Annotated in this window: 40 protein-coding genes and 1 pseudogene; 14 read left to right on the top strand and 27 right to left on the bottom strand. The window is 41.3% G+C overall.

The window, feature by feature from the left end:
• Positions 1-154: 154 nt before the first annotated feature.
• The 3 genes from yjjG to JIG41_RS05275 are packed head-to-tail and all read right to left on the bottom strand — an operon-like array spanning position 155 to position 2,330.
• Positions 155-829: a pyrimidine 5'-nucleotidase gene (yjjG, locus tag JIG41_RS05285; protein WP_199524361.1), complete on the bottom strand. Its 675-nt coding sequence runs from the start codon at positions 827-829 to the stop codon at positions 155-157.
• A 12-nt stretch (positions 830-841) separates the two neighbouring features.
• Positions 842-1,381, bottom strand: a complete 540-nt coding sequence (gene yjjX / locus JIG41_RS05280; protein WP_199524360.1) for an inosine/xanthosine triphosphatase — start codon at positions 1,379-1,381, stop codon at positions 842-844.
• A 49-nt stretch (positions 1,382-1,430) separates the two neighbouring features.
• Positions 1,431-2,330 carry a phosphoribulokinase gene (locus tag JIG41_RS05275; RefSeq protein WP_036971173.1) on the bottom strand — a complete coding sequence of 300 codons (900 nt, stop codon included), beginning with the start codon at positions 2,328-2,330 and terminating at the stop codon, positions 1,431-1,433.
• A 168-nt stretch (positions 2,331-2,498) separates the two neighbouring features.
• On the opposite strand from JIG41_RS05275, the gene JIG41_RS05270 reads away from it, so the two are divergent.
• Both JIG41_RS05270 and JIG41_RS05265 read left to right on the top strand, forming a co-directional pair.
• Complete coding sequence (locus tag JIG41_RS05270) at positions 2,499-3,368, top strand: hypothetical protein (RefSeq protein WP_199524359.1); 870 nt, start codon at positions 2,499-2,501, stop codon at positions 3,366-3,368.
• A gap of 64 nt (positions 3,369-3,432) precedes the next feature.
• Positions 3,433-3,798 (top strand): hypothetical protein, encoded by a 366-nt coding sequence (locus JIG41_RS05265; protein ID WP_065978156.1) that lies wholly within the window; start codon positions 3,433-3,435, stop codon positions 3,796-3,798.
• 150 nt (positions 3,799-3,948) lie between these two features.
• On the opposite strand, the gene JIG41_RS05260 is transcribed toward JIG41_RS05265, so the two are convergent.
• The 6 genes from JIG41_RS05260 to JIG41_RS05235 all read right to left on the bottom strand — a co-directional run bounded on the left by JIG41_RS05260 (position 3,949) and on the right by JIG41_RS05235 (position 9,318).
• On the bottom strand, positions 3,949-6,519 hold the full coding sequence (locus JIG41_RS05260) for a M1 family metallopeptidase (RefSeq protein ID WP_199524358.1): 2,571 nt from the start codon (positions 6,517-6,519) through the stop codon (positions 3,949-3,951).
• A 112-nt stretch (positions 6,520-6,631) separates the two neighbouring features.
• Positions 6,632-7,309 carry a hypothetical protein gene (locus JIG41_RS05255; RefSeq protein ID WP_065978154.1) on the bottom strand — a complete coding sequence of 226 codons (678 nt, stop codon included), beginning with the start codon at positions 7,307-7,309 and terminating at the stop codon, positions 6,632-6,634.
• 105 nt (positions 7,310-7,414) lie between these two features.
• The gene (locus tag JIG41_RS05250) at positions 7,415-7,765 is read right to left on the bottom strand and encodes a DUF2750 domain-containing protein (protein ID WP_199524357.1); all 351 of its coding nucleotides are present in this window, start codon (positions 7,763-7,765) and stop codon (positions 7,415-7,417) included.
• Between the two features lie 17 nt (positions 7,766-7,782).
• Complete coding sequence (locus tag JIG41_RS05245) at positions 7,783-8,361, bottom strand: glutathione S-transferase family protein (protein WP_118843981.1); 579 nt, start codon at positions 8,359-8,361, stop codon at positions 7,783-7,785.
• Between the two features lie 60 nt (positions 8,362-8,421).
• Entirely contained in the window at positions 8,422-8,703 is a 282-nt protein-coding gene (locus JIG41_RS05240; RefSeq protein WP_036971157.1) for a peptidylprolyl isomerase, read from the bottom strand.
• Positions 8,704-8,778: 75 nt separating this feature from the next.
• Entirely contained in the window at positions 8,779-9,318 is a 540-nt protein-coding gene (locus JIG41_RS05235; protein ID WP_371915649.1) for a glutathione peroxidase, read from the bottom strand.
• A gap of 111 nt (positions 9,319-9,429) precedes the next feature.
• On the opposite strand from JIG41_RS05235, the gene JIG41_RS05230 reads away from it, so the two are divergent.
• The 3 genes from JIG41_RS05230 to JIG41_RS05220 all read left to right on the top strand — a co-directional run bounded on the left by JIG41_RS05230 (position 9,430) and on the right by JIG41_RS05220 (position 13,150).
• Positions 9,430-9,942 (top strand): GNAT family N-acetyltransferase, encoded by a 513-nt coding sequence (locus tag JIG41_RS05230; RefSeq protein ID WP_199524356.1) that lies wholly within the window; start codon positions 9,430-9,432, stop codon positions 9,940-9,942.
• Positions 9,943-10,053: 111 nt separating this feature from the next.
• Positions 10,054-12,003, top strand: a complete 1,950-nt coding sequence (locus JIG41_RS05225; RefSeq protein WP_199524363.1) for an ATP-binding protein — start codon at positions 10,054-10,056, stop codon at positions 12,001-12,003.
• 19 nt (positions 12,004-12,022) lie between these two features.
• Positions 12,023-13,150 (top strand): PleD family two-component system response regulator, encoded by a 1,128-nt coding sequence (locus tag JIG41_RS05220; protein WP_036971147.1) that lies wholly within the window; start codon positions 12,023-12,025, stop codon positions 13,148-13,150.
• 35 nt (positions 13,151-13,185) lie between these two features.
• Here the strand turns inward: JIG41_RS05220 and queG are convergent, their stop codons facing one another.
• The 6 genes from queG to JIG41_RS05190 form a co-directional block, all read right to left on the bottom strand.
• Positions 13,186-14,337 carry a tRNA epoxyqueuosine(34) reductase QueG gene (gene queG, locus JIG41_RS05215; protein ID WP_206770709.1) on the bottom strand — a complete coding sequence of 384 codons (1,152 nt, stop codon included), beginning with the start codon at positions 14,335-14,337 and terminating at the stop codon, positions 13,186-13,188.
• Between the two features lie 59 nt (positions 14,338-14,396).
• A complete protein-coding gene (locus JIG41_RS05210; RefSeq protein WP_074988893.1) occupies positions 14,397-15,614 on the bottom strand; it encodes a methyl-accepting chemotaxis protein in 1,218 nt (405 codons plus the stop codon).
• Between the two features lie 87 nt (positions 15,615-15,701).
• A complete protein-coding gene (locus JIG41_RS05205; protein WP_065978148.1) occupies positions 15,702-16,400 on the bottom strand; it encodes a glycerophosphodiester phosphodiesterase family protein in 699 nt (232 codons plus the stop codon).
• The gene (locus JIG41_RS05200; protein ID WP_199524355.1) at positions 16,397-17,263 is read right to left on the bottom strand and encodes a DMT family transporter; all 867 of its coding nucleotides are present in this window, start codon (positions 17,261-17,263) and stop codon (positions 16,397-16,399) included. The genes JIG41_RS05205 and JIG41_RS05200 overlap by 4 nt, the downstream gene beginning before the upstream one ends.
• A 109-nt stretch (positions 17,264-17,372) precedes the next feature.
• Positions 17,373-17,633: a hypothetical protein gene (locus JIG41_RS05195; protein WP_199524354.1), complete on the bottom strand. Its 261-nt coding sequence runs from the start codon at positions 17,631-17,633 to the stop codon at positions 17,373-17,375.
• A 16-nt stretch (positions 17,634-17,649) separates the two neighbouring features.
• Entirely contained in the window at positions 17,650-18,498 is an 849-nt protein-coding gene (locus JIG41_RS05190) for a DUF350 domain-containing protein (protein ID WP_249406611.1), read from the bottom strand.
• A 181-nt stretch (positions 18,499-18,679) separates the two neighbouring features.
• On the opposite strand from JIG41_RS05190, the gene rnr reads away from it, so the two are divergent.
• A complete protein-coding gene (gene rnr / locus JIG41_RS05185; protein ID WP_182396110.1) occupies positions 18,680-21,145 on the top strand; it encodes a ribonuclease R in 2,466 nt (821 codons plus the stop codon).
• A 14-nt stretch (positions 21,146-21,159) separates the two neighbouring features.
• Positions 21,160-21,906, top strand: a complete 747-nt coding sequence (gene rlmB / locus JIG41_RS05180) for a 23S rRNA (guanosine(2251)-2'-O)-methyltransferase RlmB (protein WP_075594453.1) — start codon at positions 21,160-21,162, stop codon at positions 21,904-21,906.
• A gap of 75 nt (positions 21,907-21,981) precedes the next feature.
• Here rlmB and JIG41_RS05175 read toward each other — a convergent pair whose 3' ends face one another.
• On the bottom strand, positions 21,982-22,908 hold the full coding sequence (locus JIG41_RS05175; protein WP_036971127.1) for a manganese-dependent inorganic pyrophosphatase: 927 nt from the start codon (positions 22,906-22,908) through the stop codon (positions 21,982-21,984).
• Between the two features lie 151 nt (positions 22,909-23,059).
• Here JIG41_RS05175 and JIG41_RS05170 point away from each other — a divergent pair, with 151 nt between their 5' ends.
• Entirely contained in the window at positions 23,060-23,569 is a 510-nt protein-coding gene (locus JIG41_RS05170) for a hypothetical protein (protein ID WP_065978145.1), read from the top strand.
• Positions 23,562-24,371 carry a bifunctional DNA-formamidopyrimidine glycosylase/DNA-(apurinic or apyrimidinic site) lyase gene (gene mutM / locus JIG41_RS05165; RefSeq protein ID WP_036971121.1) on the top strand — a complete coding sequence of 270 codons (810 nt, stop codon included), beginning with the start codon at positions 23,562-23,564 and terminating at the stop codon, positions 24,369-24,371. Before JIG41_RS05170 ends, mutM begins: the two co-directional genes overlap by 8 nt.
• 50 nt (positions 24,372-24,421) lie before the next feature.
• On the opposite strand, the gene JIG41_RS05160 is transcribed toward mutM, so the two are convergent.
• From JIG41_RS05160 to JIG41_RS05145, 4 genes are read right to left on the bottom strand one after another with little or no spacing between them, the layout of a single operon-like run.
• Positions 24,422-24,910 (bottom strand): DUF3299 domain-containing protein, encoded by a 489-nt coding sequence (locus JIG41_RS05160; protein WP_036971118.1) that lies wholly within the window; start codon positions 24,908-24,910, stop codon positions 24,422-24,424.
• 8 nt (positions 24,911-24,918) lie between these two features.
• A complete protein-coding gene (locus tag JIG41_RS05155; RefSeq protein ID WP_074988836.1) occupies positions 24,919-26,211 on the bottom strand; it encodes an FtsX-like permease family protein in 1,293 nt (430 codons plus the stop codon).
• Positions 26,198-26,896 (bottom strand): ABC transporter ATP-binding protein, encoded by a 699-nt coding sequence (locus JIG41_RS05150; protein ID WP_065978142.1) that lies wholly within the window; start codon positions 26,894-26,896, stop codon positions 26,198-26,200. Before JIG41_RS05150 ends, JIG41_RS05155 begins: the two co-directional genes overlap by 14 nt.
• Before the next feature lie 16 nt (positions 26,897-26,912).
• Positions 26,913-27,986 carry a CDP-glycerol glycerophosphotransferase family protein gene (locus JIG41_RS05145; RefSeq protein ID WP_249406610.1) on the bottom strand — a complete coding sequence of 358 codons (1,074 nt, stop codon included), beginning with the start codon at positions 27,984-27,986 and terminating at the stop codon, positions 26,913-26,915.
• Between the two features lie 218 nt (positions 27,987-28,204).
• On the opposite strand from JIG41_RS05145, the gene JIG41_RS05140 reads away from it, so the two are divergent.
• Positions 28,205-29,311, top strand: coding sequence for a phosphoribosylaminoimidazolesuccinocarboxamide synthase (locus JIG41_RS05140; RefSeq protein ID WP_036971109.1), 1,107 nt, complete (start codon positions 28,205-28,207; stop codon positions 29,309-29,311).
• A gap of 315 nt (positions 29,312-29,626) precedes the next feature.
• Here JIG41_RS05140 and JIG41_RS05135 read toward each other — a convergent pair whose 3' ends face one another.
• Positions 29,627-30,634 (bottom strand): glycosyltransferase family 9 protein, encoded by a 1,008-nt coding sequence (locus tag JIG41_RS05135; RefSeq protein ID WP_075594063.1) that lies wholly within the window; start codon positions 30,632-30,634, stop codon positions 29,627-29,629.
• Positions 30,635-30,665: 31 nt separating this feature from the next.
• Complete coding sequence (locus JIG41_RS05130) at positions 30,666-31,415, bottom strand: glycosyltransferase family 25 protein (RefSeq protein ID WP_199524353.1); 750 nt, start codon at positions 31,413-31,415, stop codon at positions 30,666-30,668.
• Between the two features lie 126 nt (positions 31,416-31,541).
• Here JIG41_RS05130 and JIG41_RS05125 point away from each other — a divergent pair, with 126 nt between their 5' ends.
• A complete protein-coding gene (locus JIG41_RS05125) occupies positions 31,542-32,378 on the top strand; it encodes a sulfurtransferase (RefSeq protein WP_199524352.1) in 837 nt (278 codons plus the stop codon).
• Here JIG41_RS05125 and JIG41_RS05120 read toward each other — a convergent pair.
• The 3 genes from JIG41_RS05120 to JIG41_RS05110 all read right to left on the bottom strand — a co-directional run bounded on the left by JIG41_RS05120 (position 32,353) and on the right by JIG41_RS05110 (position 36,917).
• Positions 32,353-33,891: a sulfotransferase gene (locus JIG41_RS05120; protein WP_199524351.1), complete on the bottom strand. Its 1,539-nt coding sequence runs from the start codon at positions 33,889-33,891 to the stop codon at positions 32,353-32,355. The two genes, JIG41_RS05125 and JIG41_RS05120, sit on opposite strands and share 26 nt — an antisense overlap.
• Positions 33,892-33,946: 55 nt before the next feature.
• Complete coding sequence (locus tag JIG41_RS05115) at positions 33,947-36,379, bottom strand: TonB-dependent receptor (protein WP_065978137.1); 2,433 nt, start codon at positions 36,377-36,379, stop codon at positions 33,947-33,949.
• 181 nt (positions 36,380-36,560) lie between these two features.
• Positions 36,561-36,917, bottom strand: a complete 357-nt coding sequence (locus JIG41_RS05110; protein WP_074988837.1) for a DUF5522 domain-containing protein — start codon at positions 36,915-36,917, stop codon at positions 36,561-36,563.
• A 43-nt stretch (positions 36,918-36,960) separates the two neighbouring features.
• Between JIG41_RS05110 and JIG41_RS05105 the strand changes: the two genes are divergently transcribed.
• A complete protein-coding gene (locus JIG41_RS05105; protein ID WP_182396117.1) occupies positions 36,961-37,281 on the top strand; it encodes a hypothetical protein in 321 nt (106 codons plus the stop codon).
• A gap of 94 nt (positions 37,282-37,375) precedes the next feature.
• On the opposite strand, the gene JIG41_RS05100 is transcribed toward JIG41_RS05105, so the two are convergent.
• Positions 37,376-38,344 (bottom strand): class 1 fructose-bisphosphatase, encoded by a 969-nt coding sequence (locus tag JIG41_RS05100; protein ID WP_199524350.1) that lies wholly within the window; start codon positions 38,342-38,344, stop codon positions 37,376-37,378.
• A 161-nt stretch (positions 38,345-38,505) separates the two neighbouring features.
• Between JIG41_RS05100 and JIG41_RS05095 the strand changes: the two genes are divergently transcribed.
• Both JIG41_RS05095 and JIG41_RS05090 read left to right on the top strand, forming a co-directional pair.
• Positions 38,506-40,935 (top strand): zinc-dependent metalloprotease, encoded by a 2,430-nt coding sequence (locus JIG41_RS05095; RefSeq protein WP_199524349.1) that lies wholly within the window; start codon positions 38,506-38,508, stop codon positions 40,933-40,935.
• A gap of 151 nt (positions 40,936-41,086) precedes the next feature.
• Positions 41,087-41,869, top strand: a complete 783-nt coding sequence (locus JIG41_RS05090; RefSeq protein WP_036971085.1) for a YggN family protein — start codon at positions 41,087-41,089, stop codon at positions 41,867-41,869.
• Between the two features lie 151 nt (positions 41,870-42,020).
• Here JIG41_RS05090 and JIG41_RS05085 read toward each other — a convergent pair.
• Positions 42,021-42,524: pseudogene (locus tag JIG41_RS05085) on the bottom strand (methyl-accepting chemotaxis protein); the annotation flags it as partial.
• Positions 42,525-42,652: the final 128 nt, after the last annotated feature.

Below are 42,652 nucleotides of genomic sequence, written 5' to 3'. Positions count from 1 at the left end.
TCATTTTGAGTGATTAAACCAGTCGCTACCTGCGTTAAAAATTTCTGATTTAGAACAACTAAATAACTAAATTTTTGCCTTGTTATCAACGCGGTTTTATTGCCTCAAAATAGATCACTAAATTAAGCGGAATGGTATTAATCATTTTGAGTTGCTATAAACCAAGAATAGCTTCCAGTTCATATAACTGATTTATTTGGTAGGTGGGTGTAATCCCTTCAGGTAACTCAACGCCAGGGTGCTGAAGCCAGCAGGTATCAATGCCAACATTATGGCCACCGAGAATGTCACTGGCTGCGGTGTCACCCACCATTAAAATCTGTTCTTTCGGTGGATTATCCATTAACTGAAAAGTGTGTTGAAAAATCTCGGGTGCGGGTTTGGCTTTACCCACTAGCTCAGAAATCACCAGCCAATCAAACATGTCTTGCAGTCCTGTATGCTCTAGGCGCTTTTGCTGAAGTTTGGCAAAACCATTGGTAATGATACCCAATCTTGCGTGAGGCTTTAGCTTATTGAGTAGCTCAACGGCACCGGGCAATGGCACACAAATAGATGCCATCGCTTCTAAAAAGGCATCATTAAGCGTTTGAGCGGGCACATTGAGTTTGTTTGCCCATTCGGTAAAACGGGTTATCTGTAGCTCATTGGCAGTAATTTCATGCTTTTGATAGGCAACCCATAGTGGTTTATTGGTTAATTGATATTCATGATAATCTGTCTCTGTAAAGTCTACGCCGTAATTGGCGAACATTACTTTAAGACCTGCAAATGCGTTAAAACTAAACAGGGTTTCATCGGCATCAAATAAAACATGTGTATACTTCATGATATTCCAAGTTTATTGGTTATAAAGTGTAGGGTGTAAAAACGGTGCCATAGCCAATGTAAGCGCTTGTATATAGGTGCTTTCGCGTGTTGCATTGTGATTGGTTAATAAGCCAATTGCACCACCTTGCTGTTTGATATTGACGGTATTGAAAGCTTCATCCATCACATCGCCCAACTCTTTACCCGCAAGTAATGCCTTGAAGAAAGGAAGGGGTAAAGGTAAATTGCTGCTGCGGCCGACACTGAATTGTTCGCTATTGGCAATAACGACGAATGCAAACGTTGCTGCGCCGTAACTAAATTGCTCTGCGCCACCTTCCATTGCTGTGTAGAAATCGGCTTCGTAATGCGCTTGGCAGTATTTTACGCGATTTTCTGCCCCTATGCGGGTTTCATCTTCACCTAAAGGTTGGTCGGGGACGCCAGACGGTGCGTGAACACCTTGGCACTGAATGGTGTGCTCAGGAAAGTAAAGGCTAAAAATATGTTTAGCAGCATTCACTTTTACAGGATTTTTAGATCCCACTATTACATTTAATGTCGTTTTCAAGCTGACTACTCCATCATTCCAGGCTGAGTCAGCAGTGTACCCGAGTCATTTAAATCGGCAAGTCAACGGGGGCTAAATTTTCAAGGGCACGTTTTTTTAGAATAATATCTTTAATGAGTGGTGTTAGTACCAGCTCCATGGCTAAGCCCATTTTTCCTCCAGGCACCACTAGCGTATTGATACGTGACATAAAGCTGCCTTCTATCATGCGTAAGTAATAGGGGAAGTCCACATCTTCAATACCTCTAAAGCGAATAACCACAAAGCTTTCATCAAGCGAGGGAATATCTTTTGCACTAAATGGGTTTGAAGTGTCTACAGTCGGTACGCGCTGGAAATTGATGTGAGTACGAGAAAACTGAGGGGTGATTTGGTTTATATAGTCATCCATACTACGAATAATAGACCCCATTACCGCTTCACGCGTGTGGCCTCGCTCTGAGGTGTCGCGGATTAGTTTTTGGATCCACTCAAGGTTGATAATTGGCACCATACCAATCAATAAATCAACATGCTTCGCGACATCGTGATCTTGGTCTACTGCACCGCCGTGTAAGCCTTCATAAAAGAGTATATCTGTATTCGATTCTAAGTCTTGCCACGGTGTAAAAGTCCCCGGTAGCTGATTATAAGGAACGGCTTCATCAAAGGTATGTAAGTAACGTCTGATTTTACCTTGGCCTGTTTCGCCGTATTGATAAAACAGTTGCTCAAGCGCACCAAAGTCATTCGCTTCACGACCAAAATAACTGATATGTTTGCCTTCTTGCTGTGCTTCTCGCACTTTTTTATCCATTTCTGGTCGTGTATAACGATGAAAGCTATCGCCTTCAATAAAGGCCGCATCTATATTTAAACTTCTAAAAATATGCTTAATGGCATTGGTGGTGGTGGTGGTGCCAGCGCCAGATGAGCCGGTAATTGCGATGATAGGGTGTTTAGCTGACATAGTTGTTCTCGTTATTTGTTAAGCCGTGCAGTGTTACTTTTACCAATCAGAAAAACTGATAAAAAACGAACACGTCCTAGTTATAAAGGTCGAGCATAGTAAGGTCAAGTGACTGCCTGATTAAATAACGCTATCATGAGCCAATAAAAATTAAAACGAGAGAACATAATGAGATTACTTACCTCTTTCCTTTTTGGCGCATTTGGAACGTTTTTAAGCAGCCAAGCGGACGCAGCTATGCCTAAAAGCGAAGTGTTACTGGCTGATCTTCAGACCCCTTATGGTATGAAGGTAACAAGAATTACGGATAATAAAAGTTACAATAACCAACAGTTCTTAATTGATGAGGGGCTTTATTACACGCATGAGGTGCTTAGCGATGATGGACAATCGCAAACAGATTTATATTTCTATAATTTTACAACTCAGCAAGCAACAAATTTAACGCACTCTGCTGTTAGCGAATATTCACCCACATTAATGCCTAACAAGCAGGCGTTGTCAGCCATCGTTGTGGAAGAAGATGGTAAGCAAAAGCTCTGGCAATATCCGTTGCAGGGTGAACAATCTGCTGCGCGTATCTTCGAGTGGATTGAGCCTGTAGGTTACCATGCATGGGGCGCCGACAACGACCTTGTTATGTTTATTTTGGGCGAACCACATACCTTACAATATACCACGGTTGCAGCTGCTAAACCGAAGGTCGTTGCGAATGCTATTGGCCGAACCTTACTTTTTGATGCGCAAACGAATAGCTACTTATTTAGCTACCACAAAGATAAGCAACATTGGCTGGCGCGTTTTACACCCCAATTTGAGCAAGTAACAGATATTTTACGTCTACCGGCACAATTACAAGATTTCACCTTGTTGGATGAGCAGACAGTTATTTATGCGATTAATAATCGCGTTTATAAGCGAGATTTAATGAATCCAGAGCCTGTTTCTCAATGGTTAGATTTAACGTCTTATTGTGAAACCAAAATAACACGTTTGAGTTACCATAATAAGAAACTTGCCTTTGTTTGTGATAAATAAGTAACGCTTTTTAAGGGATTACTGTAATGTGGCTACTACTTCTCGTTTTAAAATAGGCGCGCATTTGTCTTTCTCTGCAGAACAACTTACTGAACAACTGATAAAACTTGGCTGTCGTAGTAACTTTAAAATAAAAAATATTAATGAGTTTATGCCCGCTAATTCCAAAGAAGCATTTTATGTGCATGAACAAAGCGGGCAGGCTAAATTAGTCATTAGGCCTGTTTTTGAGGTGTTTAGTGACGACTTTGAAGCATTGGACGGCATCTCTCGCATTAAAGATTATTTCCATAGCAGTGAAATGACACGTTTTCCTACACGTATTTATAAAAGTGCCCAGCCTATTCATTATGGGCTCGCATTTAAAGTTACTTCAGTGTTAGCGGCAGAACAGTTTATTAAGCAATTTAATAAAATTTTAGCGCAATAATTTTAACGCAATAATAGTGTCGCTATTTTAATGAATGCAGTTGGTTAATTGCATTATAAGTTAATGACAGACACGGCTATAAGTGCGGACTCGTTAAGAGTTATGGTAATAAAAAAGGGTCACAATGTGACCCTTTTTCACATTGTGCTGTTAACGTTTAAGAAAACTATTCACCGAGGCCAGCTCGCGCTTTTTAAGCGAAAGGCAGTCATTGACGCTTTCTTCAAGCTTGCTGAGTGAGCGCTCATACCCTGGTACTTCAGAGATTTTATCAGTGAAGAAGGTTTTTGTTGTGGCTAAGCTTTGAGCATCACAACTTGCCGTTGTGAAAAACGGTAAGTTCGGTACAAAAAATGGCGGTAAGTTTTTAGTGATGGCATCGTAGTTGTTATAAATCCAATCAATGAACAACGCTTGGCGTTCTTTACCATAACTTAGACCCCCTAATAAAGTACGCATATCTGAGGCCGTTACTTCATCAGTTAGGCTGTACTCAAGGACTGCTTTTTGTAGCTCTGGTTTACCAAAATAACCCATTGCAGCAAGCATTTTTGTGCGTACTTGCGGATCTTTTGTGGTTTTGAACGTTTCTTTGTACTTCGCGAGTAGTTTTTCATCACCATGATAAGCTGCAAGGTTTAAGTAGGTTGATGCTAAATATGGGTCAACATTTTCAGGATTGTTTAAGTAAAGTGCGGCTTGTGCTTTAGCCGTATCAATGACTTTGCGATCTTCACCATCAAAACCTAGTCGGCTGATCACTTGTGCTCGTAGCTGAGATACTGCAGCATCTTCATCAGCTTTGGCTGTTAAGCCATATTGCTTCGCGGCAGGAGCAATGCTCTTACGGATAAACTTAGGCCATAAGTCGCGGTTGCTATCGTCTTCAAAAACACGTTTTTGCGAAGCTAAGTAACCCAATGCTGTATTCGCTACAAGTGGGTGTGCATCGCTCACAAATGTTTCTAGGGTTTGCATTAAGCGGGCAGCAGAAATAACACCGGCATCAAGTAAAGAGTCAGCGGCAGAAAGGAGTGCCAAACGCTCACGGACTGTTAATTTGTCAGCTGCGTTATCTAGCAGGGCATTAAACTGCGCATCGTCTAGTAACCAACGGTAATAGCCCATAGCTCCTTGATCTGGGTAAATCCACTCAGGTTCAAAATCAAGTGTTAGCTGTTGTGTTTCTTTGTTTAGCAGCAAGTTAGCTGTTTTTACTTTGTCACCTGCACCATATTTTATAGCAACAGGCACGTTCCACAGTTGAGCAGGGGCTTCAACACCTGCATTCACAAAACGGCTCTGGCTGATGGTAATTTTCTTACCGTCTTGGGTTACTTTGATAAGTGGAAAAGAAGATTGCTCAATAAATGACTTTAATACACTCGCTACATCTTTATTTGAAGCTTCACCTAATGCTTGCCACAGGTCAGCTGCTTCAGCATTTTTATACGAGAATTTTTTCAAGTAGGCTTGAATACCTTGCTGGAAAGCATCTTCGCCTATCCAGTTTTCAACCATAGACAGTACCGCGCTCCCTTTACTGTAAGCAAGACCAAGGCCATCCATGATATCAGCTTCGGTTTTAATCGGTTTACGAATGGGTTTCGTGCTTAAGCGTGCATCTAATGCCATCACATAGTTTTGCGGTAAATTTAAGTGTGATTCAAATTCAGGGTTAATTTGTGCCGTAATTTTTGCCGCCATCCAGCTTGCAAACGCTTCATTTAGCCATAAATCATTCCACCACTTCATGGTAACAAGGTTACCGTACCATTGGTGTGCAAGTTCGTGTGCAATGATTGATACATTACGTTCTTTTTTGCTACGAGTCGCGGTCGCTAAGTCAACTAATAGAATGTCTTCACGATAAGTTACAAGACCAGCATTTTCCATTGCACCGAATGGAAACTCAGGCACTGCAACCGAGTCTAATTTTTTATAAACGTAAGGGATACCAAAGTAATCTTCCAGTGCTTTGAGAACGCGAGGCATATTTTCTTTGGCGTAATCCGCAAGATGAATCTTACCTTGTGGCGTTAATACTCTGCCAGGAATTGGCATGCCTTTAATTTCTAGCTCTTCAAAAGGACCGACCGCCATTGCTACAAGATAAGAGGGAATAGGAGGCGTTTTATCAAAATAGTGTGTTGTCATATCGCCATTGACCGTGGTTTTTAATACCGGCGTGTTGGCATACACTTTTTGTGTTGTCGGTGCAGTAATCGTTAACTGAAATGGAATTTTATAACTCGGTTCGTCAAAAACAGGGAAGGCACGGCGTGCATCACTCATTTCAAATTGAGTAAATAAATAGGGAGTACCTTGATCAAGCGTTTTATATAAGCCCACACTTTGGCGGTTATAAGGCGCAGTATGATCAACCGTTAGCGTATACTTTCCAGGTTGGATTTTTTCATCACACGAAAATTTTACTTTGCCTGTTTTCAGCATGTCTGCACTTAGGTCACAATTTTCGTCACCTAGAATTTTTGCCATACTGACCGCGTAATCAATACCGTTTAATTCAATATAGTTCGTTGCTTTGAGTACTTCGATGGCAATTTCAGTGTGGCCAGAAAAAGTGTCTTTAGCAGGATCAAGTGTCAGCTCTACCTGTTGTGAGCTAGGTTTTGCTAGTTTTTCTATTACATATTCATTGGCATGGGCTGAGCTAACCGCAAGTGCAACACTCACAGTTAATAGGCTTTTTAAGAACATAAGTATCCCTGATTTTTTGTTGTTAGAAAGGCACTGACTTTGAGTGCTGTCTTCCATGCTATCAGGTTTTAAATTGAACAGTAATAATTAGTTAGTAACAAAGTTTGTCAATTTAATGATGGCGTTCAATGAAGCGTTGCCAGTGCAACTGTGGATTAATTTGCCTCACATTTTGTAGAATGCCGTTAAGCAACGACATATCGTTAAATAAAGAGCCTGAAAACTCTTTAAAGCCCATTAAATAGTTAAACGCATCTTTACTGTTAGCTTGTATTGCATGAATACGCACTTGTTGTTCAAAGTTGAGTCTTAAACTGCTGATAGCCGTTTTCATCCCTTGTTGATCAACATTGGGAATGGCACATTTTTGTAGATAACCAGCTCGTTCACCTTCACCAGAAAACCAAATACGGACTTTTTCACTGTAACGTCCTGACTTAGAGGGTAAGTCAAACATTAAGCGGGTATGCCCTTGTGCTTTTAAAAAGTCTAGGTATGGGTCAAGCCCTGCTGCGAATAAGGCATCATGAATCGGCACAAAGCGTGACTTTATCTTGCCGTGGGTATGAAAGTGAAAGCAACGCACATCTGACAATGTGACAATATCATCAAGGGTGAGATGGCCAATTTCATCACTGTAAGCGCCAGTATAATAAGCAAAAAGAGGAAGCCAAAAATGCCAGTGTTTTGCTTGTTCACGGGGCAAAAGCTGATCACTAAAGATGTAACCAGTATACAGGGTATGTAACTCCATGGCCGAAAAGGGCCTACGACCGAGATGGGACTTCAACCTAATACCTTGATAATAAAGATGTCTTGAAGAGTATACCTGAGAAATGTAAAGTTTCCAGCAAATGGCACTCTGTAACCACAGTACCATTTGCTGTCAATATAGTTAGTCGCAAAGGGCCTTAGCAAGACCTATAGGCTCTATTTCGACGCATACTTGGTCGTCGTTCCAATTTAGACCAACGAGCGCATCATCCTCGTTTAAGTCTTCAACCCACTCATCTAAAAATTCGTCTAAACCAATTTCTACCGGTGTATAGTCATTCCACTCGTCTTTACATTGTGCTTTTGCAGCGTCTTCTGTGCCCCATAGCAACAACACATCGGTGTCGCTAAATTGGTTTGATTCACACACAACAAAACCACCATCTTCGGCACCAAGTGCCCACATAGACTCGTTTAAACGTACTTTTTCAACAAAGTTAACTAATTCTGATTCTATTTCGATATCGCTCATTTGCTTAACCCTTATCATTAATTTCGTGGATCTGTGTGTTTTACAGCTGCTTTTGCTGAGAATTGTTGATAAAAGTCCGCTAAATTCTCGAGTTGACTCCAATCAGTTAATTCACGAAAGCAAATCCAATCTAGCAAGCAGTATAAACTGATGTTGAGGTATTCACAGCTTTTAAATGCAGGCTCAGATAAATGACTATTTAAATAGCGCAATGTTTCAGCAATTCGTTCATTTTGTAAATTAAAGAACAATTTATCGTCTTTTGTATCAAATCCTGAGCGCTGGCACAGTAGCATTTCAACGAGCGAGTCATTGCAGGCGTTAATAATGGTTAAAAGGTTTTCTTGCTGCCAGCTCAATAAAGGTTGATCTGATTTTTCTAATAAGTAGCGAATAATTGAGTTTGAATCGCATACACTAAAACCATTATCAATTAATATCGGAACTTTTCGAGCGGGATTGTGTGCAATCATAGTGTGTCTATCTTGCTGTGAAAAAATATCTAAATTAATAAACTCAAGCGCAATATCATTGTTCAGTGCCCACATTCGTATCCGGCGGACATACGGTGAAGTTGTTGAACCAAGCAGTTTCATAGATTAGTTTCCTATCAAAAAAAAAGCCGCGAAAGCGGCTTTTGACGATTCATTATGAAGTTAGTCTGTTCGGCTAGTTACTTCAAGTAGATGATAACCAAATTGAGTTTGCACAGGCCCTTGCACTTGATTTATTGGCGCTGAAAAAACAACTTTATCGAATTCTGGAACCATCATGCCCGGACCAAATTCACCTAACGCACCGCCATCTTGGCCTGAAGGACAATTTGAGTGAGTACGCGCGAGTTCTGCAAAGTCTGCGCCTTGTTCAATTTGTTGTTTAAGGTCTAGACATTGTGCTTCACTGTCTACGAGTATATGTCTTGCGCTGGCTACTGCCATAATAACTCCCCATTGTGTGTTTTTCTAAATTAAATAATGAGTTTAGTTCAATATTTGCTGAACGAAAGGTTAAATTTATTTTGCAGCTAACTGCGCTTCAATCGCGTCACGCATAGCTTTTGATTCTGGTTTGGTTTTACTGTTAAAACGCTCAACCGTTTTACGGTCTGCCGAAACAATATATTTGTAAAAGTTCCAATTAGGTGAACTTGTTGCTTCGTTTAGGTGCTTAAAAATTGGGTTTGCGTCACTACCACGCACCGCGCTGGTAGCGAACATGGTAAAGGTAACACCGTAATTAATGTAGCATACTTTTGCGGTGTCTTTTTCGTCATCTTCTTCTTGGAAAAAGTCATCAGAAGGGAAACCAAGAACAACGAGACCACGGTCTTTGTATTCTTTATGAATTGCTTCTAAACCCTCAAACTGTGGCGTAAATCCACAGTTACTTGCGGTATTCACTATGAGCAATGGCTTACCTTTAAATTCGCAAAGATTAACACTTTCTTTTGAGCGTAATTTACGCAGCGTTACATTGGTAAAGTCATCACATTGAGTTTCTGCGACTGGGTCTTGAATTGACGGGGGAGATTCTGCTGCAAGATGAGTAGACATAAGGCTTGCACAGAGTAACAAAGCATATTTATTCATAATGATTTCCTGCTAGTTATTTGTGATGAATATACGCTAATATGCGAGAAAGTGATCATTTAATTTCAGTTATTTATGACTATTCGAACAGCAACAGAACACGACTTAACACAGATTGTCGCTATTTATAACGAAACAATTCCTGGGCGTATGGTAACCGCAGATACCGAAGAGGTAACGGTGGCTGAGCGACAAGCATGGTTCGCAGCCCATACAGAACAAAGGCCGATTTTTGTGTATGAGCAAAACTCGAAAGTACTTGCATGGCTCAGCTATAAATCTTTTTATGGGCGTCCAGCGTATGATGGCACAGTCGAAATTAGTATATATATTACCTCAAACGCTCAGGGGCAGGGGTTAGGCAAAACGTTGCTTGCGTTTGCAGAGGAGCATGCCAAAACGCTTAATATAAAAGTTTTGCTAGCGTTTATTTTTAGTCATAACCTGCCGAGCATTAAACTGTTTAATCGTTTTGATTATCAGGTTTGGGGAGAACTGCCTGAAGTTGCAATTATGGATGATAAAGCATACAGCCTCGTTATTTTAGGTAAGCACTTAGATCTTAAAGTAATAAAAAAAGCAGTGTAAATTTAGTGACTTTGTTTTTTTTCGACTACTCTAATTAGGTAATTATCATTAATTTGAGCCTAGTGTACTGTGCGAAGAATATTAATTGTCGATAGTAATAGTGTTTTAGCAATGCGCGTAAAAGTGTTATTGGAACTCATTGGCTGTAAAGTCGAGTTATTGCACTTTTCGATGATAGATGACACTGTTTTAACTCAAGAATTTGATTTAGTTGCGGCTTCTCATGGTGTGCCGACAGAAACTATAAAGAAACTGAGTGGGGTGTTTTCGCAAGAGAATTTTTTATTGCTTGCACCCAAAGCACAGCGTAGTGATTTACTCGAGCACTTCAGTGAAATTAATCGCTTGCTGCCTAATTCAGTGGTTATTTACCCATTTTTTGCAAACAAAGAAATTAGCACTTTATTAGAAGGGGTGTTAGAGCTGGGTAGTGACAACATCTTAAAGCTGCCCACGGTATTGGTTGTTGACCATCTCCCAGAACGATTAGAAAAAATTACTCAAAACTTAAAAGGCGCGCACATTAAAACCTTTAAAGCTGGGAGTAAGCTTTCAGCGATTGAAATAATAAATCAACACAGCATTGATTTATTAATAAGCGACTTTACCTTTGAAGATGGCACTGGACTTGAGTTGTTTAACAAGCTGAAAGGGACGCAGCCTAACTGCCGTTGTTTACTGTATACCTCAAAGCCTGAACAGGTTTCGATGATTGAAGCTATTCGTCAGGGGGTGGAGGATGTGCTGGTTAAGCCCGTTGATGATAATAGCCTATTACAGTCGGTTCATAAATTATGGCAAACGGAGCTACTCAAACGACACAACGCAGAGTTAGTTGAGCGTTTACAAAATACCGTTGATGCCCTCATAGAAAAAGACAGCCTGTTAAGGGTTATTTTTAAACACACTCCTGATGCGATTATATTGTTTGATCGCACGGGTAAAATTATTGAAACCAATGATGCCTGTGAACTGTTATTTGAAAAACCGCTTAAAGAGTTTGAAAACTGCTCGGTGTTTGACTTTTTTGATACACCTTCAATAAACCGTATTAAAGATAAAATAAGCACCCTGAATAAAAATCGTCAATTTAGCTGTGACTTAAGACTGCTTAAAGAAAACGGCAATGAGGTTCCTCTCGTAGGCTCGTTTAACGAAATAGATCACCATGGTGAAATTGCGTTGGCGGTTATCTTTAAAAATGTTACCCACCTGAAAGAAAAAGAAGACTTGCTGCTTGAAGCAAAAGACATGCTAGAAGAAGAAGTTAAAGCGCGTACAGCACAACTTGAGCATGCTAAAAACGTTGCCGAGGCCGCAAATCTGAGTAAATCAGAGTTTTTAGCTAATATGTCTCATGAGTTAAGAACTCCCATGCATTCTATTTTAAGTTTTGCACGCTTTGGACTTGAAAAAGTTGCGAATAACGATCTAAATAAAGATAAGTTAAACAAGTATTTATCGCGGATAGAGCAAAGTGGAGAGCGGTTGTTATCGCTGCTTAATAACCTACTCGACTTATCTAAATTGGATGTTGGCAAGTTTCCATTTAACCCTCAAAAACACAATCTGATCAACATTATAAAAACCAGTATTGATGATGTGTCTGGCACAGCACTTGAGCGAAATATAATGATTCGTCTACTGGAAACTGGGCAAGATATCGTTCTGGATTGTGATGAAGAACAGATCAATCAAATTATGCGCAATTTATTAGGAAACGCGCTGAAATTCAGTGAACCGTTCAGCGAGATAGATATTCAGTTATCAGTGCAAAATAATATCGCTGAAGTAGCGGTTGTTGACCGTGGTATTGGTATTCCAGAGTGTGAACTTGAAAAAGTATTTGCCAAGTTTGAACAAAGTAGCAAAACCAATAGTGGCGCAGGAGGCACAGGCCTTGGGTTAGCTATTTGTCGGGAGTTTGTGAGCTTGCACCAAGGCACTATCTCCGCACATAGCAACGAATATGGGGGCGCTACAATTTTAGTGCGATTACCTTTGAATATAGATTTGCCTCAGCATTTAGCGACTGAAGAGCAAACTATGAAGCTTAATTAACAAAACGGAAGAACTAGACATGGCCTTGAAGCGAATTTTAGCCGTCGATGATGAACCATTTAACTTAGAAATAATTGAAGAGATCCTCGAAGAACTCGATTTTGAGCTGAAAATGGTCAACAGCGGTCCAGAATGTTTAGATGTTGTTGAAGCGTTTGATCCACAAGTTATCTTGCTGGATGTTAGCATGCCACAAATGAGTGGTTATGAAGTATGCCGAAAGTTAAAAGAAAACCCGAATACTGAAAAAATCATCGTTATGTTTGTGTCGGCCAGAGGCACGGTTGAAGAGCGTATGGAAGGGTATTCTGTAGGGGCTGAAGATTATATTGTAAAACCTTTTGGGCATGATGAATTAAAGCTCAAGCTACAACACTTAAACCAAGTACTGATCGAAAAAGAAATGCTTGAACAACAAGTGGAAGACGCCACGTCAACAGCCTTTAATGCAATGGCTAATAGTAGTGAAATGGGCCAAATTGTTAATTATATCGAGCATATCGGTTTAATTGATGATGAAAAAGAGTTGGGTAAAGCATTACTTCATTGTTTAAGCGCATTTGACTTACAAAGTAATGTTGAATTTCGCTTAGCATCGGGTCTAGAGCACTTTTCAGTGTCAGGTGTTTGTTCGCCCATAGTTGTTGAGCTATTTGAAATGCTTAAAAACAAAGGCCGTTTACATGAGTTTTCGAGTCGAATTTTAGTAAATTATGAAATGATTAGCTTACTCATTTTGAATATGCCAGAACAAGATCCCGATAAACATGGCCGTATTCGTGACCACATTTGCTTTTTAGTGAGTGTGACCGAGCAGCAGCTTAAAGCGATAATTACAAAAAAAGAACTGGTTAAACAGCAACAGCAACTGAATGACGCAGTGTCTAAAGTACACAGTAAGTTTAAGGGGCTCATAGAGCTTTTGAATGACAATCGTATTAATAACGAAGCGGTGTTTAAACAGTTACAAGAGGATTTGGAACAACGAATACCCACAATGGGATTAGACGAAGACCAAGAGATCTTTATTTATCAAAAAGTCGATGAAACCATTCAAAACTCAGTAGCGCGTGAAGAGTCAGTGCAGGGAGTAAAGGCCGCATTTAAAGAGATTGAAAACGATTTATCGGTCTTATTAAAGCAATGACACACTCATTGAGTACGCGCGGTGCTGGCCGCGCTTTAAGCATCTCGTGGTAAGCCTTTTTCAACAATACGAATCAAACGTGCGGTTTTACGTAATTTAAGCTGACGCTTGTTCTGCTGTTGTGAAAGCGCCCACTCTATGTGCTCTGCGACCAGTGGCGTTGCACTTTGAAGCGCCTTTTTAAGCGCGATAATAATTGTGTCGCTATAGTCAGCATTACCAAGTCCAACCGCTAGATTTCTTTGCCAGCGTTCATGGCCAATACGACGAATCGGGCTGCCTTCAGTGTTTTTTAGGAATGTGGCTTCATCCCATGCAAAGAGTGTGAGTAAGTCTTGATCTTTTAATTGCGTTCGAGGATGGAAGTCGGCTTCATCGGTTATTTGTCCATAACGATTCCACGGACACACGAGTTGACAGTCATCACAGCCATACACACGGTTACCAAGTAATGAACGGTACTCTTCAGGAATAGGGCCTTGCAGCTCAATCGTGAGATAAGAGATACATTTACGGGCATCGACTACATACGGCTCAACAATCGCACCTGTCGGGCACAGAGTCATACACGCCACACACTTGCCACAGCCTTCAAAGGTATTCTCGTTATCGATAGGCAGTGGAATATCAACAAATAACTCGCCTAAGAAAAACCACGACCCCGCTTCTTTATTTATAAGAAGGCTGTGTTTTCCACGCCAGCCTAACCCTGCTTTTTCTGCTAATTGTCGTTCAAGGACTGGCGCAGAGTCCACAAATGGGCGAAATCCTAGCTGACCTACTTGTTGTTCTATTTTTTGGCCTAATTTTTTGAGGCGATTACGAATGAGCTTATGGTAGTCGCGACCTAGCGCATAGCGACTTATGTACGCTTTTTCGGTTTGCTTGAGGTTTTTAGCAAAGCTGGCATCGGGTGGAAGGTAGTTCATTTTAACCGAGATAACACGCTGAGTACCCGGCACTAATTCTGCTGGACGGGCACGTTTCATCCCATGCGCAGCCATGTATTCCATGTCGCCGTGGTAACCCAAATCTAACCAACGTTGAAGCTGGGCTTCGTGCTGAGTGAGATCAATATCGGTGATCCCGACTTCTGCAAAACCAAGGTCTTTACCCCATTGCTTAATTTGCTGCGCGAGTTGCTGGTAATCGATAGGTGTTGTCACGGTGAATAAAAAAGTAGCCAAGGAATGGCTACTTTATCATAGTTATAGAAAGCTTAGAATTAAAAGCGTTTCAGCGCCCATTAAACAAACCGCTTTAGCTGTTGTTGGGTTTGTTGGCTAAGTAAATGTGATTGCTCACAATCAGCAAGGGATTCATCTATTTGCTGTTTCGCTTGCTCACCTAACGCCACAATTTGCTCGACACTTTGGTGTGTTTGAGTTTGTGTTTGTTCTAGTAAATGAACAGCACTAACAATCTGTTGTAGCTGCTGTTGATTTTGCTCAAACTCACTCAGCATGTTGCTAAACCCTGCTGAGGTATTGCTAATGGCTGTTTCAGCTTCACTTGAATGGCTAATTAATAACTCAGACTCTTTATTTGTTTCGTTTACCAAGCTATTCATTTGATTAATAAAGTCGCTAATTTGACGGGTTGCATCGTTCACTTTTACAGAAAGAGTTCTAACTTCATCAGCAACAACCGCAAACCCTCGTCCAGCTTCACCGGCACGTGCAGCTTCAATGGCGGCATTTAAGGCTAACAAATTTGTTTGATCAGAAAACTCTTCAACCATTTTTAAAATAGCACGAATATTTTCACTGTTTTCTTTTAAACCCGACACGGTCGCAGAAAAGTTGCCGAGAATTTGGCTGATCATGGCCACTTTTTTTACCAGAGTAGATAGTTCCGCAGCTGAGTGTTGTACAAAACTTAGGTGCTCACTGTTAACCGTATGAACACTGTCGGTGTTTGCAGAAATATGCTCTAAACTTGTCGTAATTTGATTACTTGCATCGGTAATTGTATGGCTAAACGTAATTTGTTGATGGCTAAGCTTCGCTGTTTGCTGCATCGACTCTGTCATTTTTGAACTACTATCGGCACTGGCTTGCGCACTTTGGTATGTGGTGGCCAGTAGCTGGCTTAGGTGAGATGTAAAAGTATTGTATTGCTCGCTTAAATCGCGAAATTCATCAAAGGTAAAGTGTGGGAGTTTTGCCGATAAGTCAGCATCATGACGATTAATTTGCGCTAAAGTATCGCGCATAGCCTGTACGGGCCGCACAATTAAAAAACGCATATAAAAAAGTGTGAAAATAAAACTGCCAACAATAACGAGTGTCATGAGCCAGAATAGCCCTGTGCTTGCTTGCTGTTCAGATAAGCTACTGTAAAGCCAAATTAAAGTAATGACCTGAAAGGCAAACACAAACCCCAAGTTACCGACAATTTTACGCGTTAAGGTGTAAAAGAAAGTTTGTTCGATAAAATTATAAATGCGCATATAGCTACTCATTGAGGTGTTATGTTGATTCATGTCGGGCGTTTCTTAGTCTTATTTAATTCCACGTTATTCGACACAGTATAGCTTATTCTTTTTGAGTCACAGCGACTGCAGTGTCATTTGTGTATGGCATGGGAAATTAGTAAAAATTCCATCCACGCCATAATCAAGCATTAACTCGATATCTTCTACCTTATCGACCGTATACGCATAGACTTTAAGTCCACGTTGTTTGGCATCGGCAACAAACTCATGGTTTATAAAGTTTTTATCAATATGAATGCTGTAGGCATGCAACTTTTGCGCAAACTCACTGTAATTGATAGGAATTGATGCGGTTAACGCGCCAATCTTCACCCAGGGTAACTTTTGCTTGAGCCACATGAGTTGATGATGATCAAAGGATGAGACTAAAAGATTATCTCTTGATAACTTTCCAGTGCTAATGTTTGATTCAATAAGCTCTACAAACTTATCAAGTGAAAAGGTATGTTTGAGTTCTAAATTGAGCAGTGTTTTATCATTAACCCAATCAATCGCTTGCTGTAGCGTTGGCACTATTTCGCCATTACCTGCATCGAACTGTTGAATTTGGGCTTTGCTGCAGGCATTCACTTTACCGCGACCTGATGTGGTCCGGTCAAGCCATGTGTCATGAATAATCATATAATCATCAAGGCAGCTTTGTACGTCGATTTCAATACCGTCAACAGCCAAATCTACAGCGGCTAATATGGCACTTTTGGTATTTTCTGGGTAGGTACCACTGGCACCTCTGTGAGCGAATACTTTTATCATTGCGTGTGTTTCCGAGTCACTGACCATGTTTCATAAAAAGCGGCGCTTATAACCAAAACGCCCCCCATAATTGTGCTTATTGTTGGTTGCTCATGCAAAATTAAAAAAGCCAAAAACGTGCCGTATAGCGGTTGCAAGCAAGAAATTAATCCAGCCGTTGAGGCTGATAAGTGTTGTAAACTTGCAGCAAAAAGTGAATGCGGCGCTGCTGTAAAAATAACCCCAGCGGTGATCAATAGCAGCCAATTAATTGTATCAACTTGTAATGGCGGTACTTCAAGGAAGGCGCACAGCATAATACAGGCAATCCACGTTTGATAAAGCATGGTCTGTGGGCCACCGTATTGGCTAAAGTAACGCTTATGAATAATATTTCTAAAAGCAAAAAAGAAGGCTGATAAAATACCGGTCGCAATGCCAAGCGTAACATCATTCCCAAGGCTTGCATCTGGGATGAGTAAGTAAATACCGAACATCACCACTACAGCGCTAATAATATCTTTCAGTTGCGGTTTACGACCATGAAAAAGAGGCTCTAAAAATACAGTGATCACGGGGTAAGTAAAAAAGGCAATCATGCCAACAGCAATACCGGCTAATTGCATTCCTGCAAAATAGGTTAACCAATGAATACCGACTGTCACCCCGAGTAATAGAGCAATAAGATAATCACGGCGAGAGTGGAGTTTAATCGCCTTTTTTTGGATATAAAGTAAGATCAATAAGGCACAACCGGCAATACCTGTTCTGTATACGGTAATGTCTAATGCACTTAAGTTAATGAGCTTGGCAAACAACGCAGTTCCACCAAATAGCAACACTGCAATGTGTAAGTACATAAGACTTTGTTTGTGCGCCTGCATTGCGACCCTTGTTATTATTATGCTTAACTCTCTTTTTAACGGTAATCCTTTGCTTTGTAAACCATCCTATGGGCTAATCCATTGGTTTAGTTCCAGTGTTTCCAGCCTTTTAAATAATGGTGCAGCACATTGGGCTCATCGAGGGTCGAGACTTTTTCGTTATTTGCACTGATATCTGGCGTAAAAATAAATAGCTGTGCATCATTTGGCCATCTTCAGGAACATTAAATAAATAGGGCTTATCTTGGCCATAATATTCTTTGAAGTTGCCATATTGGCCATTTTGCAGAGGCTCTTGAAGGTCTGCGCGTATCAAAAAACAGCTTAAAAAAGCAATCGACGCGATAGTAAACAGCTTATAGATGTTCATCCTTACTCCAATAAGCTTAAATAGCGATCGTGATAATCACTGCAACACTTATTGCGATGCTGCTTTCGATAACGGCAACAGCGGTATTATTGTCATGCATAGCTTGGTCAAGAGAGATTTTACTGAAGATAATTTTATCAACCAAGTAACGTACGATCGGCAAGATTAAGAAGCCAAACAACGCATCAATAAAAAATAAACTAAGACTTTGTTGCCAAGTATGAAAGCCACCAAGCAGGGCATGGCACAGAATGATTGCCAACGCTAACATGGTGCCTGAGAAGCTCATCGCTACAGCTTTATTGCCTTTTTCAAGCTGTTCATGCAGGTCAAAAGCAGTGAGGTGATCATAGCCTTTAGCAAACATGATCAGCAAAAGCTGTCCGAGTGCGTAAAATACAATGGCTGATAACCACGTCCCTTCACCCGTTAAAGCGCCACCAATGATTAAGGCTGCAGCCATGTAATTAGCAGCTTGTACTAAGCCAACGGCTTCATTTTGTCGATTAATTAACTGTTCTTGGTTGCAGAATAAACGCAGCAGTAACTTATCATTTAGAAAGCGTGAGCATGTTAATAACACCATGCCGAGTACACTATACAGCGATACATTAATTAAGTCGGTCAGTAGGCCTTTGCTTGGTCCTGCTAGTACAAACCCATAAATAATCGTAATAGCGCCCAAATAGCCACCAATTGATAAACCTAATGCTGTATTGGCATTATCTGTTAACTGATTTGTGGTGTCGTAGGGGGTTGCTAAGTTATACGACAGCTTAGCGAGTGCGATTATCGCGATAAAAAGAGCGATGTATGCGCTGTTGTACGCCATTGCTGCAAGGTAGTGGGTTAAATTAATATCCATATAAATTTGTTAGGTTGTTGTTATTTTCAGAAAATATTACCACAGACTCTTTACTGCGAAGAATATCAACGTGTTATTTTTGGCATATTTAGTTAATTTCTTAAAAGTTTCATAGCATTTGCCTGTCTCATTGCGTGGTTATGGGTTAAAATAACAACATAACCAACTAACAAGATAGTGAATGACAAAACAGGATCCCAATCTCAGTCGAGAACAAGAAAAGTACGAAAACCCAGTCCCTAGCCGTGAGTTTATACTTACTCACTTAGAATCTCGCGCTAAACCAGCAAACTTCACACAACTTTGTGACGAATTACACGTGGATGACACTGAACGCCAAATTGCGTTTAAACGTCGTTTGCGCGCTATGGAGCGTGACGGTCAGTTGTATTTCAATAAATTTAAATGCTACGCGTTGATTGATGAATCAGGCCTTGTGAAAGGCAAAGTAGTTGGCCATCGTGATGGGTTCGGCTTTTTAGAAGTTGAAGGCGAAAATAAAGATTGGTTTATCGCAAAACACCAGATGAACATGGTGCTGCATGGCGACATTGTGCTTGCTAAAGGCAATCGCAAAGGCGGCAGTGGTAAATGCGACGCGCGTATCATTAAAGTGTTAACGAATGAGCGCGCCCCGATTGTTGGTCGTTATTTTGTTGAGCATGGCATTGCGGTGGTTGTTGCCGAAGACCCGCGAATCACGCAAGATATCATGATACTGCCTGGCAGTGAGAATGGCGCGCGCCATAATCAAATGGTGCAAGTTCAGATCACGCAAAACCCAAGTCGTCACATGAATGCAGTGGGTAAAGTAACGGAAGTATTGGGTGAGCATTTAGCCCCCGGTATGGAAATTGAAGTAGCACTTCGAAACCATGATATTCCGCATGTATGGCCTGAAGCCGTTGAAAAGCAAGTTGCCCATTTAGGTGAATTTGTTGATGAGCAAGCAAAGCAAGGCCGAGTCGATTTACGTGATTTACCATTAGTAACAATTGATGGTGAAGATGCACGAGACTTTGATGACGCCGTTTACTGTGAGCGAAAACCATCAGGTGGTTGGCGTTTATGGGTCGCGATTGCTGATGTATCACATTATGTTGGTATGAACACGCCACTGAATAAAGAAGCGATAGAACGCGGTAATTCAGTGTACTTTCCTGAGCAAGTGATCCCCATGTTGCCGAAGGTGTTGTCAAATGGTTTGTGTTCATTAAACCCCAATGTTGATCGCTTATGTATGGTTGCCGAGATGACCGTATCTGAGCAGGGCACCTTAGAGAATTATAAGTTTTACGAAGCGGTGATGAATTCACATGCCCGTTTTACTTACACTAAAGTACATGCAATTTTGCAAGGTGATGAAAGGCTGTGCGAAGAATACGCGCCAATGGTGCCGCATTTAACTGATTTACATCAAATGTACATGGCACTGAAAGCAGCTCGCCAAGAGCGTGGTGCAATTGAGTTTGAAACGCTAGAAACGCGTTTTGTGTTTGATGCTCACCGAAAAATTGAATCAATCGTCCCTGTGGTGCGTAATGATGCGCATAAGCTCATTGAAGAATGCATGATTTTGGCGAATGTATCGGCAGCTCGTTTATTAGAAAAACATGAGGCCAGTGCACTTTATCGTGTGCATGATGAACCTGATGCTGAAAAGCTTGGTTTCTTCAGAAACTTTTTATCTGAACTGGGCATTGAGTCAACATTGTCAGATGAGCCGACACCAAAAGAAATAACACATGTACTTGCAAAACTAGGTGACCGTCCTGAAGCCGAGTTAATTCAAACCATGTTATTACGTTCGATGAAACAGGCTGTGTATCAACCAGACAACATTGGGCACTTTGGTTTGGCGTTGCCTGCTTACGCGCATTTTACATCGCCAATTCGCCGTTACCCTGATTTAGTTGTGCACCGTGCGATTAAAGCTGTTTTAAAAGCACAAGGCCAACAAACGTCGGGCGAGTATGCTTACAGTAATGATGAAGTTGATATTTTAGGCGAGCAATGTTCAACCACTGAACGTCGCGCAGATGATGCGACTCGTGAAGTCGCCGATTGGCTTAAATGTGAGTTTATGCAAGACCATGTTGGCGATGAATTTGGCGGGGTTATTTCATCGGTCACTAACTTTGGTTTATTTGTTCGCATAGACGACTTACAAATAGATGGCATGATCCACGTAACGAATCTTGGCAATGAATACTTCCATTATGACAATGCAAAACACTGTCTTATTGGTGAGCAAACTCATACGGTTCATCGCTTAGGCGATAAAGTGACGGTTCAGGTATCGTCTGTCAGCTTAGATGAGCGTCGAATTAATTTAGTGTTTGCTGGTGATGTGCCGCAAGACCGCTATGCGCGACGCCGTGCGCAAAGTGCACCTGCAAAACCGAGTATTCGTGCGCAGTTAAAAGCGGGGAAAATCCCTGGCAAAAAAGGGGATGATAGTCGCTCAGACCCTAAATCTTCAGAGAAAGATAATGCAAAGCGTGGCAAGTCTTCTCATGCAAAAGGGCGTAAAAAACCTAACAGCAAACAAGCGGATGTTGTAAAAGCAGGTAAGAAGAAGAGCAAGAAAAAAGCCACCAAAAAGGCAAAAAGACCGGGTAAGAACGCCCGAAAACGTACTAGCTGAGGAGCAAATAATACGTGAGTAATGAATTAATTTTTGGTTTTCACTCTGTTGAAGCTATTTTAGCAAAAGAGCCTGAGCGCTTTTTAGAAATTTATGCGCTAAAAGGGCGTGAAGATAAGCGTTTAAACCCGATTATTGATGAAGCTCGTAAGTTCGGTATTTCAGTGCAATTTATGCAGCGCAAAGCACTTGATAACAAAGCCAATGGTGAACAGCACCAAGGGATCATTGCTAACGTGAAAGCAGCGCGAATGTACAATGAAAAAGATCTCGACGAAATCATTGCCCGCGAAGACACGCCTTTCTTGTTAGTGTTAGATGGCATAACCGATCCGCATAATTTAGGTGCGTGTTTACGCAGTGCGGATGCAGCAGGCGTGCACGCGATTATTGTGCCTAAAGATAAGTCTGCAAAGCTTAATGGCACAGCACGTAAGGTAGCCTGTGGTGCCGCGGAAACAGTGCCTTTAGTACAAGTGACAAACCTTGCACGCACATTACGTGAAATTAAAGACGCAGGTGTGTGGGTTGTTGGCACAGCGGGTGAAACTGACACCGAATTATTTGATGCTAACTTAACAGGTCCAATGGCCATAGTGATGGGAGCCGAAGGTGACGGTATGCGTCGTCTAACTCGCGAGCACTGCGACCTACTCGTTAAAATACCCATGGCAGGCACGGTATCAAGTTTAAATGTATCGGTTGCGACCGGTATTTGCTTATTTGAGGTATTACGTCAGCGTAATGCGACGCAGCTTTAATCTTTGCGTTCGACAATAAAAAAGCCGATATAATATCGGCTTTTACTTATCTATATTCGGCACCGCGAATGACTATTAGATTTTTGCGAATGCGTCTTGTAGTGGCGGTACAACTTGCTTTTTACGGCTTAAAACACCATCTAACCATACTTTGCCATTCTCAGATTTAACATCATATGCCGCTTCAATAACAGCAACGTCATCAGAGCTTATCAGCATTTGTGAGCCTTCTTTCATGATATCTGTTAATAGTAGTAATACTGAGTGACGGCCGCCTTCTTCTTTTAGCTTCACGATGTCAGCTTCAAGGTCTGCTTTGATCTCATCAAAAACAGCAAGGTCAATGACTTCTAGTTGACCAATACCGACTAGCTTGCCGTTCATGTTGAAGTCTTTAAAATCACGCATAACTAGGTCGCGAGCTGGCGTGCCTTCTACTGCAGATTTTACTTTGAACATTTCCATGCCAAGTTCTTTGAAATCTTCGATACCGGCAATGTCAGCAAGTGCTTCTACACACTTAATATCAGCAGTGGTGCATGTTGGTGATTTAAAGATAACGGTGTCGCTTAAAATAGCGCATAACATGATGCCTGCGATGTCTTTCGGGATTTCTACATTGTAAAAATCATACATCATTTTAATAATGGTATTTGAGCAACCCACTGGGCGAATCCAACACTCAAGAGGTGTTGATGATGTTAAGTCGCCTAATTTGTGGTGATCGACTACACCTACAACGCGTGCTTCGTCGATGTCATCAGGTGCTTGTGTTTTTTCTGTATGGTCAACGATATAAACGTCTTCACCTGCGTAGCTAAGTTTAAGCTCAGGTGCTTCGAAGCCAAATTTATCTAAGATAAATTGTGTTTCAGGTGATATTTCACCTAAACGCGTTGGAATGGCCGGTTCATTGATTTGGTTTTTTAAGTAAGCAAGCGCAATTGCACCGCAAATTGAATCTGAATCAGGGATCTTATGGCCCACTACATACATTGACATTGACGGAACTCCTTTAAATTTGGCAGATATTTTAGCAAAGTCTCTACAGATTGATACATAACAGACATGAAATTTTGTTGATCAATTACAACTGCCAATTAACCAGAATTTTAGTTACACTTTAACGTATTGAAAGTAGAGGAAGATACACATGCGATTGAGCAGAAAAGCGTGGAATAATGTGGTCATTATTTCAATGCTATTGATGATTTTTTTCTTCAATGGTTTACATAAAAAGCTCAATACTCAACCTGCAGAGGACGGCATGCACGCGCTGCTACCTGAACAAAGTTTTATTTTGGCGATGGCATTTCCCGAACTTAAAATTGAGCGAATTGGCACTTCTTGGCGTAGTCAAACCTTACAAGAAACAACATGGCACGGGGATGAACAAGTGTTAGAGCAATTAGTTGAGCTGTGGCAGCATCAACAGCTCAATCTTGCAAGTATACCTGTGAGTAAGCTTTCGAAGACATCAGCGAACTATGTTGCTTCAGTGTGGTTAGCGGGTGAGCAATTACCTGCGGTGTATCAACTTTATACCATTGAAGGAAATTACTACCTACTCGATAAGCGGTTACAGCGTGTATTTGCGCTTGAACACGCCGATGCCACTCAGTTATTTCCGTTATATCCGTTTAAGAGAATGACAGATGCCTGAATTACCAGAAGTTGAAGTAAGTCGGTTGGGGATTACTCCGCATGTGCTCGACCACGTAGTGACTAAAGTGAATATTCATAATGCCAGCATGCGCTGGCCAGTGCCTGATGATGTATATCAGTTACAAGGTCTTAAAGTTACCTCGATTGAACGTAGAGCAAAGTATTTATTACTGGGTTGTGAGCGTGGAAGTGTCATATTACATTTGGGAATGTCAGGCAATTTACGCGTTGTGAATGCCGATGAACCACTTAAAAAACATGACCATATCGAGTTTGTTTTAGAGTCTGGAAAAGCGCTTAGGCTAAATGATGCGCGCCGCTTTGGGGCATGTTTATGGCAAGCACCTGGCGAATGCCATACTTTACTGACCAAGCTAGGCCCAGAACCTCTTACTGATGATTTTTTTGCTGAGCGTGTTTACGAGCAATCAAGAAACAAGAAAGTACCGGTTAAGCAATTTATTATGGATAATGCCGTGGTTGTTGGTGTGGGGAATATCTACGCCAATGAGTCGCTATTTAAAGCGGGGATCCACCCCAAACGTGAAGCGGGAAAGGTATCCTTAAAACGTTATCAACAATTAGTGCCTATAATTAAAGACACACTAGCTGCGGCGATTACTCAAGGCGGCACGACGTTAAAAGATTTTGCGCAAAGTGATGGTAAACCGGGTTATTTTGCTCAGCAATTATTGGTGTATGGCCGCAAAGGTGAGCCGTGCGTTACCTGTAAAGAGCCGTTAAAAGAAATTAGATTAGGCCAAAGAAGTACCGTGTTTTGTGCAAATTGCCAAAAATAAGCGTGTATTAATAAGGCAGTAAAAAGCACGCCCGTTGGCGTGCTTTTTAATTATAGCTCGAACGGGGCAACACCGACGGCTTTCATTTTATAGCCTACTTGGGCTATTTCACCGGACCAAGTCTCAGTGCTTATTACCCCTGTTACCACAATGGCATCATATAGGCTCTCGATTGGTACGCCACCTTTAATGGTTACATGAACAATTTGATTAGGCGGTGGAGGTGGTACATGAATACAAGCTCCAAAATACGGCACAAGTAAAAACTCAGTAATTACCTCACTGTCCCCTTCAAGCGGGACGACAAAGCCCGGAAGGCTGACTGATTGGCCATCAAGTTCTTTGACTACAGGAGCATCAAGGTCTGGTTGTACCCAGTTTTGCTCGCTGCCTTCATGGTTTGCTTGTGCTTGCGTGTCAATTTGCACGTGCCCTTTAGGGATTAAATCTTCCCAGAAGATTTCCTTTGGTGGTCCAGCATAAGCCCCTGTGCATAGTAATAATGTCGCTAAGACTGCGAACTTTTGAAAAAACTGCATAACATTCCTTAAATTTTAATACTCATACCATCTGCAAGTGAGTAGAAATACGCGCGGGTCGCAGGAATTAACCCAACAATAAAGCCTGCTGCTATTATCGCAGCTAATAGCATGAGTTCATAGGATGACAATAACGCTATATTTAGACTTATTCCTGCATGGCTTTGCAAGTAATCTGCGCTCAGTAGCATTAAGCCATAGAACAGTACAATGCCGAGCAGGCAACCTAACCCAGTGATGAGAATCGATTCAACACTGATCAAGGTGAATATATGCCACGGTCTCGCGCCAACAGAACGCAAAATTGCCAACTCTCTTCGGCGTTGGTTTAGGCTCGATAACAGGCTAGTTAGCATACCAAGTAAACTAATTAAGACCACGACGATGGAAAACAGCAGCAAGATTTTTTCGACAATTGACAGCATCTCCCACAGTTCACGCAATGTGACTCCCGGCATAATCGCTAATAAAGCCTCCGGTTTATATTGGTTGATATTACGGCGAACTTGTAATGTGTAAAGCGGTGAATCGAAGCCAAGCAAAAAAGCGGTGATTTGCTTAGGATTTCCAACCAAATTAATCTCGTCATGCTCATGCTCATGCTCATGCTCATGCTCATGCTCATGAGATTCATCTTCGACATGGTCGGCTTCGTGCGTATGAGATTTACCATGAATCGTGTCAATTGCAGCAAGTGGTATATGGAGAGTTTTATCAACCGGCGTACCTGTTGGCTCTAAAATACCGACTACCGTGAATGGGTTATCATCATGATTATGAAAACTAGTGTTACCCATGCCATGCGCAATAACGACTTTATCGCCCAATTTATAATTAAGCGAACTGGCAACTTCTGAACCCAGCACCACTTCAAATAAGTGATTAAACTGCTGGCCTGATGCAAAACGAAGAGGCTGCTTTTTTCCGAACCGATAATGGTTGAAATAATCTTTATTGGTCCCGAGCACTGCAAGGCCTTTGTGACTATCACCCAACGACAGTGGAATGGCCCATTTTACGCCACGTTGTTGCGTAATGTATTGATAGCTGTGCCAGCTAACCCCGTTATTAGCATGGCCAATACGAAACACCGAAGATAACAATAATTGGATGTCGCCGGTGCGAGCACCAACAATTAAGTCAGTGCCGGAAATCGTGTTACTAAAGCTACTTTTAGCATCGACCCGCACTCGCTCAATTGACATCAAGAGCATGACGCTAATGGCAATCGTAAATAAGGTGAGTAAGGCACTGGCTTTGCGGTTTAGTAAACTTTTAATCGCGAGTTTAAGCAGCGACATGTGTGCCTCCTTGTAACTCTAAAAGGTTAACACTGCGCTTAAAAAGCCCTTGCAAGGTTTCGTCATGGCTTACAAATACCAGTGTACTGTGCGTTGCTTTAGCCTGTTCAAACAGCAATTTAACGAATGCTTGGCGATTTTGTGTATCGAGTGCGGAGGTCGGTTCATCGGCAATAATAATTTCAGGGCTGCCAATGAATGCACGTGCAGCTGCAACACGTTGTTGCTGACCGATGCTCAGTTTAGAGACAGCCTGATGCTGTAACGCATCTGTCAAACCAAGTGCTGTTAAAAGACGACTTGCTTCAAGGTTAATAGAAGGGCTGTTATTAAGCGCCTGCTTTTGCCGTAATTTAGAAAATTGGCAGCCTAAAATTACGTTTTCAATAGGTGATAAATACGGCAATAAATTAAAGTTTTGAAAAATATAACCAATGTGATCGGCTCGAAAACGATCGCGTTTACTATTACTTAATTGGTTAACAGCCTTATCTAAAAGAGTGATAGTCCCTTGGTTGGGAGTGGTGACGCCCGCAAGCAAAGACAATAGCGTCGACTTACCACAACCACTCGGGCCATGTAAAAACACATGCTCACCTTGCTCAATATGCAGCGAAGCAATATTAATGGTGGGCGAAGCTTGTTGTGCGTGCCATTTAAATAGCACATTTGAAAGCGTGATCATAACGACCTATTCGTTGTTACCATCGCCAGTAATTTAACTTTTTACGCATTTTAAAATTACGAATAAAGTTACGTGGTTTTGGCTTAAGTACTGGATTGTTCAATAGTAATTCATTGCTTGCTGCAAGTACACGCTGACTCGATAAGCCATCTTGGTAGGGGTGCAACTGCTGACAAAAGTGCTCAATTTTTGTCATCAGCTCAGTAGGCGTTGTGAGCGCATAATCGATTGCTTCTTCAACTTTATCTGGGTTTGTTACATCAATAAGGTGCTCACCGGGTGCTTGATTACAAAAAGTTACCACGGGCTTTCTTTGCAGTAAAAACATCAGCAGAATAGAGGAGGTATCACATAGCATGACATCTGCCGCTTGTAGTAGCGGTAATACGTTATCGGTTTCTACGAAAGTTAAATTATCGTTTTGTAAGTCTTTATATTGCTCGACTAACTCACTCGGCATTTTTGGGTGGAATTGCACTAAAATACGCCACTTACCTTGCTGACTGTATGCTTTAATGTGTTCGTAAAGTTTAGGGGCTAGCGATAATCGCTTTGAAAACGTTGAGCAGATCAATAAGGTCTTTCTAGGATCATTTGGGTTTTTATAAGGGTTATTTGCGATCTGTGAAAAGAACGGATCGAGCGTTGGCCAACCGGTTTCTTTCACTTCAAAAAAGCCATATTTTGTTGCAAGTGCCTTAAATGGAGCCGTTGTATTCGGTCCTTGAGTACAATATAAGTCAAAACAACCACGAATTTTAAAGTGATCATTCTCGCCTTTTCTGTTCAGCTTTCCGGCATCAAACCCATGAAAAACGCCGACTTTAATTCCTGGAATAAATGTAGGAATAATATTTGAAGGTGCATAAACAACATCAGGTTGCCAGTTGTGAACCTCTTCTATGGTACTTAGAGTCTGTTCACCTTCATTTAAGAATTCATGATTAACGTTGCTACCCTCTAAAAACCACCTAACTTGGCCACCGCGCGCTAAGATTTCTTGCTGTAATGGGCGCAAAATAGCGTACGAATAGTTTTGTGAAATATACATTAAGTATTTTTTTTCTGCGGTAGCTGTTAAGTAATCCAAAAAAACCTCCTATTGCGAGAGGCGTATTATAGCTAAATATTGTTTATGACAGCAAAATTACGGAGATTTTAATTTTTTTTTGATTTTATCTGCGGAGCCTCGTAGCGGATCTGAGCGCAATGATTGAGCTTTCACAGCGTCTAGATTATTATAGGCGGCCATAACCCCAATCCCATACATGTGCTTTTAAGAGCATGCCAAATACTATCGGAGATAGCATGACTAGCTATAAAGTTTTAGACGTAAACGATGATTTACCGATCCGTACCAAAGGTGCGGTACACAGTGGTAAAGTGCGTTCAGTTTATTGGTTAACTGATGAGGACAGCGCGCGTTTAATTAGTGAAAAAGGGTATCAGGTTCCAAAGGGGACTGAGCTTGCTATTATGGTTATCTCTGACCGTATTTCAGCATTTGATTGTATTTGGCAAGGTGAGAATGGCTTAAATGGCGTGCCTGGTAAGGGGATCGCGTTAAACTCAGTTGCATCTCATTGGTTTAAATTGTTTGATAAAGCAGGCCTTGCTGGTAACCATATCGTTGATATTCCTCACCCTTATGTGTGGATTGTACGCAAAGCAAGTACAGTCAAAGTGGAAGCAATTGCACGCCAATACATCACGGGCAGCATGTGGCGCGATTACGCAAAGGGTACCCGTAACTTTTGTGGTATCGATTTACCAGAAGGTCTAACAGCAAATCAAAAGCTAGATAACGTACTTATCACTCCTTCAACGAAAGGAATTATTACCGGCGTAGCTGAAATCCCCGAAGTGGATGATGTCAATATCACGCGTGAAAACATCACTAATAACTTGTCAGTGTTTAATTTTAAGTCGGAAGATGATGTTGCGAAGTACGAACAGTTACTGGTTGAAGGCTTTAAATTAATCAGCGAAGAGCTTGCTAAACTTGACCAAATTTTTGTAGATACGAAATTTGAGTTTGGTTACGTTGAAGACGTTGATGGTTCTGACAAACTAATATACATCGACGAAGTGGGTACACCTGATTCATCACGTATTTGGGATGGGCAAGCGTATCGCGATGGTAAAATTATCGAAAACTCTAAAGAAGGCTTCCGTCAGTTATTAATCAATAATGTGCCTGACAGTGATGTGTTATTAAACAAAGATCGTATGGATGAGCGTGAGCAGCTTGCAAAAGACTACACCTTGCCAGAATCTGTGATGCTTGAGGTATCTGATACTTATGTGGGTATTGCAAGTAAGATCATTGGCCAAGAGATCACTATTCCAAGTGATCCACGCAGTGAAGTGATTGCCATTTTAGATACAGAGTACGGCTTAATTAAGCAGGGCTAAGCTGTATTCTTTCGTAAGTGACGCACTGATGTAGCGTATAAAAGCCAAGTTTGCTAAAAGAGCACTTGGCTTTTTTGTTTCGAGGGGGGTTAAATATGATACCAACCCGCAATAGTGCTTAATCATTGTGAGGGATTAAACCCGTCACTACCTGTGTTAAAAATTTCTTATTTACTACTGCATGGATGCAGGAGGTAGAGCAATGCAGGAGCAATTGCCGAGAACCACTAAATAACGAAATTTTTGTTTTGTTATCAACGAGGTTTTATTGTCTCAAAATAGACCACTTAATTAAGCGAGTTGCTATTACTCGTTTTAAATAAGCTGAGTCACGGCATGACTAATCTGTTCAGGCTTTATATCGCGAATAAATTCACTTTCTTTAAGTTGCTGACCATTGGCGACTAAGGCAATATAATTTTTTTGTTTTGGAGCAACCGTGCTCCAAGGTGAAGTACCTAAACCAACAACGGCAATGAAAGGAACATTGACAGCTGCAGCTATATGCATTGGTCCAGAATCGATTGATATTAGCAAGTCTAAGCTAGCAATTACATCAACCATTTCAATAAGTGATGTTTTACCAACTAAGTTAGTGATATGGATTGTATCTTGTTGAAGCTGAGAAGTTAGAAGCTCTGAGTCTTTTTTTTCAGTTGGATCGCCGACAAGATAGAAATGACAACTTTTATATTCAGCATTTATTTTTTGCAAAGCGTCAATTGCTAAGTCTACAGGATAGTGACGGTGTCCTTTGTTTGTCCCGCCAAAATAAATACCAATATTTTTGCTTTCACTTTTCTTAATTATCAAGTTACTTTTTTTATAATGTAAATTGGTATTGGGAAATTGGGAGAAAGGCTCGCCGTGACTTTCATTGACTAAGCGACAATAACGATAAATATAATGGTGGTTTTTATTCAGCTTAAACTTATGTGTTAAGAGTGGAGAGCGGCCGTTTTGTGCATAACCAACACGAAACTTTATACACGCTGCGTAACATAGTAGTGCTTCAGAAAGAGAATTACGGAGTATGATTGCTAGTCCTATATTCTTTTCTTTTAACTTTTTCGCTTGGCCTAATAAAGAAGTAGGTTGGTTTTTGTTAAACCTTTCATCACTGATAACATGGATTGTTTCATCTCTAGCAAGAATATCAACTAGATGAGGACGAGCAAGAACGTAAATTTGTTTTTGTGGATAAAGATTTTTTAATATGCCGATTGTAGGGGTACAGTTGACAACATCACCAATAAATTTTGGTAATACAATTAGTACATTTCCGCTGATTGAGAGGTTATTTATAGTTGATAAGTTTTTCATTAGTATTTAAATATGCTTCAACAATCCGTTTTTATATATTCGTTATAACTATTTTCTCAATATCTGCAGTTTTCACTTTTCGTTGCAAATACATGTTAATTCTATACTTTAGGTTCCTAAGGAATGTGGATCGTGATGAGTGCCTTCCAGAATTTGCCATCACTATATCACTTTCAAAACTTCTGTCTTCTGAAATTGGATAGGGTTTGATACCTAGCATTTGCAGCCCTACCTCGCTATGGAATTGCATATCCACATCGACAGGCCGGCAGAAGGGTTTTCGAGTAAGTAATTTTTTTGCTCCAGGTAAACTTATTAAGTATCCCTGTGTGCCATTTGGGGCTTTTCGATAATTACCAAGTGTGAAATTATGTTGAAGGCTTTTGCTATCAATAAACGGAAAATCTCTGTTGTCAGAAAGCTTAATGAGATCCCAACCATGCAGCGAACTTGATAATTCTATGATTGATATTAGGTGCTCTTCAATAAACAGGTCGTCTTCAAGCACTAAACAATGATTAATTTTTTCATCGACCATTTTTTGCCATATACGCATGTGGCTTACATAGCAGCCTATTTCGCCTAGCGTTAAGTCACGATGATATTTTTGTTTATTGTTTTGCGGTGAATACCACTCATCTAATTGCTCTTTAGTGAGTTCTTTGCCAATTGTCGCAGGAAACCTCTCGGCGCTGATACCTATGTTCGTAAGTCTATTATTGAGTGTTTTCCAGCGCTTTTCACTGCCTTGCATGTTAATGACAAATATAGGAACTGACATGACTTCTATTAATTAACCTTTTCTAATTTTTATTCTAACATTTAGAATAAAAGATACATCCAGAATTTGAAAGTTTGATGAATTGCGTTTGCAGCGTTTAAACACTTATGACTAAACAGGAATTAAATGAAAAATATAGTCTCAGCCTCATGGTTAAATAATAACCTGACAGCGAAGGATCTGGTTATTTTTGATGCGGGTATGGTTCGCCCAGGTCAGGAGGGCAGCTACGCTCCAGCCGCTATGCTACCGAATGCACAGCGCTTTGATTTTAAAAATACACTGGCTGATAACAGTAATCCGGTCCCAAGTATGATGTGTAGTAGCGAGCAATTCACCGAACACATGCAAGTCGCGGGAGTTAATCAGAATTCACGTGTTGTTATTTATGAAGACCAAGGTTTATTTAGTTCAGCACGGGCATGGTGGATGTTTAAGGCTATGGGCTTTGATAACGTAAAAGTCTTAAGTGGAGGTTTAGCAAAGTGGTTGGCTCAGGGATTTGATGTTCATTCTGAGTATTACACGCCGACAACAAAAGGTAACTTTGTCGCACAGCCCCGTAAAGATTATTTTATCACGGCAGAACAGGTACTAAATTCACTTTCAGATACGAGTATTATCACGCTAGATGCAAGGCCTACAGCTCGTTTTACTGGCGAGCAAGCAGAGCCACGTGATGGCATGCGCAGTGGTCATATTCCGGGTAGTCGTTCTTTACCTTTGTCAGATGTATTGAATGACGGGGAGCTTAAGTCTCTTGATGCATTACACACATTGTTCAACTCACATGTAAATGGACACACTCAGCTGCAATTTAGCTGTGGCTCAGGAGTGACGGCCTGTGCCCTTGCTTTGTGTGCGGATGAGTGTGGTTATACTAACCTTCGGGTTTACGATGGTTCATGGAGTGAGTGGGGAGCTTGTCACGATTTACCTATTGAAAAAGGCCCGCATCAATAAATGCAGCGTAGTTATGCCAGCTGCCGATACTATTTTTGTTAAGTGGCTGGCGAATTTGCTTTTTACTCGCTGTCGCTGATGCTGCGTTATTTTTATAAAATGCCAAACAGCTTGCTTGCCAATTTAAGTTACAAAATGCATAAAGCTTTTGGGTTTGTTTAATTGGCTCTTCGACTAACTGCTCGTAACTCTGTAAATACACTTGTTTAGGGTACTTAGTGGCAAAGTGCGTCGCTAAAGCGGTGTAGTCTTGGTGAAAGGCGACAATATCGTAAAATGTAAAGCTGTAATGGTGAAAGACACTTTGCGGGTTATATAACTGCCTGTAATTGGCTACGCTGCAATCATGCCAATTTCGTTGCATACACACTATTTTGGCGTGAGGAAAAGCCGCTAAAATAAAATCAATATAGTAAAAATTAAACGGTTGTTTATCACAACTGCGCAGTGTGTTACTGAGTTTTTCGGCTCGTTGTTGGTAGTGGGTTATTGTTTGGTGAATGTCAGCGCTAGCGTAAGTCTTGGCGAACATTTCACTATCAATAACACGGTTTGATTGTGTGCCATGTTGCATGAGTTGTGCGATATCATTCAGTTCGCCAATCCCTTGTAATTCATCACTTTGGTTAAGTATTTTTTCAACGAGAGTGGTGCCTGAGCGCGGCATCCCTACAACAAACACAGGGGCAAAGTCAGAGTTACTAGGGGATAATTGACTGTGTGTGCTGTGTCTCATTAATGTTTGGCAAAACTGACGATGTTGCTGTGATTGATAGTTAAGTTGTTGCGCAATAGCTTGTTTACTGTGCGTAAAGTACTTAAATGCATTCTCGTAGTCGTTTAAATGCTCATAATTTAAAGCAAGACTATGGAAATACGCCTGTTGATCACTCGCTGTATGTACGCGTTGAGCTTGGGGTTGTAACACGTTTAAGTGCTGCTTAGCTTCTTCGGTATTGTTCAACTCGGCCAGTGAATAATGGGCTTGATAATAGTGCTCGTGTTCAGTAATAAGCTGCTTTAATAGTGTTTTAGCTTCGCCAAACAGGCCGTGAACTTTTAAGGCCACTGCTAAGTTATAGCTTATTTGAGGTGTTTGCTTATCAAGTTGATAGGCTGATTGTTGAAATGTAAGGGCATCATCATAATAGCCTAAGCGAGTTGCAATGTTGGCGAGTGTATCTAACTCCAACGCACTGTAATGCTGTGTTGCCATTGCACTTTTATAATGAACAGTGGCGCGACTTATCTCCCCTCGCAATATAAGGTGCTTAGCGAGGTTTAAATGATAAATATTTAAAGGCTCAATACTGAGGGCTTTTTCAATTAACTTAACCGCTTTATTTAAATCACCGGCAGCTGTATTTACTTCACTGAGTAAAAAGTAGCTAACGTGATCATGCGGGTTTTGCTGCAGGCGTAAAACTAACTGCTGGTGGGCTTCAGCTAATTGTTTATTCGCTAGAAGTTGATGTATATGTGTGCGAAGCGCGTGTTGAGTACTATTAAGCATGGTTCATCTTAAAAGCCTTGCGGTAAACCAGCAAGGCTTTTATGAGATAGGCTAATTATAGCTCAAAGTTATAACTAAATTTTAAGCCAATAGTACGGGGTGCTGTTGTGTAGTGGCCATATACACGTTGTAACTCAGGTAACTCTTTGTTTAGCTCAGCATATTGAGACTGTCCTGCCCATGACTTATCACGGCGTACAGAGGTAAATGCATACTTATCAAAAAGGTTATCGATGTATAAGGTTGCTGACCACATATCGCCTGTAATTTTTGCTGATAAATTGCTAAGAGCGTAACCTGGCAGTATTTCACCGTCGGCTTTTAAACCTACTTTTGTGATTACATCGCTTTGGGCTGTAATCCCGTAGTTTACGCTAAGTAACTTATCACCGAGGATGTCTTGCTCATAACGCAGACCAAATGAAAACTGATGTTCAGGTGCTCCCGGTAAACGGTCTCCTTTTGCGCCGTCATAGTAGCTTTGATAGTGTGCAAGTTTGTCATCAAGAACACCAAATAAATAAGGTGTATCTTCAGTTAGCTCTGCTTTAGCGTACGCGTAGGTTGCATAAGCAGCCCATCTGTCGCCGATCATGGCACGGGTAGACAGTTCAACACCTTTTGAGTTGGCAGAGCCTGCATTTGACGTGATAAGTTCTTGGCCGTTAACAGTACTGCTGCCGACTTGCGCATCTTTCCAATCAACGTTGAACAGCGCGGCATTAAAGTGCAAGCGATTACGCAACCACGATGATTTAAAACCAAGCTCGTAGTTAACGGTGGTATCCGGTTTATAATCTTCTTCGTTTGGAAGTGCACAAACAATTTGTTGCTCTGGTAATACGTCTGGGCATGGTGCAATCCCATTACCACCACCAATACGGAAACCTTCACTGACGGTAAAGTAAGCAAGAATACCATTATCAAACGTGTAATTAGCATTAAACTTAAATAAGTTACCACTATCGCTTGCACTGACATTTTCCATTACTAGGTTATCAAGTGAATCAAAGTCGCCTGAATATAGTGGTGTTGCAGAGCCCGACGTAGTCGATACGTCATATTCATAAAAACGCGCACCTAAAGTGACATCAAACTGATCAGTGATGCTGTAGCCAATTTCACCGAAAATAGCTTTTTCAGTGGTTTCACTATCTGAAATGAGAATGTATTCAAGATCTTCTTCTACATTTAAAATGCCACCCCCCCAGTACTCAGTAAGACCCGGCGTATACTCGCGGTCATCAGAGTGGCTTTCTAGTTTGTTGTAGAAACCGCCGACAATCCAGTTGAGGTTACTACTGCTGTTTGATACGAGGCGCAGCTCTTGAGTGAAATTATCGCGCTCTGATGTATCGTGCGTGTAACCAACAAATGCAGGGAAATCAGCATAGCCAGACCAAATATCGTAGAGTAGGTCTGTTTGGTCTCGTTGGCCCGACTGCTCGTAGCTTGACCAGCCAGATGCTGAAACAAGTTCAGCAAAACCAAGATCTGCTTTTATTTCTAAGCTTAATAAATCGTTTTCTTCTTCACCAGGTTCAAGCACTCGCGCGACATTGTCGTATTTACCTGATACGCCTTGCAAAGCACTGCTATCAGCCAACGAGCCGTATTGCGATGTTGAGTTGCCGCCATTTTCTTGTTTTTGATAGAAGTAGTTAAGCGTTGCATCAACTGTTTCTGTTGCTAACCAACGCAGTGATAAGCGGGCAGTGGTAATTTGCTCATCGTTCACGTCACTGACGCTTTTAAGGTTCGCATTAACGTCGCTACTGTCGCTAAAGTCAGGATTTGGGTTAGACACACCCGGCTCTTTAACCACGTGGGTGTAATCAATGTAACCTGGGTTATCGTAATAGTTCAAGCTGGCACGTAATGCGAGTTTATCGTCAATGAGTGGGGTGTTAAATACCACACCAAACTCACCGCCAGTGCCATCACTTTCATTCATGCTGAATACATCACCGGTTACTTTACCTTCAGTGATATCAAGTTCTGGCTGCTTTAATAAATAGCGAATTGCGCCACCTAAAGTACCTGCACCATACAGGGTGCCCTGCGGACCAATGAGGACCTCTACACGGTCAACATCAGTTAAACGCAAATCGATGCTGAGCGGTATTTCACCAACATAAGTTGCAACAGTGCCACTGTCAGAAATACGGTCTGAGGTATTTGTATTAAGACCACGTACAATGATCGGAGACCCTTCACGACCACCTTGGTCAGAAATTGTTAAACCGGGTACCCAGCGTGCAACATCTTCAAGATCGCCAATATTCTGATCGCTAATTACATCACCATTTAAAGCGGTGATATTAAGTGGCGCATCTTGTACTGAACCTGCTCGTCGCGTTGCAGTGATTTGAATAGTTTCAATTGATTTATCAAGTTCAACAGTATCATCAGCAGCGAGTGCGATGTTGCTATTGATTAAAACCGCAGAAATTGCACTGGCAAGTAGAGCAGGCTTAAAGGTATTCATGTTTGATTCCGATAAAGTTACAGTAAAATTATGCTTAAAAAACACACTAAGTTAATAGTTTAAGCAATAAATAAGGGATATTAAGTGAATTTATATCCAATTATAATGTATTTTTATTCTTGTGGTCATGCGTTATTTGCAATTAAATGCAAAATAATTGAATAAATACTCTACTTTACTGTTATTTATCGGTAAATGGGCAGTGAGTGCAGCCATTGGAACAGCAATGACCACGCTTTAAAAAGAACCAGCGGCTAAATACCATGTAGTTGTTCTGCATTGTGTAATCGAGATTTTCTATTAAGTTTCCATGATGCGAAAAGGGTTTTGCAAAAGCCAATTGCTGTGCAAGGGGCTGTTCATATAGCGTAGATAAAAATAGATTTATCTTTTTAATTGTACAATCACGGCATAAACAGGATGTTGCGGCGTCATCAAGTGGTAAAATAGCAGGTAACTCATTACACCAGCATGCGTTTATATCGTCGGCACGACATGTCAGTGTCGCATTACACTGTGAGCAACTAAGGATGGTCATTGGCTAGAAGTAATTTTTTGATATTAATAGGTAAGCATAGCAAATGGATAAATTAGACGCACTAAGTCAGTTTGCGAGTTTTGGTAAGAAACGCGAGCAAGCTGTGGCTGTAATCGTTAATACCGCAGATGATCAAGGCGCTATATATACACTAACAAAAGCAACTTTTTGTAATGTACTAGAGCGTGTGATCAGCAATGAAATTGATATTGATGAGTTAGAATTATGGGCGAGTGTTTTAGAGTCACGCCAAGATATCGATGAAAGTGCTGTTGAAGGGGCTATTTTTGCGTTGAGTAATGCTGAGCAAATGGGCGAGCTGAATAAAGAGACGCTGATTACGTTATTAGCACTTATTAAGTAACTTTTGTTGGCCCTGTGATTGCACAACCGGGAGTGAGTAATAAAAAACCGTGCTGCTTTAACAAACACGGTTTTATTATTTTTAATAGCTGTCGCTACTTATGATAACTCAAGCAAGTTTCTACTTCGTTTTTGGAACCTAAAATCACCGCGACACGTTGGTGAATGGCATTAGGTTGGATATCCATAATGCGCTCAGTGCCGGTAGAAGCAATACCGCCAGCTTGTTCAATTAACATTGCCATAGGGTTTGCTTCGTATAGTAAACGTAATTTGTTTGGTTTATTGGGATCTTTTGTGTCAGTAGGGTAAGTAAAAATCCCCCCTCGACATAACACGCGGTGAACATCTCCGACCATTGCGGCAATCCAGCGCATGTTAAAGTTGCGTCCACGAGGACCTGTATCACCAGCAATCAAGTCAGTAATGTAGTTTTGCATAGCCGGTTGCCAATGACGTTGGTTAGAGGCGTTAATTGCAAACTCACTGGTCTCTTCAGGGATACTGGCAAAGTCTTCTGTTAATAAAAAGGTACCGTGTGTTTTATCTAACGTAAAAAAGCGAGTGCCTTTACCCGTTGTTAATGCCAGTACTGTCGATGGGCCATATAAAACATAACCAGCCGCAACTTGGTTTTTACCTGGTTGCATGAAAATACTTTGGTCAGATGGGTCTGCACCTTCAGGGGCTTCCATTATTGAAAAAATAGTACCAACTAAGGAGTTTATGTCGGTATTTGATGAACCATCAAGCGGGTCAAACGCCACAATATACTTTGCGTCCGGATTCCCTGCTACAGTGAAATCTTCTTCTTCAGAAGCGATGGCTTTTACGTAGCCCGATTCTAATAAGATATCTTTTAAAAGCTGGTTGGTAAGGACATCAAGCTTCTTTTGTGTTTCACCTTGAATATTTTCATCAAGAGTTGACCCTAATACGCCAGAAAGGGCGCCTTGGCCAACACGGAATGAAATTTCTTTACATGCCGCAAGAACCGTTCTGATCAATGAAATCAGTTCTCGTGGGCAGCCATCTTCTAGCAATACCGGTGGGAGTCTACGCATTCTATTTTCCTGATAACGTTGTAGCTAGACATTTTTTAGTGTGAGAGAGAATGTCTTAGCAAGCGCTGAATTTCGTCTTAAATAGCTGTTTTTTATCGGCGATACTTTATACTGCCTAATACCTGTACAGTATTTAAAACGCGAATAACAAAGATAAGATTATGCAAAAAATACCATTACTACGATACCTGCTCTTAGCCGTGTTACTTACTATGATAACCCAAGCACACGCAGCAATTAAGTCTATAAATGATTTTACTGAAAAAATGACACATTTTTCAGGTTACTTTTCCTTTTATTACGACACTGAAAACGGCAAAGTCTATGTTGAGGTAGATAAACTCACGCAGCCGTTTTTATTACAACAAAGCTTGCCGTATGGCGTTGGCTCGAATGATATTGGTCTAGACCGAGGGCAACTTGGCAATACCCACCTTGTGCAGTTCGAGCGTTTTGGCGATAAAGTCATGTTACGTGCACTCAATACGTATTATCGCGCTAACACTACCAATGTCGCTGAACAACAAAGTATAAAAGAGGCATTCGCGTCAAGTATTCTTGCCGGCTTTGATGTTGTCGCCCAATCCGATTCTGCCACCCTAATTGATTACACTCCTTACTTATTAAGTGATGTGCATGGCGTTACTCGCAGCTTAGCAGCTCGGGGGCAGGGTAGTTTTAATGTTGACGCCAATCGAAGTGCGGTGTATTTAACGCGCTCAAACGCATTCCCAGAAAATACTGAGCTTGAAGCGGTTTTAACCTTTCAAGGTAGCAACCCTGGTAAGTATGTTCGTCAAGTTAGTGCGCACCCTTATGCCCTGACAGTGCACATGCATCACTCTTTAATTAAATTGCCCGATGATAACTACACGCCGCGTAAATTCCATCCGCAGGCTGGTTTTTGGAGTATTGAACATAAAGATTATGCGGCACCACTGGATGAAACCATGTATGTGCGTTATATCCCGCGTCACCGTTTAGCTAAAAAAGATCCAAGCTTACCAGTTAGTGAGCCCGTTGAGCCGATTGTGTATTATTTAGATCCAGGTGTGCCTGAGCCAGTGAAAACAGCACTGATAGATGGGGCTAAATGGTGGAACGATGCTTTTACAGCAGCAGGCTACAAAAATGCCTTTATTGTGAAGGTGCTGCCTGATGATGCTGACCCTATGGATGTGCGTTACAACGTGATTCAATGGGTGCATAGAGCAACCCGAGGATGGTCATATGGCAGTTCAGTGATTGACCCACGTACGGGTGAAATAATTAAAGGCCACGTGACTCTTGGTTCATTGCGTGTACGTCAAGATATCTTACTAGCAGAAGCATTAGCTGCCCCGTATTTAGAAGGAAATGAAGTGGCAACGCGTTTACATGCGATGGCGCTTGACCGTATTCGTCAACTCAGTGCGCACGAAGTAGGGCACACACTGGGTATTTCTCACAACTTTGCAGCGTCTGTTGGCGACAGAGCCTCTGTCATGGATTACCCGCATCCTTTATTAAGTTTTAATGAGCACGGTAAATTGGATGTTAGTCGCGGCTATGCATCTGGGATGGGCGTTTGGGATACTCAAGTCGTTAAATATGGCTACAGTGATTTTAGCAATCAAGATGAAACAAAGCAGCTTGCTGCTATTCTTGCCGAAAACAAAAGTAAAGGTCTTGAGTTCATCTCAGACAGTGATGCTCGGGCACAAGGTGGGGCACACCCTACGGGACATCTTTGGGATAATGGCAGTTCGCCCAGTGATGAATTAATGCGTGTACTTGCTGTGCGCAAACAAGCACTCGCTAGTTTTGGCATTCATAATATTAAAACGGGTACTGCATTGTCGCAGTTAGAGGAAATGTTAGTGCCGTTATATTTGTTCCACCGCTATCAAGTTGAAGCTGCAGTAAAGCTCGTAGCTGGCGTAAACTACGAATATGAAGTACGAAATGGCTCACAACCTAAAGGTGCACAGGTGGTTGCAAAACAAACGCAACAATTAGCCGTTAATGCGCTTCTTGAAACGCTTAAGGCTGATAATCTTGTCTTGCCTGAATCGATATTATCGCTTATTCCGCCAAAAGCGTACGGAGAGTCAAAATCACGTGAGAGTATTGTTGGTCGTACAGGACTGACCCTTGATGCAATGGCACTTCCCGAAGTGGCGGCGACACATAGTTTAAGCTTACTGTTTAATAGTCAACGTGTTAACCGTTTGGCACAACAACACGCCAGAAGCGATGCGTTTTATGGGTTAGATGCGTTATTAGCACAAACGTATCAGCAAATTTTTGAGCAAAAAATGGATGACGGCCTAGCGGGTAAAATAACTCAGCGTGTACAACTGTTAACGGCAAAGCAGTTCGCTGATTTAGTTGCCAGTGATGAGGTTGATCCTGAGGTGCAAGCGCAGTTTCGTTATTACTTGGCAAAGCTTGCAAAAAGTTATCAGCAAGAGTCAATGCTAGGCAGTGCCTCGGTAGGGAACAGTGCATTTAAGCAATTTTTGAGCGAGCAGGTGTCGCAATTTTTAGACACGGGGAAATGGCCGGATAACTTTAAGGCATTACCCATGCCTCCGGGCTCGCCAATTTAACTGATTAGTCTAAAAAGTAAAACGCCAAGCCTTACCATGGATGAACGTTTGAGCTATAGCGAAAGCGACGTTAGGCCTTGGCGTTTTACTTGCATAAAATTGGATATTTGCTAATCTAGCGGCCTCTCTTTTTTGTCTTTTTGGGGTGTATATGGCGTTACTCTCTCGCTCGTTATTGGCAGCGGCCATTGCATTCTCTAGCTTTTCTAGTTATGCCTCGTTAGAAAAAAAACAATGTGAGGTCGAGCTAAGTCATGGCTTAATTATTACTGACGATGTCATTCGTATTGTTGATAAAGGCCAAACTCGTGTGCAAATTAATAATAATAACCAGCTGTTTATTCGTGGTTATTGGGTTGATTTAAATCCAGAAGAAACCAAAGTTGTTGAGCAATTTAGTCTTGGTATCCGAGATACGGTGCCAGAATTAGTTGAACTGGCCACTGACGGTGTGAATTTAGGGTTGAGCGCAATTGAACAAGTTGTTGAAGGGATGTCTGATAAAGAGCCTGAAGTATTAAAAACTCAACTACAATATGTAGAACGCGCGTTGATGGATAAATTTAAGCGCGGTGATGACTTTTTCTTTATTGCTCCGCAATCATTATCGAAAATTGATGATTTCTTTACCAAAGAGATCAGTCAAAAAATTCACTCAGCGGTGCATGGTTCATTAGGCGCTATTTTAGTTTCGTTAGGGGATGCCTTTAAATCTCGCGAAGGGAATATTGAAGACCGCATCAACGACATGGGACAGCGTATGGATATTATATCTAAAGAAATAGATAAGTCCCTCCAAAAGAAAGCAGAGCAACTTGAAATGAAAGCCTCTGAGTATTGTGAGTGTTTGAACTCGTTAGATGTTACCGAGTCACGGTTGCAAAAAATAGTACCAGGGATGGCTGACTTTGATTTGGTACAGATTAAATCCTAGTACAGTTCAGGCCTTAGTTAAGTAATCAATAATAAAAAGCCCAGTTGTTTTCTGGGCTTTTTAGTGTCATGTACTGTGTTGTTTTAAATGTGCTGACACACTGAGAACTCATTATGACAAATGCACATAAATAACACGTTAAGTGTACTCATTAGCTAAACTTAGCTGTTTCGGTTTCTAAGTTTGTGGTGAGGCCTTTAATTAAATCAGTCGCAGTGTGTGCTTGATTTGATACATTGGCTGTTTGTGCTGCGGTATCAGAGATGGTCACAATACGTTTTGCTGTATCTTCACCTGCATCTAGCTGCTCCTTCGCTGCAATTGCAATTTGGTGACTCATTTGAGCAATGGCACTAAGCGAGCTGGCGACGCGATTAAGTGCTTCGTTTGCTTTAGTCGACTTTTCTACCGTTTGTTCACTGGTTGCAATACTTAACGACACGGATGATTTAGCGTCTTGCGTTGCTGATTGCAGTTTCCCAATCATATTACGTATTTCTTCGGTACTGGTTTGAGTACGCTGCGCAAGACCACGCACTTCATCGGCGACAACGGCAAAACCACGACCTTGCTCCCCCGCTCGGGCGGCTTCAATGGCTGCATTCAGAGCAAGTAAATTTGTTTGCTCCGCAATACCTTGAATACACGGCAAGATCATTATAAATTGAACTTATAGAATATGTAGTGATCAGATCAAGGCATAATAATCACCTTGGTCACGTAAAATATGAGCGCTACTTTTCTGAAACACTTTAATTCAATTACCGATCCTCGCATTGAACG

It is taken from the genome of Pseudoalteromonas sp. bablab_jr011 (genome assembly GCF_016464045.1).
Taxonomy (GTDB): domain Bacteria; phylum Pseudomonadota; class Gammaproteobacteria; order Enterobacterales; family Alteromonadaceae; genus Pseudoalteromonas; species Pseudoalteromonas lipolytica.
This window is presented reverse-complemented; position numbering and strand designations above follow the sequence as displayed.

What these genes read in the sequence shown, in the direction of transcription:
- JIG41_RS05135 (WP_075594063.1), bottom strand. Translation starts at nt 30,634, where the DNA reads ATGAAAAACTTATCAACTATAAATAACCTCTCAATCAGCGGAAATGTA.
- JIG41_RS05200 (WP_199524355.1), bottom strand. Translation starts at nt 17,263, where the DNA reads ATGCAGGCGCACAAACAAAGTCTTATGTACTTACACATTGCAGTGTTG.
- JIG41_RS05245 (WP_118843981.1), bottom strand. Translation starts at nt 8,361, where the DNA reads ATGAAACTGCTTGGTTCAACAACTTCACCGTATGTCCGCCGGATACGA.
- JIG41_RS05115 (WP_065978137.1), bottom strand. Translation starts at nt 36,379, where the DNA reads ATGAATACCTTTAAGCCTGCTCTACTTGCCAGTGCAATTTCTGCGGTT.
- JIG41_RS05105 (WP_182396117.1), top strand. Translation starts at nt 36,961, where the DNA reads ATGGATAAATTAGACGCACTAAGTCAGTTTGCGAGTTTTGGTAAGAAA.
- JIG41_RS05195 (WP_199524354.1), bottom strand. Translation starts at nt 17,633, where the DNA reads ATGAACATCTATAAGCTGTTTACTATCGCGTCGATTGCTTTTTTAAGC.
- JIG41_RS05155 (WP_074988836.1), bottom strand. Translation starts at nt 26,211, where the DNA reads ATGTCGCTGCTTAAACTCGCGATTAAAAGTTTACTAAACCGCAAAGCC.
- JIG41_RS05130 (WP_199524353.1), bottom strand. Translation starts at nt 31,415, where the DNA reads ATGTCAGTTCCTATATTTGTCATTAACATGCAAGGCAGTGAAAAGCGC.
- JIG41_RS05160 (WP_036971118.1), bottom strand. Translation starts at nt 24,910, where the DNA reads ATGCAGTTTTTTCAAAAGTTCGCAGTCTTAGCGACATTATTACTATGC.
- JIG41_RS05140 (WP_036971109.1), top strand. Translation starts at nt 28,205, where the DNA reads ATGACTAGCTATAAAGTTTTAGACGTAAACGATGATTTACCGATCCGT.
- JIG41_RS05235 (WP_371915649.1), bottom strand. Translation starts at nt 9,318, where the DNA reads ATGTCTACTCATCTTGCAGCAGAATCTCCCCCGTCAATTCAAGACCCA.
- JIG41_RS05170 (WP_065978145.1), top strand. Translation starts at nt 23,060, where the DNA reads ATGCGATTGAGCAGAAAAGCGTGGAATAATGTGGTCATTATTTCAATG.
- JIG41_RS05225 (WP_199524363.1), top strand. Translation starts at nt 10,054, where the DNA reads ATGCGCGTAAAAGTGTTATTGGAACTCATTGGCTGTAAAGTCGAGTTA.
- mutM (WP_036971121.1), top strand. Translation starts at nt 23,562, where the DNA reads ATGCCTGAATTACCAGAAGTTGAAGTAAGTCGGTTGGGGATTACTCCG.
- JIG41_RS05100 (WP_199524350.1), bottom strand. Translation starts at nt 38,344, where the DNA reads ATGCGTAGACTCCCACCGGTATTGCTAGAAGATGGCTGCCCACGAGAA.
- JIG41_RS05110 (WP_074988837.1), bottom strand. Translation starts at nt 36,917, where the DNA reads ATGACCATCCTTAGTTGCTCACAGTGTAATGCGACACTGACATGTCGT.
- JIG41_RS05260 (WP_199524358.1), bottom strand. Translation starts at nt 6,519, where the DNA reads ATGTTCTTAAAAAGCCTATTAACTGTGAGTGTTGCACTTGCGGTTAGC.
- JIG41_RS05220 (WP_036971147.1), top strand. Translation starts at nt 12,023, where the DNA reads ATGGCCTTGAAGCGAATTTTAGCCGTCGATGATGAACCATTTAACTTA.
- JIG41_RS05190 (WP_249406611.1), bottom strand. Translation starts at nt 18,498, where the DNA reads ATGGATATTAATTTAACCCACTACCTTGCAGCAATGGCGTACAACAGC.
- JIG41_RS05275 (WP_036971173.1), bottom strand. Translation starts at nt 2,330, where the DNA reads ATGTCAGCTAAACACCCTATCATCGCAATTACCGGCTCATCTGGCGCT.
- JIG41_RS05210 (WP_074988893.1), bottom strand. Translation starts at nt 15,614, where the DNA reads ATGAGTAGCTATATGCGCATTTATAATTTTATCGAACAAACTTTCTTT.
- JIG41_RS05125 (WP_199524352.1), top strand. Translation starts at nt 31,542, where the DNA reads ATGAAAAATATAGTCTCAGCCTCATGGTTAAATAATAACCTGACAGCG.
- JIG41_RS05240 (WP_036971157.1), bottom strand. Translation starts at nt 8,703, where the DNA reads ATGGCAGTAGCCAGCGCAAGACATATACTCGTAGACAGTGAAGCACAA.
- JIG41_RS05175 (WP_036971127.1), bottom strand. Translation starts at nt 22,908, where the DNA reads ATGTCAATGTATGTAGTGGGCCATAAGATCCCTGATTCAGATTCAATT.
- JIG41_RS05205 (WP_065978148.1), bottom strand. Translation starts at nt 16,400, where the DNA reads ATGATAAAAGTATTCGCTCACAGAGGTGCCAGTGGTACCTACCCAGAA.
- rnr (WP_182396110.1), top strand. Translation starts at nt 18,680, where the DNA reads ATGACAAAACAGGATCCCAATCTCAGTCGAGAACAAGAAAAGTACGAA.
- JIG41_RS05270 (WP_199524359.1), top strand. Translation starts at nt 2,499, where the DNA reads ATGAGATTACTTACCTCTTTCCTTTTTGGCGCATTTGGAACGTTTTTA.
- yjjG (WP_199524361.1), bottom strand. Translation starts at nt 829, where the DNA reads ATGAAGTATACACATGTTTTATTTGATGCCGATGAAACCCTGTTTAGT.
- JIG41_RS05250 (WP_199524357.1), bottom strand. Translation starts at nt 7,765, where the DNA reads ATGAGCGATATCGAAATAGAATCAGAATTAGTTAACTTTGTTGAAAAA.
- JIG41_RS05120 (WP_199524351.1), bottom strand. Translation starts at nt 33,891, where the DNA reads ATGCTTAATAGTACTCAACACGCGCTTCGCACACATATACATCAACTT.
- JIG41_RS05095 (WP_199524349.1), top strand. Translation starts at nt 38,506, where the DNA reads ATGCAAAAAATACCATTACTACGATACCTGCTCTTAGCCGTGTTACTT.
- JIG41_RS05230 (WP_199524356.1), top strand. Translation starts at nt 9,430, where the DNA reads ATGACTATTCGAACAGCAACAGAACACGACTTAACACAGATTGTCGCT.
- JIG41_RS05090 (WP_036971085.1), top strand. Translation starts at nt 41,087, where the DNA reads ATGGCGTTACTCTCTCGCTCGTTATTGGCAGCGGCCATTGCATTCTCT.
- JIG41_RS05150 (WP_065978142.1), bottom strand. Translation starts at nt 26,896, where the DNA reads ATGATCACGCTTTCAAATGTGCTATTTAAATGGCACGCACAACAAGCT.